Origin of the sequence: Streptomyces sp. CG4 (assembly GCF_041080655.1) — a bacterium.
In the GTDB taxonomy this organism is placed as follows: Bacteria; Actinomycetota; Actinomycetes; order Streptomycetales; family Streptomycetaceae; genus Streptomyces.
In genome coordinates this window covers 2060579-2118249 of the sequence record NZ_CP163525.1, presented here as the reverse complement: position 1 = coordinate 2118249, position 57671 = coordinate 2060579, and the positions used below count along the sequence as shown (strand labels likewise).

The following is a 57671-nucleotide window of genomic DNA, read 5'->3' as shown; positions in this document are numbered from 1 at the left end:
TCGCTCTGCGCGTACGGCACGTGGTCAGCGCTGTTCCACTGGAACAGCACCTTGCCGGTGCGGATGTCGACCTCCTGGGCGACCCCGTTGATCACCTTCTGGTGAGCGGAGCCGCCGATGGACGTGAGGTCGGTGGTGGCTTCCTTATAGGCCAGGATCAGCGCGGTGTTCCGCGGCGTGATCAGGAACTCGTGACCGTCGGCGGTGTAGCCGTTCCCGGCCCGGACTTCGGCGATCTTCTGGTATTGGTCGTTGTAGACGTAGTCGACACCGCTGGCGAGCCCGCCGAGGTTGGTGCCCTGCCACCAGGTCAGCACCGGCTTGCCGTGGTAGGCCTGCTTGCGGAAGTCGGCGGCCTCCTGCCCGGACGGCACCGCGTGCGACCAGACGACGTTCTTGCCGTCATGGCTGAGGATCTCCACGCCACTCGCGTACTTGCGCGTGGCCGAGTTCGGCGAGACGAAGATGTCCCCGCCGCCGGTCCCCGCCTCGTCGGCCAGGACGTTCACCGGCGGAAGCGGGCGGCTGCCCGACTCCGACGCCCAGGCTCCGGTCGAGGGCACCGCGCCCGCGAGTGCCGCGGTCGCCGCCGCAGCGAGCGACATCCGTGCGGCCCAGGTTCTCTTTCGCATGATGCTCCTTCTTTGAAGCCCGAAGCTGAGTAGGGGGTTTCGGGACTGTTCGTGGACAGCGACGAGCCATGTCCCAGCGCGCCGTGCGCCGGGCGTGCGAGACCGTCGCCGGTTCAGCAGTGTGATGCGGGAAGCCGCTGCCCCTCGGGGGGAGGAGGAGGGCATGGCGGCGCGTGTCAACTGCGCGTGACCAACGAAGGGTTGGGATCACGCGCGACGGCCGTCAGCGGCACTCGGATGGATCGAGTCGTGGAGGGCGGCTGTCACCGGGTGAGGACACACAGGCGGGCCGTACCAGTCCGCTAGGGCGCGTAGGCCCGCAAGGCGGAAGAGACTCTGGAGGAGGGGTCGAAGCCCTCAGCAGGAGCAACAGGCAGCCGAACAGACTCGCTTGAGGTCGATGTGACCGCGAGTCGTCAGGGCGAGGGAGTGCTTCCGCATGCCGCGAAGTTAGCGGGGCTCCCACCCGCCGTCAACATCAGTCCGCATCATGAACAGGCCGCCCACCAGCAGTGTTCGTACCTCGCCGCCTTCGGGGTGGGCGGCAGCGGTGCCGGACGCCGGGACAGCGACGTCCCGCTCCCGGGGCGAAGCCCCCGGCCGGAGTCCGGCAGCGGCTGCACGACGGGCTGCCGGCCACGGCGTCGTGGCGCGCGGCGCCCTCGCGGATCAGCCCGCGGTTACGCAGTTCGTCGAGGTCGGGGGTGATGAGGCCGTCGCCGGTCATCCGGCACTGCTCGAGCGGGGACCAGGCGACGGGGCGGTTCTCGGTGACGGTGCCGATCAGAACCCGGCGGCTGTTGCCGTCGGTTTCGCACCGCACCCGCAGGGCATAGCCATAGCGGACCATCATATCCCAGGTGATGGCGCTCTCCAGCCCGAAGACCCACTCGACGTGCCCTTCCTTGCCGGCCAGGCTGTCCGCCGTTCCGCGCCAGCTGCGGTAGTCGTTGGGCCGCAGTTCGAAGCGCAGGCGTTGATTCGTGGCACGCAGCACGAAGTCCACGGCATCCCCGGGGCCGTGCCCGAGGCTGCACAACTCGGCCTGCGCCGCGTGCCCCTGGCCCGCCAGCCGCTGCGTCACGTGCGCCTTGACGAACAGGTGATCGGCGCTGTCGACGCCGTTGGCCGTGCGATGACAAGCCGCCCGGGTTCCGTCGCGGTCCGGGAAATGGGAGAAGTGACAGACCTTCGTTTCGTAGCGCTTGGTCATCAGCCGCTCGCCGCAGCCACCGAGCAGCGTCCCACACCAGAAGTCGTCCTTGCCGAACTGGCGGCGGAACTCATCCAGATTGTGCGGCTCCTCGGGCAGGATGACCGGCTGGTCCGAATCCCGGCCTCCCATGACCGCCGTCTGGACGAGACGGAAGTCGGTCTGCGCCACCAGCAGTTCCTCCGAAAACAGTCAGCACCCATCCACCCAAGGAGGCGCACACCCGGCGCGGATACCGCGCCCCGGAGCACCCCTGGCGCCTGCGAAGTCACACACGTCCCGACGGTGCAGCGACGTCTTGGGCCACCCGATGAGGTTATCTGTCGCGTCGGACAATGCGTCAGGTGTGGTGTGCATTGCCTCCCGGAACTTCCTTGGCGGGCTCCGGTGAGTTGTCTTGCGCGGGGCGTGGGCCTACCGGCTTCGATGCCGTATCGAGCACCCAACCTCGTGGAGGAGCTGGAGGAAGCCGACGAGGGAACTCGCGTATTAATTCTGGGACTTGCGGCTGGCAGTTTACCCAGGATGAGGGTTCGAGGCCGCCCGTGCGATGGCCGGTGAGGGGCCGCTGGTAGGGCGGACCACTGGGCTGTCTGTCAATGCCGGTCACGGGTGGACGAGGAGTCAACTCATCGTTATCCCGTCCAGCGCAGGTTCACTGCCGGTTCGGACGAAGTCTCCCGGGAGCGGTCGGGGCATGCGATTGCCCCGGGGACAGCGGGACGGTTGCGTAGCACCATTCGGTGCGGGGTCTGACTCATGACATCTTTGACCAAAGTGTCTCGTCACGGACATGTCGACTGCCGTTGCGGGTGGTGCGCGCTGCCACCGAGCCACAGGGCGTGTCCCCATAGGGGCCTTGCCGTCTTTCAGGCGCCATCACGGTTCAGACCGCCCGACCGGCAGGTGCCGGCCACCCAGCACATCACCACGCGGGAGGCACACCACCATGACGACCAGACAGCGCAGCACCTCATCCACCAGCACAGGCCCGCCCGCTCGGGGCGAGGTCGTCTTGGGCGTGGACACGCACGGCGAGGCTCATGTCGCCGCAGTGGTCTGCCCACTGGGCCAGATCCTGGGCACCAAGTCCTTTCAGGCCACGGCGGTCGGCTACCGTCGGCTCCTCGCCTGGGCCCGCAAGTCAGGGACGGTGCGGCGGGCCGGGGTGGAAGGCACCGGTACCTTCGGCGCGGGCCTGTCGCGCTACCTGCTGGCGCAGCATGTCGCGGTGTTCGAGGTGAACCGACCCGACCGCTCGGCCCGCCGTCTGCTCGGGAAATCAGCCCCGCTCGACGCACAGGCCGCCGCGCGGGCCGTGCTCAGCGGTCGCGCCCAGGCACGGGCGAAAACTGGCGACGGTCCGGTGCAGAGTGCCCGGATGTTCAAACTCGCCAAGGACTCAGCGGTCAAGGCCCGCACCCAGGCGATCAACCAGCTCAAGGCCGTCCTGGTCATAGCCGACCCGGCCCTGCGGGAACGACTGTCCAGCCTGGGCAACCGCGAACAGTTCCGCACCTGCGCACGCCTCAGCCCGCGCGAGGGCGAGGCCGACGGGGGTGATGAGGACACCGTAGCTGAGGCCACTCTCATGACGCTGAGCATGCTGGCTCAGTGCATCGAGCAGCTCACCGGGCAGATCGATCAGCTGAATCAGCAACTGACCGGGCTCGTTGAACGCCATGCCCCACAGCTGCTCGCGCCGGTGGGTATCGGCCCGGACTCCGCTGTCACGCTCCTGATCACCATGGGCGACAATCCCGAGCGGCTGAGCACCGAGGCGTCTTTCGCCGCTCTGTGCGGTGTCAGCCCCATCGAGTACTCCTCGGGCGGCCGGAGCTCGCGGCGGCTCAACCACGGCGGCGACCGGCAGGCGAATGCCGCGCTGCACCGCATCGTGTTCACCCGCCTGCGCCACGACCCGCGCACCCAGGCGTACTACGAACGCCGCACCCAGGAGGGCAAGACCCGTCGTGAGATCATCCGATGCCTCAAGCGATATGCCGCCCGCGAGGTCTTCAACCTGGTCAGGACGGTCTCTACCGACCCCCCCCGTTATAGGGGTGCCTGTGACACGCCTGGCCATCACATAAAATAGGCACTGAACATTCAATATGGTCCAATATGACATATTTAATCTCTCTGTAGGAGGAAATGTCATGGCGGGCAAGCCCAGCATTGTCTTCGCCCACGGACTCTGGGCGGATGGGTCGTGCTTCAACAAGCTCATCCCCACGCTCCAGGCTGAAGGGCACGAGGTGTTCGCCTCGCAGCACGGCCTCGACTCGCTCGAAAGCGACGTCGCATGCGTCAACTTCACGCTCAACCACGTCCCCGGCCCGATCGTGCTGGTCGGCCACTCCTACGGCGGGACCCTGATCACCAAAGCGGGCACCCACGGCCGCGTCGGAGCTCTGGTGTACATCGCCGCGCTCGCCCCGGACGAGGACGAGACGTCGCAGGAACAGCAGGACAAATTCCCCCGCACGCCCATCTTCGAGCACGTCGACGTCGCTGACGGCCGTGTGTGGCTCAAGCCCTCAGGTGTCCCGCACTTCTGCGGCGACCTTCCGGAAGCGGAGCAGAAGCTCGTCCTGGCGACGGGCGCTGTGCCAGTGGCGGACCTGTTCAACCAGCAAGTTCCCGGCACCGCCTGGCGGACGAAGCCAAGCTGGTACATCGTCGCCAACAACGACCGCACCGTGCACCCCGACCTGGAGCGGTCCGCCGCCGAGCGCATGGGCGCCAAAATCCGCCCCGTGGACAGCAGCCACGTTCCCATGCTCTCGCATCCCGACTTCGTCCTCGATGTGATCCGTGAGGCCGCGAAGTCCCTCGACGCCTAGGCCAAGCCGATAACGACCGGCCGCAGCGCCCCACGGCGCCGGGAAAGGCAAGAGGTAGGGGCCCTGGTCGCCCTTACTGGCGGTGCTGAAACAGGTCGGGCGTGCCCTGCTGGCGGCAGCTGCGGGACTGGAGCGAGGGGGGTACAGCGGCGGTCGGCAGCGGCCGCCCACGGAAAGCGGCTGGCAGTTGAAGGCTATCGGCGAGCCCGTCGCCGGCCGGACCTTCCAGGATTTGATGCCCACCATGTGTGACCGGGGCGCTCTCCGTTTGGATCAGTCCCGCGAGCTGCCGGCCGTTGTTTGTGACGGCGGGAGCCGCGGGGCAGGCAGAACCGCAACCCGCGGCTGTGGCAGGTCATGCCTTTTCACCTACTGGTGGCCGGAGTCGTGGGCCGCGCTGAGGATGAGATCCGTGACGGCTTGGGGGTGGGAGACCAGGGACACGTGTGAAGAGTTGATCTCCACTGTCTTGCGTGCGCGTGCGCGTTTGGCCTCGTACCGCTCGAGGCTCGGGTTGATGGCCCGGTCCTGCTTGCCCACGAGCACGTAGACCGGCTTGTCCCGCCAGGCTGCCTCGGTGAGCTTGTCGGTGAAGGCCGACTGTGCGATCGGGCGCTGTGTCGCTGCCATGACGGACGCCTGCTGCTGGGAGAGGTCCTGGGCGAAGGTGGCGTGGAGTTTGGCGGGCTGGATGTACACGTCGGTGCCCGTGGTGCCCTCGCCGTTGCGGAACGGGACCTGCTTCAGCGCCTTGGTGAGCGGGGCGGCGGGGAACTTGCCGGAGAGGCTGGCGAAGGACTCTCCCTTGTCCGGCATGATCGCGTTGATGTACACGAGTGCTTTGACGTTGTCGACGCCGGTGGCTGCCTGTGAGATCACTTCGCCGGCGTAGGAGTGTCCGACGAGGACGATCGGTCCCTTGATGGTTTTCAGGAGGCTGTTCAGGTATGTCGAGTCCTGGGGTATGCCGCGCAGCGTGTTGGGTGGGGCGATGACCTGGTAGCCCTCCTGCTCCAGGCGCTGCACCACTGCAGTCCAGCTGGACCCGTCGGCGAACGCGCCGTGTACGAGTACCACTGTCGGCTTCTGGCCCGCGGGGGCCCTGCCGAGATCGTCTGCGGCGTGAGTCGGCATCAAGGTCAGGGCGGAGAGGAGTGCCACTCCGAGAGCCAGTCTGCCCTTGCCGGATGCCAGGATTCCAGAGAGGGTCATGTGCTTCCACTTCCTTGGCATACAAGGTGAAGTTGGCATGTTCGGCGACTGGGAACACTGAGGATCGTGCGGAAGGCGTCGGCAACAGCGGCCGCGATTGCCGTGTGCGGTCGGCGACGCGAACCGGGACGGGGCCTCAGCCATGGAAAGCGTGCTGGTCCGCGTTCCGCCGTATGCCGCAGATCACCATCTTCGCGCGTCCGTGCTTGCCGCGCATCCGATGTCGTGCTGGATGAGCGGCGGCGGTTTAGTTGGCTGCTCGACAGGCCGTCGCTGTCGGAGCGCGGGGTTCTCGCCGGGCTGGAGGGCACGGAGCCCGATGGTTGGCACCGCATATGGCCTTCAGTCGGTTGCACCAGATGGTTCACATCACCTGGCCGCCCGGTATCTCACGACGACTCGGCCGCTGATTAGAGCTGCGGGCCCCTGCGGGTGCGTCACTGAGCAGGACCACGCTGGCGAGGTCGTCCGGGAGAACAGCGCATATCGCACCTGAGGCGACTCATCGCCAAAAACAGATGTGCCCCTGTCGCGTATTTTCCAAATGGTGGCACGAAATACTAGTCGGCGTTTTCGCGATGCCGATCGGGTTGCACATGTCAAGATACCCGCTCACACTTGTGATATGGGTTAAAGCCTGTCACTCATACCCTATCCAGGGGGCAATGTCTTCCAGAGGGGCGTCGTATGACTAAGATCCTTTGCGTGCTGACCGGCGCGAGCTACTGGACCCTGAAGGACGGGCACCGACACCCTACCGGGTACTGGGCCGAGGAGTTCGTGGCTCCTTACAGTGTGTTCACCGACGCCGGATACGAGGTCACAGTGGCAACTCCGGGCGGCGTCGTTCCCGTTGTGGACACGATGAGCTTGGAGCCCCGCATGGCAGGCGGCGAGGAAACCGCACTCCGGCAGGAGGCCGTCATCGAGTCGGCGGATGAGCTCCGGCATCCCATCTCCCTCAAAGAAGTGCACCTCAAGGACTACGCAGGCGTCTACTACCCCGGAGGCCACGGCCCAATGGAAGACCTCTCGGTCGACCCCGACTCCGGGGCGCTGCTGCGAGAGGCACTGGCTTCCGGTAATCCACTCGGCATTGTCTGCCACGCCCCGGCTGCTCTACTCGCGACCCGTGATTCAAACGGCCACACACCCTTCGCGAACTATCGCTTGACGGGTTTCTGTAACGAAGAGGAGGCTGGCGTCGGCTTCGCCGACAAAGCAAAGTGGCTGTTGGAGGACGAGTTGAAGAAGCTGCCGACCCAGTACTCGCGGGGGCCAGCCTGGAAGCCCTACACGGTCGTCGACCGTAGCCTCTTCACGGGGCAGAATCCCGCTTCCTCCGGTCCACTCGCCAAAGAGCTCATCAAGGCTCTCTCCTGACTGCGGTGATGCTACTCGGGTAAGAACCCCATCACCCCCTTTAGAGCTCGTAACACGATCATGGTCGGGCTTTCTTGAGGCGTCTCCAGCAGATGAGGCCGCAGGCCAGGGAGACGAAGGCGTCGTGCAGGTCGAGGCGTCGTTCCCAGCGGACGGCCAGGCGCTTGAAGTGCTGCAGGAGCGAGAAGGTCTGCTCGACGACATAGCGGAGCTTTCCCAGGCCCTGGATGTTGGGGGCGCCCTTGCGGGAGATCACCGGCAGGATCCGGCGCCTGCGCAGTTCATGGCGGTTGGGGTTGCTGTCGTAGCCCTTGTCGCCGAGCACGGCGTCAGGCCGACGACGCGGGTGGCCGGGCTTACCGGCCACGGGCGGGATGCCGTCGACCAGGGCAAGGGTCTGTGCGACGTCGTTGACGTTGGCCGCAGTGGTGATGACCTTGAACGGGGTGCCTCTGCCATCGCAGATCAGATGGTGCTTACTGCCCGTCTCCCCGCGGTCGACCGGTGACGGGCCGGTTGCTTCGCCCCCGTTTTCGCGCGGATGTGGGAGGCATCCACGCAGGCCCGGGACCAGTCCAGCTCGTCAGCTGAGTGCAGTTCGGCGAGCAGGAGACGGTGCAATTGGTCGAAGACGCCGGCCTCATGCCATCGGCCCAGCCGGCGCCAGCAGGTCTGGCCAGAGCCGAATCCCAGCTCCAGTGGCAGCAGTTGCCAGCTCACGTCGTTGTAGAGCACGTACAGGATGCCCTGCAGACACAGCCGGTCGTCCACCGGCCTCGAGCCGGGCGCCTTCTGCGGCCAGGGCGGCAGCAGCGGCTCGATCAGTGCCCACAAGTCGTCTTCCACGATCCACGGCCGGTTCCCCACACCTCACAAACGGCGTAATCGTCGTACTGGTCACGGCTGGCCAGCACAACATCCACAAGATCGTGTTACGAGCTCTTTAGTAGGTTGAGGAGCCCACTGAACGCTTTTCGTCCTGAATATGTGCAGGTCATCAGCGTGTGCACGGCTTGGACTGCTGTGCCGATGCGACGGGTGGAACAGCGTGCCCTGTGTAGGAGGCGCCAGGACCTCAGACGGGCGAGGGCGCGTTCGCCGGGTGCCCGCAGTCGGGCATGATCCCGGCTGAACTGCTGGTATTGCTCGGGCTGTTCATGGTGGTAGTACGGGGTGCGCACCGTGGCGCCGGTGCCCTGGTACGCCCGGTCGGCCAGGATCAGGATCTGCCTCGTGGGGCACGCTTCGACGATGCCGTGGGCTCGGGCTGCGGTCAGGTGGTGGGTCCGGCTGCGTCCAGGCCAGGTTGAGTGCTGGTTCTGACGAAGCCATCCGGCTGCGGTCGGGGCGTGCCGTTGTGCCTTCACCTGGCTGCGCGTCGCCCTCCCCCCGCACCCAGGACTACTACGAACGCCGCATCAAGGAGGGCAAGACCCGACGCGAAATCGTCCGATGCCTCATTGAACTCTTTTCATCCTGTCGCTGAGGGGTGAAAGGGCCTGGTCAGACAGGGTGTCGGTGACGTGGCAGAGCCCCTCGTCGTTGGGGTGGTGATCTCACTCAACACACCAGCGGCCGGGGGGCTCTGTTGGTTCCGTATCCTGCCATGCTCGACGTCCCGCATGAGCTGGTTGAGCACGTTCCTGGCTCATCTACGCCCGAAGGCGTGAACTGCGTTCTCCATGGCGGCGGTTGGGGTGTTTCAAGCAGGCCCTGCTGGTCCTGACCCATCTACGCAAGAACGAGACACTGCCCGCACTGGCCGCCGGCTTCGGCATCTCGACCACGACCGCCTGGCGCTACATCACCGAGACCGTCGAGATTCTGGCCTCCTGGACACCCGGCCTGCGCGAGGCCCTGGTGGGCCTGGGCGAGGGCGACTTCGTCATCGTCGACGGCACGCTCATCCCGACGGACCGCATCGCGGCGGACGAACCGTACTACTCACAAAAGCACCGCAAGCACGGGATGAACGTGCAGGTCGTCGCCGCCCCGGACGGCACTCCACTGTGGTTCTCAAGGACGACGCCGGGCCGCACGCACGACCTGACCGCAGCCCGCGCCCACGGGATCATCGAGGCCTGCCTCACCCGGCAGATCCTGATCCTGGCCGACCGCGCCTACCAGGGCGCCGGCTCAACTGTGCGTACTCCCTACTACGGGCACCGCGACCTGCCCGCCCACTACCAGCAGTACAACAAAGACCACGCCCGCCTGCGCGCCCCGGGCGAACGCTGGCGGATCCTGCGCCGGGCCCGTTGCTCAACCAACCGCGTCGGACGCATCGTCGCCGCCATCCACACCCTTCTCATCTGCAGGAACGCAGTATGAAAAGGGCTCATTGAGCTTCTTCAGCGGTGACTCTCCAGGGTGAGGACGGCCTTGGTCATTGACGTCAGTCGGTTGGGGCTGCAGCGGGCGCGGCGGAAGATCCGCCAGGACTTGAGTCGGGCGAAGGCCCGCTCGACTGGGCTGCGGAGACGGGAATGTGCTCGGTTGACGTTCTTCTGGTACATGGTCAGCTCGCGGCCGCAGTGCCGTTTGAACGGTGTGCAGACGGTTCCGCCGGCTCCTTCGTAGGCTTTGTCCGCCAGGACGGGAATCTTCAGGCGTTCACACACGGTAATGATGTGGTGGGTGCGTGCAGCGGTGATGTCCACCGTGCGGCCCGGCAGGGCGGGCGAGTACCAGATGATTTCGCCGGCCGGGCTGGTGACGGCCTGGATGTTCACTCCGTGCCGTCTGGCCTTGCCGGAATAGTCAGACCGGCGTCAAGGACATGCCCCACCGAGGGCCGATCAATGAGGAACCGGAAGCCGGGTCTCGTCACCTGCGGAGTCAGCCACCAACTCCGGCAGAAGGGACGATATTGATGTTCGTCGGATGGGACTGGGCCAGCGCCAGCCACGACGTGACCGTCATTGACGACCGCGGCATCGTGATCGACCACTGGGCCTTCCAGCACAGCGAAGACGACTTCTCGGCCGCCTTGGCCCGACTGTCCAGCCACGGCACCCCGGCTGAACTGCCCGTCATCATCGAACGTTCCAGTGGACTGGTCGCCGACCGTCTGCTCAAGGCCGGATACCCGGTCGTGCCCGTCCACCCCACCGCCTTTCACGCCGCACGACCTCGATGGGTCGCTTCCGGTGCCAAATCCGATCCCGGTGACAGCTACAGACTCGCGGACTACCTACCCACCGACGGCCACCGCCTGCGCCGCCTCGTGCCTGTCGAGCTGGCCGGCACGGAACATCTCGTTCAGGTACTCCATGGCCGCAAGACGAAGATCACAGAGTTTCATGGCGTAGAGCGCGGGTGATCGGTGCGATGGCCTGCAGGGTGTTGAGACAGTGGTGAGTCGTGGGGAGAACGCGGCGCGCCAGGGGGTGACGGGTCATCGGCTGCCACCGTTGTGCCGAGGCGGCCGGGATGACGGTGTCGTCGCGGGCACTCCATACGGTGATCGGGTACTCCAGCGGCCTGGGGCAGGAGCCGTAGTCGTAGGCATCGATCAGGGCGAGGTCGGAACGCAGTGCCCGTAGTGCCTCTCGGTGCCGCTGTGTGCGTTCTCCCCGGGGCAGGGGGATGGCCAGAGTGGTGGCGAGGGTGATCAGGGTGTCGTCGTCCATGGCCCGGCTGTGCAGGTCGAAGTCCGCGTATTCGGGTGGAGAGAAGGCTGCGCAGGCATGGAGGGTGAGGGCCGGCTGGCGGTGACGGGCGAGGTGCCATGCGGTCTCGTAGCCCAGAGCCGCTCCCATGCTCTGTCCGAAGATCAGCAGGGGTTCCGTGACGTGGTGCATCAGCCGGTCGGCAAGCTGGGTGGCGAGTCCGGCAAGGCCGGCTGCCGGATCGGGGGAGGGGGCCGCTCCACCGGTCTGCCTCCCCGGATAGCGAGCGGACAGAATCCGGAATCCGGGGGTGAGGTGGCGGGGCCAGTGCGCGAAGTCCGCGGCGCTGCCCCCCACTCCGGGGAGCAGCAGCACGGCGGCATCCGGGCTGTCCCATCCCTGCTCGGGTGTCAGGTCCCACAGCAGTCCGTCACCTAGTGCTCTCACTCGTCCATCATCGGGCGCTACACGAGGCTTCAGCACTCCTTCGCGTGAATGGCCGGATTCCATCCTTTTCGTCCCTCACGGCATGGGCATGTTGTCCGGCAAGTCAGTCGAGGGGATGGGTGCCATGGGGGCGGAAATGGATTCTCCAGCTGACAGTCGCATGGGGGAGACCAGCTGTACAGGCGACGTGGCGGTCGTCGGGATCGCTTGCCGTCTCCCCGGCGGTCTGAACAGCCTGGCCACGCTGTGGTCCGCGCTCCTCGAAGGGCGGGATCTCGTCACGCGGATGCCTGCTGAACGGTTCGACGCACAGGAGTTCACCGACGCCGATCCGCGGCGGCCCGGCCGGAGCTATACGGCGGCGGCCGGAGTGCTCGACGACATCGCGGGCTTCGACGCGGAGTATTTCTCCCTCTCCCCACGCGAGGCCGACCGCATGGACCCGCAGCAGCGGATCCTGCTGGAGCTGGCCGCCGAGGGGGTGGACGACGCCGGTATCGATCCGGCCCGCCTGGCCGGTTCCGGCACCGGGGTCTTCGTCGGGGTGTCCAACCACGCCTACGGCAACCTCCAGCTCAGCCGACTGGAGACCGTCGACCGACACACCATGACCGGGCTCGCGAGCGGCAACACCGCGGGCCGAATCTCCCACGCCTTCGACCTGCGAGGTCCCAGCCTGGCCGTGGACACCGCCTGTTCGTCGAGTCTGGTCGCCCTCCACCAGGCGTGCACGTACCTCGGCTCCGGCGGGGAGCTGGCGCTGGCCGCCGGAGTCAACATCCTCATCGGGCCCCACGAGTTCGTCGGCTTCGCCAAGGCGTCGATGCTCTCACCCACCGGCCGCTGCCGCGCCTTCTCGGCAGCCGCCGACGGGTTCGTACGGGCCGAAGGAGGCGTGCTCCTCGTTCTCAAGCCGCTCGGCCGAGCCCTCGCCGACAACGACCGCATCCACGCCGTGATCGTGGCCACCGGGACCAACAGCGACGGCCGCACCCCCGGCCTGGCCCAGCCCAGCGCCCAGGCACAGGCCGCTCTGCTGCGCCAGGTGTACGGACCGTCGGGACCGGACGCTAGTGGGCTGGTGTACATGGAAGCGCACGGCACGGGAACCCCCGTGGGCGACCCTCTGGAGTGCGAGGCCATCTCGACGGCTCTGGCCGGAAGGTGTTCCGCGGAGCTGCCGCTGCCCATCGGGTCGGTCAAGACCAACCTCGGACACCTGGAGTCCGCATCGGGACTTGCCGGGCTGCTCAAGGCGGTCCTCGTCCTGCGCCATCGTGTCGTCCCGCCTTCCCTGCACGGCCTGCCGGTCAACCCCGCCATCGACTTCCCCCGCCTGGGCCTGACCCCGGTGACCGCTGCCACTCCGCTGGCGACGGCTCGCGGTGGGCTGGTGGGCGTCAACTCCTTCGGATTCGGCGGCTCCAACGCCCATGCGGTCCTTGCGCCTGCCCCTGCACCTGCCCGACGGCACGCCCCGCCCGAGGGCTTGCGTCCGGTGCTGGTCTCCGCGCGCACGCCCGAGGCCCTCGCCGCGGCGGCCACCGGACTCGCCGACCACCTCGACACCACAGGCGCAGACACCGGCACGTTCTACGACATCGCCCACACCACTCTCACGCGACGCGGCCGACACCCCTACCGCTCCGTCGTCCTGGCCGCTGACGCTCGTACCGCCTCCGCCAGCCTGCGCGCCGGCGTCGACGCCTCGCCTGCGTCCGTACTCAAGAGCGGCATGACCGCCTTTGTCTACAGCGGCAACGGCGCCCAATGGACGGGAATGGGGCGCCGGTTGCTCACCGCGGCGGAGCGCGCGTCCTCCTCCGGGCCGACGGCGTTCCGGAACGCCGTCGACGAGGTCGACGCGATCCTGTCGCCGCTGCTCGGGTGGTCCGTACGAGAGGAGCTGGCCCACGGCGCCGACGCGGCCCGGCAGGCGCGGACGGAGATCGCCCAGCCGCTGCTGTTCACCGTGCAGGTGGCGCTGACCGCCGCGCTGGCGGCGTACGGAGTGCGCCCGGCCGGGGTGGCCGGACACAGCGTCGGTGAGGTCGCCGCCGCCCACGCCTGCGGCGCGCTCGACCTCGTCTCCGCTGCCGAGGTCATCACCCACCGAAGCCGGGTCCAGAGCCGTACTGCCGGTTCCGGACGGATGGCAGCCGTGGGTCTTCCTGCCGACAGGGTGTTGGAGGAACTGGCATTCTTCAAAGGTCTGTTGGAACTCGCCGCAGTCAACAGTCCCCGCGATGTGACGGTCGCCGGTGACGAGGCCGCTCTCGATGAGCTGGCCGGGAAGCTGGCCGGGCAGGGCGTCTTCTTCCGGATGCTGGACCTCGATTACGCCTTTCACACCTCGCGCATGGACCCCGTCGAGGCGGAGCTGCGCGCCACCCTGGCCGCGTTGCAACCGCAGGCTGGGAAGCTCCCGTTCGCCTCGTCCGTCAGCGGCACCCTCCAGCCGGGAGAATCACTGACGGGGGAGTACTGGTGGCAGAACGTCCGCCGTCCCGTGCAACTGCCCGACGCGGTCGGCGCGCTGGCGGCCACGGGCTGTGACGCCTTCGTCGAGATCGGCCCGCACCCGGTTCTCTCGTCCTACCTGCGCCGCACCCTGGCCGCGGACGGCATCGGGCCCACCGCGGTACTGCCCACCCTCTCGCGAGACCGGGACGGAGCCGATGCCCTGGAGCGGACCGTCTCCGCCCTGCTCGCCGCCGGCGCCCGCACCGACGTCGGAGTGTTCTTCCCCGTGCCGGGCCGGATCCAGGACCTGCCCGCCTACCCCTGGCAACGAGAACGCCACTGGCACGGCTCCCCACAATGGTTCGGGCAGGGCTGTGGCGACGGACAGCAGCACCATCCGCTCCTCGGCGAGCGCACCGCCCACGCCGAGCCCCTGTGGCACCTGCGCATCGATCCCACCCGCCACCGATGGCTCGCCGATCACGTCGTCACCGGTGCGGTCGTCGCCCCCGCCGCCGCCTTCGCCGAGACGGCCCTGGGCGCGGGCCGTCTCCACCTCCAAAGCGCCGTCCAGCTCGAGGACCTGGCCGTCGAGCGGGCCCTGACCCTGCCCTTCGACGACCCCGCCATGGACATCCGCCTGCAGACCTCGCTCGACGCGGCCGACGGCACGGTCCGCATCGCCAGCCGCGACGGCACCGGGCCCTGGCGCCCACATGCCCGAGGCGTCGTACGCCGTCTGCTGCGCGAACAGCCCGCGGCCGAAGACCTCCGGGCGTTGCGTGCCCGTCTGCCGGAGATCGTCTCCGCGGCCGATGCCTACGCCAGGGCCGCCGCTGTGGGCATCACCTACGGACCTGCCTTCACCGTCCTCACCGGCTTGCAGGTCGGTGACGGTGAGGTCCTGGCCCGGTACACACTCCCCGGCCTTGCGAAGCCGGACACGGCCGCGCAGTACGTGCTTCACCCCGCCCTCCTCGACGCAGCTCTCCAATCGGGTGCTCCTCTCCTCGCTCAGGACGGGACCGGGGAAGGACGTATGCCTGACGCCCCCTATCTGCCCTCGGCCATCAGGACCTTGAGAGTGTGGGACGAGGCTCCTGCGGAGGGTTGGGTCCACGTACGCCGCCGCGAGGCCACGCCCCGCGAGGTGTCCTGGGACATCCGACTTCTGGACGACCAGGGCCGTGTCACCGCCGAGGCCGAAGGCTGCAGGCTGCGCCGTTTCGAGACCGCCGATACCACGCCGAGACACCTGGCCACGGTCCTGCGTGCAGCACCGCGTGAGCTCGACCCCGTCGTGCCTGGTCCGCCTCTGCCCGCTCTGCGCGAACTGGCCGGTCCGGCCGAGCGCGCCCAGGACGGAGACTGGGACGCAGAGCGTTACGCCCACGGCACTGGTCTGATCGACCGGCTGAGCGCGCACTTCACCCTCCGGGCCCTGCGCACTCTGGATCCCGAAGCCACCGCCTACACGCCCGACAGCCTCGTCGGCGCCGGGGCACTCCCCGTCTACCGGCGCCTGCTGCACGCCGCACTCGATCAGGCCGAACGCGCAGGGCTGTTGCACCGCGACGGTGACGGGAACTGGGCGCCGGCTGCTTGCCCCGATCCCCAAAGTGTTCTGGCCGAGCTGCTGCGGACGGTCCCGGAGTGCGCCACGGAAGCGGTGCTGCACGCGCATTGCGGCAATCTGCTGCCCGAGGTGCTCCTGGGGCGTCAGGACGCCGTCGCCATGCTCTTCGGGGAGAGCGACCGGCACTGGGTGGAGAACTACTACTCCACCGGCGTCGTGCCCCGCCGTGACAAAGCCCGGATGACCGCCCTCGTCCGCGAGATCATCCGGCACTGGCCCGAGGGCCGGCCCCTGCGCGTCCTGGAAGTCGGCGCCGGCACCGGAGCACTGACCAGGGCGCTGCTCGACGTCCTGCCGCCCGGGCGCACGCACTACACCTTCACCGACATCTCCGCGACGTTCTTCCCTCGCGCCCGCGCCCGGTTCGCCGAACACGACCACATCGTCTACCGACCGCTCGACCTGGATCAGGACCCCGAACCCCAGGGATTCGCCCCGGGCGCGTACGACCTCGTCGTGGCCGACAACGTCCTGCACGCCACCACCCGACTGCGTGAAAGCCTCACCCGCCTCGCAGACCTGCTCGGCGAAGGCGGCCACCTACTGGCCGCCGAGACGCACAACCTCGACCGCCTCCTTCCCTGTTTCGGCCAGCTGAAGAGCTTCTGGAACGTCAACGACCCCGATCTACGTCCCCGTTCACCGCTTCTGACGGCCGGACAGTGGCAGGAACTGCTCGCCGCCCAGGGTTTCGACGAGACAGTTCAACTGAACGCGGACGGCGCCGACGGAGACCACTCCGTCCTCGTCGCACGACGTGCACCCGCACGGGCGACCCAGAGGACAGCCCCCGCGAGGACAGGCTCCGCCTCTGCGACCAGTTGGATCGTCGCCGCCGAGCAACCGGACGACCCGCTCGCCCACGCCCTCGCGAAGGCCCTCGGCTCGGCGGACGACGCACCTGTGACCGTCGTCCCGGCCACCACCGACCCCGACCAGTGGGCCACTTGGCTACGACCCGACCGGTCCCGGCCCGCTCTGGTCCTCCTTCTGGCAGGTGGGAGCGCGGAGTTGGAGGGGGACAACCCGACCGGCCAGGAGCGTGACCGAGCGATCCTGGAGCAGGCGGTCACCCGCACCGCCGTCCTGCGCGCCATCGCTCAGACCTGCGCACGACTTCCCGGCGTGGTCGACCCCTCCTTGTGGCTGGTCACCCGCCCGTCGGGAGCCGTGCCCGAGGCGGGGGCCCGCCCAGCCCCGGAGGACTGCGTGCCCTGGGGCGTGGCCCGCAGCCTCGCCAACGAACAGCCCCGTCCCACCATCCGACGGCTGGCCTTCGAACGAGGACCGTCGCCCGAGACCGACGCCACCCGGCTGGCACACGAACTGCTGGCACCGACAGCGGAGGACGAGATCGTCCTCACCCCTGCCGGCCGCTTCGTCCCCCGGCTGCGCGACCTGCCCGCCACCACCGCCGCAGCCGACGGTCGCTGCCATCGGCTGCGGCTGCGCCGCCCAGGGCTCGGATTCGGCCTGGACTGGGTGCCCGCCCCTGCCCCACCCGCCCCCGGCCCGGGCGAAGTGACCATCGAGGTACAGGCGGCCGGGCTCAACTACCGTGACGTCCTACTGGCCACGGACTCCCTTCCACCGGGCGCCGAATTCCCCGCCCCCGGCGAACACAGCCTGGGACTGGAGTGCGCGGGCGTCGTCACTGCCGCGGGCGCGGGCACGGAACTGAGGGCAGGGCAGCGGGTTTTCGCCTGTGCACCTGGCGCTCTGGCCTCGCACATCGTTGTCCCCGCCGCATGCACCGGACGAATCCCGGACCATCTGTCGTTCGCCGAAGCGGCGACCCTGCCGGTTGCCTTCTTCACGGTGCAGCACTCCTTGGAGCACCTGGCCCGTCTAGGGGAGGGAGAGACGGTCCTGGTGCACGGCGCGGCCGGCGGGGTGGGCCTCGCCGCCCTGCAGTATGCCCAGCACGTCGGCGCGCGGATCATCGCCACCGCCGGCAGTCCCGCCAAGCGCGCGCTGCTGACCCTGCTGGGCGCCGACCACGTCCTGGACTCCCGCACGCTCGCCTTCGCCGACCAGGTGCTTGAGCTGACCGGTGGTGAGGGCGTCGATGTCGTCCTCAACTCCCTTGCGGGCGAGGCCATTGCCCGCAACCTCGACATCCTGCGGCCCGGCGGCCGCTGCATCGAACTCGGCAAGCGCGACATCCACACCGGCGGCCGACTGGCCCTGCGGGCCTTCCGCAACAACCTGTCCTTCCACGCCGTCGACGCCCTGCAGATGCTCAACTCCCAGACCGCACTGTCCGCACGGCACTTCGCCGAGCTCACCCGCCGAGTCGAGCAGGGGACGTACCGCCCGCTGCCGCACCACCTCCACTCTGCCGACACCGTCATGGACGCGTTCGCGCTGCTGCGCCGCTCCCATCACATCGGCAAGGTGGTCGTCTCCCTCACCCCCCGGCCCCACCTCACCGAATCCCCCAAGCGTCTCGTGTGCGACCCGGAGGCCACCTACCTGGTCACCGGGGGTCTCACCGGCCTTGGAGCCGCGGCCGCGGGCCTCCTTGCCGACCGGGGAGCCCGCTACCTCGCCCTGGTCTCCCGCCGCGGCTCCGCCACACCGGGCGCGGACGACCTGCTGACCGACCTGGCCCGCAGGGGCGCCACCGCGACTGCCCACGCCGCCGACGTGGCCGACGCGGCCGCCATGGCCGCCGTGCTGGAGGGCATCGCCGCCACCGGGCGGCCCCTGCGCGGCGTCATCCACTCGGCCATGGCTGTGGGCGACGCGCTGCTGACCGAGCTGAGTGACGAGACCGCCCAGGCGGTACTCGCGCCGAAGCTGACCGGTACCAGGATCCTGGACCGCCTGACCCGCGACGCGCCCCTGGACTTCTTCGTCGTCCACTCGTCCGCCTCCGCCATGGTCGGCCTCCGCGCCCAGGCCGCCTATGCCGCCGCCAACCTCGCCATGGAAGGAATCGTCCGCGCACGCCGGGCGGCCGGCCTCCCCGGCCTGGCCATCGGCTGGGGACTGTCCGGCGAGGTCGGGATGGCGGCCGTGGATGAGGTCGTCCAGGTACTGGAACGTATGGGGCTCGCTCCCATGAGCATCGCCCAGATCCTCACCGCCCTCGACGACCTCACGGCAGGCCAGGGAATCGGCCCCGGCGACGACACGGGCGCCCCGGCCATCGTCGACGGCCCGGAGGTCCTGCAGGTGGCCCGCATCGACTTCAGCCGCATGGCCACGATCCTGCCGATCCTGCACACACCACGATTCACCGGACTCCTGCCGGCCCAGGCACCCGGCGGCGCCCCGGCCGCCGAAGCCCGCCGCCTGCTGGACAGCGGCAATCCAAGCATCGGCAAGGACGCGCTCGTCGACCTGCTCGTCACCCTCATTGCCCGCATCACCCAGCGGGCCCCCGAGCGCATCGACCGCACGCGCGGCCTGGACGCGCTGGGCCTGGACTCCCTCATGGCCACCGAGCTGGTCGTCAGCCTCCAAAGCGAACTGGCCTACGAGATCCCCACCATGGAGGTCGTCAACGCCAACAGCATCGACGACCTCGCCCACCGCATCCTCACACTCGCCGGCGCGGCATGACTCCACCCCGGCCCGCACCCGGCACATCCTCTTCGCTCGCATGGCAGACCGCATCGCTCCCGCTCCGTCGCCGCTGGGCTGCCACCCTCGTGGTCTGCCTGGGGCTCTTCCTGCTGGGCCTCGACCTGACCGTCCTCAATGTCGCCCTGCCCAGCCTGGAGGACGACCTCCGGCCCGGCGTCACCGCACTGCACTGGATCGTCGACGGCTACGCGCTGGTCCTGGGCGGCACGGTGCTGACGACCGGAGCTCTCACCGACCGCATCGGCCGCAGACGCGCCTTCGTCACCGGCCTCGCGGTCTGCGGCACCGCATCCGCCCTCGGCGCCCTCGCCCCGGCACCCTGGCAGGTCATCGCCTCGCGATGCGTCCTGGGCGCCGGAGCCGCCCTGCTCATGCCTGCCACCCTCGCCCTGATCTGCCACCTCTTCCCCGAACCGCAATTACGGCGCCGAGCCATCGCCGTGTGGACGGCCGTCGGTGGGGTCGGCGGCCTGGCCGGCCCGGTCGTCGGCGGCTGGCTGGTCGAACACTTCTCCTGGCGCGCCGCGTTCTGGCTCAACCTCCCCATCGCCGTCATCGCCATCACCCTGGCACTCTGGCTCGTTCCCGAGGTGCGCAGCACCCGGTGCGAACCCGTCGACGTGCCCGGGGCACTGCTGGCCGCTGCCGGCCTGCTGGCCCTGGTCGCCGCCATCATCGAAAGCCCTCAACTCGGCTGGAGCAGCCCGCCGGTTCTCACCGGATACGGTCTCGCCGCCCTCCTGCTGTCGGCCTTCCTCCTGTACGAGCACCGGTGCCGCCACCCCCTGTTGCCGCTCACCCTGCTGCGCCACCCCCGCATCGGCATGAACGCCGCCACGCTGGCACTGATGTCCTTCAGCCTGCTGGGTGCCCTGTTCGTGATGACGCTCTATCTGCAAGGCGTGCTCGGCTACACCCCCTGGCAGGCCGGACAGCACACGCTCCCCCTTCCGGCCGCTCTGGCTGTCGGCGCCGCAGCGTCCCAGCCCGTGGCCGGCCGCATGGGCGAGAAACGGGCCGTGCTCTCGGGCCTCGCCCTGGTCGCCTCCGCCTTCACCGTCCTCGCCACCACCAGCAGCACGTCCGGCTACGGCCACCTAGTCCTCTTCCAGATCCTGGCGGGACTGGGGGCGGGAGTGGCGTTCTCCCCGGCAACGGCGGCCGTCATGGGAGCCGTTCCCCACCACAGCGCAGGGCTCGGTTCCGCGATCAACGACGCGACCCGGCAGGTCGGGGCAGCACTGGGAGTCGCCGTACAAGGGTCTGTCCTGGCCACCGCCTACACCACCCACGCCCGGAACAACCTTGCTGACGCCGGGCTTTCAGTCCCCGTCCGCACCGCGGCCACCGACAACATCCTCACCGCGGCAGCCACCCTGCCCCGGCTCCCCGCCCCTCAGCAGACCCGCCTGGCCGCAGCCGTCACGGATGCCTTCATCACCGGCATGACGCGCACGGCTCTTATCGCCGCTGCGGTAATTCTGGCCACCGCGGTGGCCGTTTCGTACGGGTACCCGGCCCGCAGGGCCAGGGCAGTCAGGCAGGGCCGTTGAGGAAGGCGCCGATCACTTCGGCGACTTCGGGACGGTGGGTGCTCAGAACTCCCCGGTGCCCGACGGTGTGCAGCCGGGCACCGGAAACGGCCGCGGCGAGGCTATCGGCGGCCTCGACGGAGTGGAATGAGTCGTCCCTGTGGCACCCGCTGCCGCACCGCATACGGCGCACTCGGCTTCCTCCTGGAATACCGACTGATCGACTACCGGGCCCTGACCACCGCCTTTCAGTCCGCCGACAGCGACGATCGGCTCATCCTGCTCAACGTTGCCTGGGCGATGGCCACCGGCACGGACTACCGCCCACCGGACGAGAAGTCTGCACTGGGCGGCTGGCCACGCCTCATTCGCACCAGGGAATGCCTCCTGCACGCCGAGGTCGCCTCGGCCTTGCGTACGGACCGCCAGGGCGGGACCCCTTCGAGTCCTGGAACGCCCGGACCGAACTGGCCCAGCGCCTTACCGAACGCATCCCGCGCGCATCAATGAGACCTGACGCCGCCTCGTCCTCCACACCGAAGCCGTGAGCGAGCTGCTGGGAGTGCCGCCCGAGCTCCTCGGCAGTCCGCGAAGAAGGTGAGCTCCGCGTTGGGGCGCGGCCTCGATCGATGTCCAGCCTTTTCGGGCGGGATTCGCACCCTGAACCCGCACCCTGTGTTGTTCACTGGCGGCCGTGAAAGATTCCCCAGGCGAGAAGGCCGCTCTCGCAAGCGTGAACCCACAGGGGAAGATTGGTCCGCAGCCGGTCCAGGTACTCCTCACCGATGACGCCGGTGAGTCCCTCGCCGCTGCGCTGCACTTCATCGCGGAGGCGGGCGTAGTGCGGGAGGAGGTTCTCGCTCAAGTCATCGAAGTGGACCTGCCCCAGTCCGAGGCCGGCGAGTTGTCCGCACACGAAGCCCGGCGTGGCGAGGTTGGTGACGTGGAGGCGCTCACACACCGGGCGCAGCGCGTCCTCGTGGGTGTCGTCGGCGGCCATGACGTCGGTGAGGACCAGGGCACCGCCGGGGGCGAGGACGCGTACCGCCTCCGAGAGCATGTGCGCCCGGTCGCTGCTGTGGACAAGGGCTTCCTGGGACCAGACGACGTCGAACTTCCCGTCGGACGCTGGGACGTCGTCGAAGGATCCGTCGACGACATCGATGAGTGTGTCGAGTCCGTTACGGGCGTTGAGCTCGCGGTGCCGCCGGTTCTGCACGTCGCTGATGTTGAGCGCGAGGACGTGGCAGCCGAAGGTCCGGGCGAGGTGGCGTGCCGCGCCGCCGTAGCCCGAGCCGAGGTCGATGATCGTCCGGCCGGGCCCGAGAAGGTCGGCCACCCGGCCGGCCATCCAGGCGTCGGTCCGCCGGGTTGCCCGCGCCACTGGCTCGTCGGGGTGCTCGTAGATGCCGGTGTGGATGTCTTCACCGCCCCATACGGAGGTGTAGAAGCCGTCGACGTCGGCGGAGTTGTAGTAGGCCCGGGCCGCATCCGCTGCACGCGTGGCCTTGTCATCGCCCATGACGGAATTCTCCTCACGGCTCAGAGGGAACAAACCTTTGGGACGGGCGAGTCCGGCGAGGACCGGCCCTGCCCGCCGCCTCGGCCTCGCGGAGTTCGGGAGCCGGCCCCCGGCGCCGGAGCAGGCGCGCCGGGTATGCGGCAGGCCACACGCCGCCGCGGTCATTTCTCCAGCGAACAGGCCGTGTTGAAGGTGCTCTACCTGACCCGTTGGCCAGGCCAACCCGAATGGTCACTTGCACAAATAAGCCAAGATGCTGACATTTCCGGGACCGGGCCGCCTGGGTCGGCCGTGTGAGGGTCCAGGCGGCCCGGCGGGGTTCACGGCCTGGCCTACGTGGTCGCGCTAAAGCCGCACCGCGGCACCTGGGCTCGGGCCGACCAACCGCACACGCCCATCGAAGCGGCCCAAGCCCTGGCCTGGCGCGATGCCAAGTCCCGGCGTCTGGACACCCGTGGAACGTCACTTCCGCGACGGGCACACCGAGACCTGGTGGGCCGCTGATGCCCGGCTGAGCGGCTACGGCCCCGACTCACCTTGCCGGCTGGTCGTGGCCACCACCGACCCAGCCAGTCTGCCGGAGAAGGCCACCTGATACCTGGCCACCAACCTGCCCCACCCCGACGCACCTCACGCCATCACCGGCCCGCAACCACCGGCCGACCTCGCCGAGATCGTCCGCCTCTAGGGACTGAAGCCATGGATCGAGCAGAGCTAGAAGCAGATCAAGGACGAACTCGGCTGGGCCGACTTCCAAGTCCGCACCGACCGCGCCATCCGCCACCACCAGACCCTGGTCCACTGCGCCTTCTCCTTCTGCTGGGACCCATGGTTCGTGGATGCCACGGCGCCGAACCCCTGCCCCGACGAGGGGCCAGAGAGGGGCGCCCCGCCCCTTCCCACCAGCCTTGCTGGCCCAGGGCCTTACGCGCCATCCGTTCCTTGCTCACCCCTGCCGTCACCCTCAACCGATGGTGGCGAGCGTGGACGGACACGGGCCCACCCTCCGAGCTCCAGGCCCTGATCGACGCGGTCACCACCGGACACCGGACACCGGACACGGCATTGACGTCTATCGCTGTAATCCACGAACTACCCATATATTTCCGGAACACCGAACCAGTGGCGGGCGGCCTGTTCAAATGCTTCACGATCAGGAGTGCGATCTCCTGCCCAGGCGACTACGCCGTCGGGTCGGACAAGCACGGCACCCAATCCGAGGTCGTTTCTCGCCGGACCGGCTGCATACCGCATCCGACTCGCCCAGCCCATCGCCGAACCGCGCAGGCATCGATCGGTGCTGAAATCGAGAGCGACGCCCCGTCCGTCCTGCATGAGGTCGCCGAGGCGAGTGCCGTTTTCGAGGCGAAGCTCCGGGGCGTTGCGGCCGACCAGTGGATGCTTGCTGCCCAGGTCGTAACGGATCGACGATCCCGACAGCCGCTCGAACACATAGGTCGTTCCGTCACGGGTCCCGATCAGGTCGCGAATCACTCCTTGGATCGCCTGGGCATGCGGGTCCGGTCGCATGGCTGCCACCTGGGCGCGCGACCAGTCGAGCACCCTTTCGGCGATCGGACGGCGCTCGCTGGTGTAGGTGTCGAGAAGCCCGTCGGGCGCGTACCCGCGCACCGTCGCCGCGAGCTTCCAACCCAGGTTCATGGCGTCGCCGATGCCGGTGTTGAGTCCCTGCCCGCCAAGGGGGGAGTGGATGTGAGCGGCGTCGCCCGCGAGCAGGACGCGTCCCCGCCGGTAGGTCGTCGTCTGCATCGCCCGATCGGTGAAGGTCGACACGAGATGAACTTCGCTCAGCGTCACGTCGGTGCCGGACACACGGCGCAGAACCGCCTGGAGATGGTCGCGAGTCGGCGGCCGCGAGCGATCGAACGCGCCGCCGTCGAAATCCATCATGCCGATCTGCCCATTGTTGGGAGGCTGGAGGTACATACCCGTCGGCGTCAGATTGAACCCGGGGCGCAGCTTCTCCGGATCGGCGACGGTGGCGTGCATGCTGTATCCGGTGAACTGCGGCCCGGTGCCGACGAATTCAAAGCCCGCGAGCCCGCGCACAGTACTGCGTCCCCCATCGCAGCCGACGAGCCAGCGCGCCGCGTACTCGTGCCCGCCGGCCAGCGCGACGACGCTCTCGTCGTTCTGGGCGATGGCTGAGACCGCGACGCCGTACCTGATTGCCACGCCGAGCTTGGACGCCTGCTCGGACAGCACCGCCTCGACCGATTCGAGGTAGGTCAACACGCCCTGCGATGCCGGGCTGGAAAGCCGGTACGGCAGGGCGGCTACGTCGACCTTGGCCGGATCGAGCACCATGCCGGCGAAGTGGCCACCGTGACGAGGAGGTGACGGCTCGTCCGCGTCGGGGTCCGCGCCGGGATCGTCGTGGACGCCCGACGCCGACAGAACCTGGTGCAGCATCCCGCGGCGATAGAACGCCTCGACCGACGCGGCCGACAGGCCCCGCATCCCGAGCGGCTCCGCCTTGAACGGGGAGTGGGGTCCCGGCTCGCGCTCGAGCACCAGGACGGAGCAGCCCGCGAGGCCAAGCTCGCAGGCAAGGAACAGACCAACCGGGCCAGCGCCCACGATCACTACGTCATGCACAAGAGATCCCCTTCCCAAACCCACAGCCGGATGGGCACCCGGCAGGACCTCTCGAAAGGTGCCAGACCCCACCGACATCGGACCGACAGCCCTCGATATGCCACCGACACCGCACCGACAGCCCCGACATGCCACCGACACCACGGATCCCCCCGGATCACCCCTGGTCCAAGTACCGATCAGCCAGGAGGAGGCTTTACAGGTCTCACCCCAGGGACTCTCCTGGAAGCGCCACCACCAGCGTTGACGCTCACGGACGCGGCCGGAGACCGGGCGCTCTCGCCTGTGTCGCGCGCCGGGCGGGGCCGGCACGCAACGCAACCGTTGGCCAGGCGGCGGCAGAAGTGCCAGAGTTCCGGGAACCCGCCGATGCTGATGTCCGCGCCCGTATCCAGCTCGGCGGCGCCGGACATCACCCTGAGCTTCGCTCACCCAGGACAGCTCTCCCCGCCCCCTGGGAAGTCGGGGAGAGGCCCGCGGGGCTCGCACGGTGCGGGGTGCGGGGTCTTATGGGTGGTACTTCTCCGCGACCGTCTCGGCACCGCCGGACTTGGGGTTCATGGTGACGCGGACGATTACGCTGTCGGTCTTCGCAGCCTTCTCCAGCTGGTCCACGGTGCACTTCGAGGTGCCGTAGCCGTCACCGCCGATGGTCACGCGGCCGTCGGTGTCGGAGCAGATCGCAGCCGCGCCGAGGATCTGCGTGGCGTTGGAGACTAAGAATGCCTGGTCCGTGCCGCCGCCCTGGGGCTTGACGATCAGCTTGCCGGGCGCGAGGTACTTCAGCGTGCCGACAACCGTGCCGTGGTTACCCGCGTTGGCGCCGCCGCCGGCAGAGGTGGACACCGGCGGGCAGTAGCCGGTCCGTTCGCCGATGGTGTTGATCTCGGCGTTGGACCTTGAGTCTCCCGCGTAGTCGATCTGGTTGGTGCAGCTCACCCCAGGCTTCTTGGGTGTGCCCGCCGGCTTGGCGTGGGCGGAGCCGTGGCTGGTCTTGACACCGGATCGGGTACCGGACTGTCCGGGACTCGTGGAGGCGGACGAACTGGCGGAGGAGGATGAGGTGCTGTCAGTGCCGCCGTTGCTGCATGCCGTGAGCGACAGGCCGACAGCCAAGGCGGCAAGGGTGAGTGCCGAGATCTTCCGAACGCGCATCATTTCTCCTTCGGATGGGTTCTGCTCCTGGTGAGCGGGCGCTCTGACTATCCAGAGAGAACCGCCCTCAACTCCGTTGCTGAGCAAGGGTCGTTAAGACACACCTGTGACATGGATGGCACATGCACACTCACCATGCTGCTGAACCCGACCGGTGATGGGGATCTTTGAAGACGGTTGCTCCCCCTCATGTCGTTGTGGGTTCAACAGCGTGGGGGTGGAGCGGCGCGTCAGCCCTGCGGTCGGTGATGTGCCGTCAGCTTGCGGAGTGCTCTGGGGGGAAGTCTGCGCTGAGAGTCACTTCCCGCCAGCTGTCGAAGGTGGTTTTGAGGGAGTCGAGCTTGGTGGTGGCGATGTCGTATGCGGCCTTGCCGAGCAGCAGGCGCAGCGGAGGCTTTTCGGCTGTGACGGCGTGGATGACGGCTTGGGCGGCGCGTGCCGGATCCCCGGGCTGGTGGCCGTAGGTGGCCAGGGTGCTGGTGCGCCGCGTGCCCGCGGTGGGGGCGTAGTCGTCGATGGTGGTGGCGGACTGGCGCATGGAGGGCCCGGACCAGTTGGTGCGGAATGCGGCGGGTTCGACGATCGTCACCTTGATGCCCAAGGGGGAGACCTCGGCGGCGAGTGACTCGGAAAGACCTTCCACGGCGAACTTGGTGGCGTGGTAGTAGCCGGTGGCGCCGAAGCCGACCAGGCCTCCGAGTGAGGACATGTTCACGATGTGGCCTGCGCGACGGGCGCGCATGCCCGGCAGGACAGCCCTGGTGGTGTTGACCAGGCCGAAGACGTTGGTGTCGAACAGGGCGCGAACCTCGTCGTCCTCGCCTTCCTCGATGGCGGCGAGGTAGCCGTAGCCGGCGTTGTTGACCAGTACGTCGATCCGTCCGAAGGCGGCCTGCGCCTGTGCGACCGCCTTCGCGATCTGCTGGGAGTCGGTGACGTCCAGCGCCAGGGCGAGGGCGCGTTCCTCGTGCCCGGCGACCACGTCGACGGCCTTGCCGGCATCCCGGGCGGTGACCACCGCACGCCAGCCGCGCTCCAGCACGGCACCGGCCAGTGCCCTGCCCAGGCCGGAGGAGCAGCCGGTGATGAACCAGACAGGGGAATCAGGGGAGGTCATGCGGGATGTGCCCTTCGTCTTGAACGTCTTGGAATTCGGTGAGAGCGAGGCTGCCCAGCAAGGCCAGCGCCTGTTCGGCGACGCTGCCGGTTTCGGCGCGGTAGACGACAAGGTGCTGGCCAGGGGCGCTGTTGACGGAGAAGGTCTCGAAGCCCAGGGTGAGGTCGCCGACCAGCGGATGGCGGAAGCGCTTGGTCGAGGCCGTCTTGGCCCGTACCTCGTGGCGTGCCCACATGCGGGCGAAGTCGGGACTTCGCACCGAAAGTTCGCCCACCAGTTCCTGCAGCCGCTGGTCGTCCGGGTCGGGGTTGGCGGCCCGCAGTGCGGCTACGCACCCCAGCGCGACGTCGGCCCAGTCACGGTAGAAGCCCTTGGCGGCAGGGTTGAGGAACATTGCTGTGATCAGACTGGTCTCACCTCCGAGCCAGGTGAACAGCGCCTCGCCCAGGGGATTGACGGCGAGCAGGTCGATGTACCTGCCGTAGACCAGGGCCGGTGTGTCCGCCCAGGCGTCCAGCAAGGACACCAACTGCGGGCCGGCGTACTCCTGGACGGGCTGGGGCTGCCCGCGGCGCGGCGGATCGACCAGCGCACGCAGGTAGGTGGCTTCCTCGTCGTTCAATCGCAGGGCAGCCGCCAAGGCCCTCAGGACCTGGGGCGACGGATTGTGATCGCGTCCCTGCTCCAGCCGCACGTAGTAGTCCGTGCTCACCCCGGCGAGGACCGCGATCTCCTCGCGTCGCAGACCGGGAGTACGGCGCGCCCCCGCAGGCATCCCGTGGTCCTCGGGGTGCACCCGTGCGCGCCGGGCCCGCAGGAACTCACTCAGCCGTTTCGCGTGCATGCCAACCAACGTACGGGCCTGCACCGCAAAGACGGTGGCCCTGGCACACCCACCTTGCCGGCATCCCGGGCGGTGACCACCGCCCGCCAGCATCAGACGCCATGTCAGGCCCTCAGCCAGTGCTTGCGGAGTCGCTGTCTGCGGATGGGAGCGGCTCGTGCAGGAAGAGAATCGTGCAGCCGGTCCTGCTGAAGGTCTGGTGCTCGATGGGGTATGGGTAGTCGACGAAGTCGCCTCTGGCCCGGTGCGCCGTGTGGCGGGTCCCGTCGGGGAACACGAGCTCGTCGTCCGCTTCACCGTCGAGGAACAGGAAGCGGTGCGCCGTGCGGTGCGGGTGCCGGGGTGAGGAGGAGCCCGGCTCGAAGTAGGACAGCCCGACGACCCGTTCGTCGAAGGTTTCGTCGAAGGCGACGTCGAGGAGCAGCCGGTACCACTGGCCCGGACCCGACTCCAGCCACCCCTGCGGGCTGAATACATCGTCGGCCGGAGCTCCCAACCGCTTCCCGGCCAGTACGAGGGCCAGGGCACCGTCGGAGCTCGACACGACGGCGTCCCCCTCCCCGGGCAGCACAGCGTACGCACCGGTCCGGTGGTCCCGTGCGGGGCCGGTCCCGCCGGCCGCGATCGAGAGCCGGCCGTCCAGTACCAGGATCCGGTGGTCCGCGGAAGCGGCGAGGGCGAGTCCGCCGCCCGCAGCCAGTCGTAGCAGTGAGAACGAGTCGCCCCGGGCTGAGTTCAGCAGTTCCTTCGTCCAGGCCCCTGGAACCCGCTCGCCATCGCCGCGAGTCGCAGCCACCCACCGGGCGGGGCTGAAGGTCGATGTGTGGCTGGGCATTCTTCTCCTCCAATGTGCCGGCAGCCCTGCCGGAGGGCTCCTGTGCTGGCTACGCCATCCGGTCCGGCGACGTCCTCGCCGCACCGGTCGGTCAGCGGTGCCGGGTACCGATCGGCCTGGTGTGGTGCCGATTCATTGAAATGCGTGAACGACGGTTATGGGTACGAAAATTCACAAGTTGTCGCCAGCCCTGGGACGGGTCGATTGCCTACGGCAGTGCCTGTCCGGCAGGTGCCTGCCGGACAGGCACCGTCCCGCGGTGGACTCTCGTCTCTGCCTGGATCGGCGGCGGTACTCCGGCACCGTGAGGAGGACGGACATCAACTCACCCGTGGCTTGCGGTCCGTCCCGGCCTCGGCGTATACGGCCAGGCCATCGACCATCCGCCGCATGAAGCGTGTCAGGTACCACCGCCAGAACGGCCCCGAAAGACGCAGCTTCGGCTCGAAGACGGCCGACCAGGTGATGCTGGTGCCACCCCGCGGCACCTCGGTGAGTTCGACGGTTCCCCGATACGACCGGAACGGACCGCTCACGTTCTCGTATCCGAACCGCTGGTCCGCGACCAGCTCGACGATGCGCTCACGGGAGGTCGCCCGGCCGGTACGGAACACTCGTGTGTCACCGACCTGCTGGGGGCGTTCGGGATCGCCGCCCTCGATCTCGACGGCATCGATCGGCGACCACGACGGCCAGGTGGCCGTATGAACGAGAACCGTGAAGACGGCGTCGGGGTTCGCCGACGAATGCGCGGTCACGACATAGGAGTAGGGCACTCCGCCACGCTAGGACAGTGGGGTCGGCCCGGGACATGCGCCGGATTGCCCACCCGTCGACGAAATCTTGCGGTACGCCGACGGCCGGACACCGACGTGTGCCAGGAAGGCCGAGGACAGGCTGCCGGGGCCGGAGAAGCCGCAGCGTCCGGCGATCTGCCCGATGGTGAGGCTGGTGCCGTCGAGCAACCGTCACGCCTGCCCCGCCGACCTGCCCAGGGCGGTCTTGGAGCACCTTGCAAGCCTGCCACCGATGTCTGGCCGAGTCCTGAACTGTCATGCGACCGCGCAACAAGCCTAGGATTGTGGGGTGTTCGAGACGTCCGACTTCGATCTGGCGCCGTACGCCGGTTTCGACATGGACAGGTTCGTCCGGCGCACCTTCTGCAGTTGGCAGGACGCCGGCTGGCGGTCGTTGCTGGTGCAGCGCTTCACCCACGCACGGGAGGCGGAGGATCTTCCGCTACCGGCGGTGTCCGACCTGCATCTCGTACTCTGCACGAGCGGAGATACGGAGATGCGGGTCCACGCCGGCGGGAAGGCAACCCCGCGACGTTGGGTCGCCGGCCGCCTGGAACTCATGATCCCCGGCCACTCGACCGTACGCAGCTACCGCGCGACATCTGTGATGCATACCGTCCAGGTGCACATTCCGCGGGCGACCGTTGAGCGGACCACAGCCGAACTGGGAGGCCCAGCACCGGACTTCGAAGCGCTGTCCGCCAGCCTGGGCGCGGGCGACGCGCTGGTCGAACACGTCGTACGCGCGCTGCCGGCTGTCAAGGACGCGAACGACGTGTACGCGGAATCGGCCGCGGCCTTTCTCACGACGCATCTGCTGACTCAAGGCCGAGACCAGCGCATCCCGGGGCCCGAGCGCGCGGCCGTCCGCCAGGGCATCGCGGTCATGCGAGAGCGTCTGGCCCATCCGCTGACCCTCGCCGACCTCGCCGCCGAAGTGCACTTGAGCGTCTACCACTTCATCCGCGTGTTCCGCGAAGCCACCGGTGAGACACCGCATCGGTACCTCACCCGGCTGCGGATCGAGCAGGCGCGGCGGTTGCTCGACGGCACCAGCCTCACCATCGGGCAGATCGCCGGACGCTGCGGCTTCTCCAGCCCCGGCAGCCTGTCCTCGGCCTTCCTGGCGCACGTCGGTGTCCGGCCGTCGGCGTACCGCAATATTTCGTCGACGGGTGGGCAATCCGGCGCATGTCCCGGGCCGACCGCACCGTCCTAACCTGGCGCGGTGGCAGACATCTACGCCGTGACCACGGCGTCATCCTCACGCGGTGCAATCGCCAGGTCCAGCCACTGGGCATGAGTGATCGCTCGGAGCGCAGGACATCGCCGCGGTTCCTCCTCGGCCTCAGTACTCGCAGGTCGCCTGGGGGCGGCTGACATGGGCCGGGGTGCGCGGGCGAAGGCCGGAAACCGTCGAACCGCCCCAAGTCGGGGGCCGTCATCTCTTGTCGGCGGATGGGTGACCACCCTGGCCACCGGCGCGCGGGGCGCCCCTCACGTCAGCAGGCGGGGAAGCTCTCCGCCTCAAGTACCCCCGCTACAGAAAGGCACGTTGATGCACGCTCATCGTCTTGTCCGGCGCAACGGTGCCGACGCCCCCAAGCGGGCGGGAGGCGGGCGATTGCGTTCGCTCGTTTCCCTCGTGACAGCTTTACTCCTGGCCTGCGCGGGCTTTGACGTCGCCACCGGCACCGCGGCGGCTGCCGCGGACGACAACACCGTGGCGACGTGGAACATGAACCAGAACCCCGACGACTGGGAGGGCGCCTACAACATGGCGCGCACCACGAACGTGGTCGCCCTCCAGGAAGTCCCCATCCGCGTGCCGGCCGGCGCCTACCGCCAGCCTGACGTCAACGGTGTCGAGCACTACCTGTGGGTCAGGGGCCAGGACCATGGGCCGCTGCGCCACCTGTACATCCTGCGCCCCGGCGGCCATCAGCGGAACCTCGGGATGATCACCACGTGGGAGCCCGAAGACGTCCGCAACCTCAGCAGCGTCAACCGGCCCGCGCTCGCCGTCCTCCGCCGCCCCGACAACATCATGTTCGCCGCCGTGCACGCCGAGTCCGGCAGCGGCAACGACGTCGGGGCCCTGCTGCGGCGTATCGAGTTCGCGGCGGCCCGCAGCAACGTCGGCCGGTGGGCGGCGATCGGGGACTTCAACCGGGAGCCGGACACCCTCGACCAGCTCGACAACCTGCCCGCCTACATGCACATCTACAACCCGGGCGACCCCACGCACCGCACCAACGGCAGTGAATACGACTACATGGTCGCCAACTTCACCACCGACCGGTGGCAGGCGACCGTGGACTCCAACCGGGCCAGCGACCACTGGCCGGTCTACTTCGGCGCCCTGCGCGCCGCGGCCGGCCCCACCCCATTCTCCATCGAGCCGCACAACAGCCACCTGCTGCTGCGGGTGAACAGCAACACCCCAGCCAACGGCACACACGTCTACCAGTCCCGGGACAACTACGACCTCGACGGCCGCTGGATCCTGCGCGACATGAACCGCACCACCCCGCTCGGGCAGGAGGTGTACCGCATCCAGAGCGCCACGCCCAGTCACCTGTGCCTGGACGTCGACCATGGCCAGCAGTCCCACGTCGACGACTACCTCAACATCTCGGTGTGCCACGGCGACAACGGCCAGCCCTACCCCGGCGGATACCTGCGCGACACCCAGAACTTCACCCTGGACCACCCCAACCCGCGCTTCCCGAACCTGACCATGCTCCGCGACAACGGAACCGGCATGTACGCCAGCATCCTGGGCGACTCCGCTGACGACGGCGCAGGCGTCGTCCAGGACTTCTACCGCTCCAGTCACTGGCCCTACCCCACCGACAGCGAAGCCTTCTACCTCCACCCCACCCCCACCACCATTCCCTGACCCGAGCCACCCAACAGACCGTGCCTGCACGGTGAACACCCGCCGGGCAGGCACCATCACGAACAGCCGGACCAGCCCCCACGGTGAAGGTGGCCCACGGACCGAGACGGACGCAGCGCAACCGACGAGGTGTGGCTGACGCCACTGGATGCTCGATGGCATGGGAGCCCCGCAGCCGTTCGCTGTCGGCCGTACGCACAGGACGGACCGCCGCACAAGGGATTCGGCGGCCCACTGACGGTGGACCCTGTCGGGTCGCCGCGCGCTTGAACCAGTCACAGACGAGCGGAATCGGCGTGATGGGACACACCCCGCAGAAGCGCTCACCCTCCCGCCCGATCCGGCACCGCCCTCTGGAGAGCAACCCATGGCAACCGAACCGATGCCCGGCCTCCCCGCGCCCGACGGGTCGCCCTCGCTCGAGATCGTCAGGGAGGACGGAGGTCAGCCGACCACCGTGTTCGCCCACAGCGCCGGCGGCTCGATCGCCGAGACCACCGCCATCGGAAAGCACGTGGCCGGGCGCAGGATCCACTTCCACTTCCCTGGCTACGGCACCTCCCCGCGGCCGCGTCGCCCCCTGAACCTGGACCAACTGGCGCGCTGCCTGCATCACATGCTGACCGCGCACGTCGCCACCCAGGCAGTCAGCATCTCCCTGGGCACCTCGGCGCTGCTGCGCCTGCTCGCCCGCCACCCCCACGCCCTGCGCCGTGCCGTGCTGGTGCTGCCCTTCACCCTGGACCAGCTCGCCCCGCCGTCGATACGCGAGCACTACGACGCCTGTCTCGCCGCCGGTCGCGCCGGCGACGCCGGCGGGATGCTCGAGTTGCTGCGCACCAGCACCCCGGACAGTCTGCACCACAGCCCGGCACTGGCCAGGCACGCCCGCGCCCTGACCGAACAACGCATCCCGGACCTGCTCAGCAACGTCTCCGGTTTCACGAAGCGCCGGTTACACGAGTTGGTCGCCGTGTCCGGCCTGCTCGACCATCTGGTGCGGTTGCAGCCTGCCGTGGCATCCGACGAGCAACTGCTCACTGTGCACACCGAGGACTACCTGCAACGCCTTTCGGCACAGAGCGACGGCGTCGGCGGTGACGCCGGGGACGGCATCTCGCCGTTCGGCGCCGGCGGGTTGGACATCCTGCGACGCGCTGCGGGTGGAGCGATCAGCGCGGTGGAAGCGGTGGTCGACGCCACGGTGCGCAACAGCTACGCGTTGGCGAGGCCGTCCGGCCACCATGCGCTGCCCGATCACGGCATGGGAATGGCCTACCTGGCCAACGTTGCCATCGCCGCACACCACGCGAAGGCACTCGGGATCGAGCGCATTGCCATCGTCGACTGGGATGCCCACCACGGCAACGGTACCCAGCACGCCTTCGAGCAGGACCCCGGTGTGCTCACCATCTCGCTGCACCAGGAGAACTGCTTCCCGCCAGGCAGCGGTGACATATCCGAGCGAGGCGTCGGACCGGGATACGGCAGCGCCGTCAACGTGCCGCTGCCCGCGGGAACCGGCAACGGCGGATACGACTTCGCCTTCACCGAGGTGGTCGTGCCGGCACTGGACCGTTTCCATCCGGAGCTGATCATCGTCGCGTCCGGCTTCGACGCCGGGGCCATGGATCCACTCGCGCGCCAGCTGGTCAGCTCCAGCGGCTTCCGCGCCATGGCGCGCCATGTCCTCGACGCCGCGGACCGGCTGTGCTCCGGACGGGTCAGCATGATCCACGAAGGCGGGTACAGCGAGGTCTATGTCCCTTTCTGCGGGCACGCGGTGATCGAGGAGATGACCGGCCGGCACCTCCTCGAAGACCCCTACCTCGAACTCGTCGACGGCTTCGGAGGCCAGCAACTGCAACCGCACCAACGGGCCGCCGTCGAGCAAGCCGCGCGCCTCGCCGCAGAGGTACCAACCCCCACGACAGCGAAGACCGCCTGAGATCACCCCCGCATGGTGTCTCCGCGCATCAAGCCAAGACACGGCTGCATCATCGGCGTCGGAGGCGGTCGGGCAAGGGGCGGTTCAGTCTGCTGACGTCGCCGACTCTCCTGAGGCCAAGTCTGGATTTTCTCCTCGGGCTGTTCGAGAACCAACCGGGAACCAACCGAGCAATCGACCACCAGCAGACGGTGGTACTGCTGGTCCTATCTACGCGTCTGGCGGTGGTCGCTTCCGGAAGCGGATCATCACTCATGGGAGGCGACCCCGCCGAAGGTCGCCGACCACGGCCGTCCGGGCCCTCAGTCCGGCATGGGCAGGGCACACCTCCCGGCCGGCAGGCCACCCGACCTCGTCTCGCACCGGAGAAGTGATGGCTGACACCGCCGGTTTCAACGCACGCAATATCGAGGAGTTCCGCGCGCATCACGGGCAGCTGAGCGTGGATTTCGCCGGGGCCCCGGTTTGCTGCTGCACACCGCCGGAGCACGCTCGGGCGCCGCCCTTCGCCTCAAAGGCCGGCCGCGACCGCAACCCAGACTCGTTACTACAACCTGCTCGCGTATCCCGAGGTCCGCATCGAGGTGGGCGACGACGTGGTCGCCGTACGGGCCGTGGAGTTGAGTGGCGCCGAGCGCGACGCCGCGTTCACGGAGCAGGCCCGCCGTCATCCCGGTTTCGCCGGATACCAGCGCAAGACGCATCGGGTGATCTCTGCCGTCACGCTCATCCCCACGGGTGGTGAGGGCGGCCCAGCACCCGCCGACCGCACAGAACGGACATCGTCGTGAGCATGGCCTACCTCGCGCAGCCTGATCAGCAGCAGAAGCTCGAATGGCTCGACGGCGGTCAGTTCGCCGTGCTCCTGGACAGCGCGGCCACCGACGGACAGCTGACCGTCGGACGGTTCAGCGTCGCCAAGGGGGAGGCACCGCCGTACCACATGCACACCCGTGAGGACGAGATCTTCATGCTCATCAAGGGCACCGCGCTGCTGTGGTCGGACGACCAGGAGATGGAACTGTCGGAGGGCGGCATCGTCTACCTGCCCAAGAACGTCCCCCACGGCTACCGGATCACCTCCGACACCGCGGACCTGTTGATGATCTGCACTCCGGGCGGCATCGAGGGCATGTTCCGGCACGCCGGACGCGACATGTCGACCGCACGGCCCGAGGGGTACGAGATCTCCGCGGACCTGATGGCGGAGGCCGCCGATCTGTACGGCCAGATCATCCTCGGCCCGCCGCGCTGAGCGCCGGCACACCCCCCGCTACGCCCCTGCACCCATCCCATACGAAAGGCACAGCCATGTCCGGGCAGCAACGCCGCGACCTCGACGCGATGCTCCGGCACGCCCCACTCGACGTCGGAGGGGACGTAGCCGAAGCGCGAGCCGTCTTCCACGAGATGATGACCTCGATACCCCTGCCTCCCGATGTCACGACCACCCCCGGGCAGCTCGGCTGCGTTCCCGTCGTCACCGTTGACACGCCTGGAAGCGATCCGGCCGGCGTGCTGCTGTACTTGCACGGCGGCGCGTACGCCATCGGCTCCGCGGCAGACGCGGCGGGCTTGGCAGCAGACGTGTCCCGGCGCTGCGGCGCCCGTGCCGTCTGCGTCGACTACCGGCTGGCTCCCGAGAACGTGTTCCCCGCGGCCGTCGACGACTCCGTGGCCGCGTACCGCGCGCTGCTCGACCAGGGCATCCCCAGCGACCGGATCGCCTTTGTCGGCGAGTCCGCAGGCGGCGGTCTGACCGTCGCCACACTGGTCGCCCTCAGGGACGCTGGCCTGCCCCAGCCCTCGTCCGCCACGGTGTTCTCGCCCTGGGCCGACCTCACGGTGTCCGGCGCCAGCGCGACCAGCAAGGCGCACCTCGACCCGGCACTGACCCCGGCGGCCCTGCGCACCCGCGCCCGCGACTATCTCGGGCAAACAGCCGGCACCGAGCCGCTGGCCAGCCCGGCTTTCGCCGACCTGACGGGCCTGCCACCGCTGCTCATTCAGGCGGGCTCGCACGAGATCCTGCTGGACGACGCCGTACGACTGGCCGCCCGCGCCGCCGACCACGACGTTCATGTCGAACTCCAGGTCTGGCCCCAAGTCCCGCACGTCTTCCAGGCGTTCGCCTTGATGCTCGACGAAGCCGACGAGGCGCTGCGGTCCGCCGCCGCCTTCGTCCGGGCCCACTGGGCCACCGCCAAGAGCCCCACCGAGGCCGCGCCGGTCACCTCGCTCTCGTCGTGACCGCGACTGTCTTCCGCGCTCCGGAAAGGCTTGGAGAGGAACCGTTATGGTCGATGTGAATGTAGCCCCCTTCGAGACCGAGGTCCGCACCCGCGCGGGAGATCTCGTCCGCGCCGATGTCTATCTCCCCGCCGACAGCGAGGGGCCGTTCCCGGTCGTTCTCGGCGCCTCCCCGTACCAGAAGGCGCTGCGCCACCTGCCCGCGCACCCGGTGTTCCCGTTCATCGAGTACGGGCCCATCCAGCTCTACCTCGACAACGGCTACGCCTACGTCGTGATGGACGTACCCGGAACCGGCCGCTCCGAGGGCACCTGGGACCCGGTCTCGCGGGGCGAGGGCGAAGCCATCCACGACATGATCGAGCACGTCGCTGCCGAGCCGTGGTCCACCGGCGCGATCGGCATGATCGGCATGTCCCACTACTGCTGGAGCCAGTGGAACGCCGCACGCACCCGCCCGCCGCATCTGAGGACGATCGTCGCCTACGACGGCGCCACCGACATGTACCGCGACTGGATGTACCACGGGGGCATCCCGATCCAGGGCTTCCTGAGCACCTGGCTGTTCGGCTCGGTGCTGGTCCAGCACGAGATCGAGGGCATCGACTTGCGTGTCGGCGGCAAACAGGACTTCGTCTACGACATCCTCTCCCACCCCCTGGACGACGAGTGGCATCGTCGGCGCTCGCCGTTCTGGGAGTTGCCACAGATCGACATCCCCGTGTTCTCCATCGGCGTGTGGGGGAAGGCCGCGCTGCACTTGCGTGGCAACTTCTACGGCTTCGAGCGCGTACGGGGGCCCAAGAAGCTACTGGTCACGCACCCCGGCAGCTTCGCCGCCGCGCAGAGGTACTACTTCGACGAGGACTTCCACCGCACCGAGTTGCTGCCCTGGTACGACCACCACCTCAAAGGCACTGACAACGGCGTGATGGCGACACCCGACGTCCGCTTCTACGTCAACGGCGCGGACGCCTATCAGTCGGCGCTCACCTGGCCGCCACCGGACGTGCGCACCAGCACCTTCTACCTCGCCGGGGAGCACAGCGGCGCCGTCGACTCCCTCAACGACGGTACGCTCACCGAGACCAAGCCGGTGGCGGACGAGGCGTCCACCTCCTGGTGCTACCCGGATCCCGAGTGGATGGCCGGCGTCACCGTCTTCGACGAACACGGCGTCCCCGACCACGTCGCGCGGGTCAACACCTTCACCACGGCGCCCATGACCGAGGACCGCGAGTTCACCGGCCATGCCACGCTGACGCTGCACGCCTCCTCGGACCAGACCGACATGGACGTCTTCGTCAAGCTCTCCCTCGTCTCCGGTGACTCCGGCGCCGGGCTGCCGATCAAGGTCAGCCAGGGCTGGCTGCGTGCCTCCCACCGCGCCGAGGACCCCGAACTCACCAGTGACATGCGTCCGTTCCACCTGCACAACGGCGAAGATCCGCTGGAGCCCGGCAAGGTCTACGAACTCCACATCGAACTGCTGCCCCTGTCGTTCCTGGCCCGCGAGGGCGACCGCATCCGCCTGGAGATCACCAACCAGGACTCGCTGATCACCGACGCGCCCATGACCCACTTCTACGGCCAGAAGTCCGGGACCGACACCTACCACCACGACCGGCTCCGCCCCTCGGCGCTGCATCTGCACGAGCGCCCGCGCCCCTAACGGTTTTACCCAGATACGGGAAAGGAGGTCTGCCGCGGGCGGGGCACCTGAACGATGATGACCGCATGGCCATGACGAACAACTTCGGCATCGCCCTGCGAGGCTGGAGGGAGCGCCTTTCGCCCTTAGCGGGCGGGCTGGAATCCGACGCCGACCGGCGCATCCCCGGTCTGCGCCGCGAGGAACTGGCCCGCCTGGCCGGCCTGTCGGTCGACTACGTGGTGCGGCTCGAACAGGGCCGCGCCCGCAACCCCTCCGCCCAGGTCGTCACAGCCCTGGCCAGAGCCCTACGCCTGGGCACCTCCGAGCGTGACCACCTGTTCCGCTGCGCCCACCTCGCGCCGCCCTCCAACGGCGACGTACCCCTGCACGTGCCGCCGAGCGTCCACCGGCTCGTCCGCCAACTGGGCGACGCGCCAGTCGCGGTCTACGCCGCCGACTGGACGCTGGTCAGCTGGAACCGGAAGTGGACCGCCACCATCGGTGACCCCGGTACCTACGGCTGGGACCAGGGCAACCTCGTCGCGGGGATGTTCCGCTCCAGCGGCGGTCACCGGGTCGATTCCATTGCCGCCTGGCCGGTACGGTCCTGGGCGGGCGACGAGGAAGAGGAAGAGTCCCTCGTCGCCGATCTGCGGGTGACGGCGGTGGCCTACCCCGACGACGCCCGGCTCGCCTCGCTCGTCGACCGGCTGCTCCACACCAGCCCCCGCTTCGCCCACCTGTGGTCCAACGGCACCGCCGGCCTCCACACCGGCGACCGCAAGACCATCGAACACCCCCTGGTCGGCGACATGACCCTCGACCTCGACGTCCTCATGGTCCCCGGCTCCGATCTCCGTATCGTCGCCTACACGGCCGTCGCCGGAACCGACGACGCCGAAAAGCTGGACGCTCTACGCGCGGACTCGTACCAGTAGTTCGTTGAACGATGAAGAGGTCATGCTGCAGGCCATCCGCATCACACTGCGTCTGTTGGCCCAGCGAATCGGGCAACTCGCCGAGCAGATCAAGGATTTGGAGGGCCGGCTGGCCCGACTCGCGGAACGCCACACCCCGCAGCTGCTCACCGTGGTGGGCATCGGTCCGAACACGGCTGTCACTTCGCTGATCACGGTGGGGGACAACCCGGAACGCCTGGGCAATGAGGCTTCCTTCGCGGCACGGTGCGGGGTCAGCCCGGTCGAGCGTTCCTCGGCCAGTCGGCAGTTCCGTCGCCTCAACCGTGGCCGCGACCGGCAGGCCAGCGCCGCCCTGCACCGGACCGTGCAGACTCGCCTGCGCTTCGACCCGCGCACCCAGAACTACTACGAACGCCGCATCAAGGAGGGCAAGACCCGACGCGAAATCGTCCGATGCCTCATTGGGGAAGTATCGATGCTGCGGCCCAACCCATGGGCCGTGACTCCCCGGTGAGTGTCGGGGGACAGCCTCGTTGCCGTGCCGCGCTCGACGGCCAGTTTGAGTATTGCCGCCCCTGACACGCCGAGGCCCCAGACCGGCGTCAAGGACATGCCCCACCGAGGGCCGGACAATGAGGAACCGGAAGCCGGGTCTCGTCACCTGCGGAGTCAGCCACCAACTCCGGCAGAAGGGACGATATTGATGTTCGTCGGATGGGACTGGGCCAGCGCCAGCCACGACGTGACCGTCATTGACGACCGCGGCATCGTGATCGACCACTGGGCCTTCCAGCACAGCGAAGACGACTTCTCGGCCGCCTTGGCCCGACTGTCCCGCCACGGCACCCCGGCTGAACTGCCCGTCATCATCGAACGTTCCAGTGGACTGGTCGCCGACCGTCTGCTCAAGGCCGGATACCCGGTCGTGCCCGTCCACCCCACCGCCTTTCACGCCGCACGACCTCGATGGGATACTTCCGGTGCCAAATCCGATCCCGGTGACAGCTACAAACTCGCGGACTACCTACCCACCGACGGCCACCGCCTGCGCCGCCTCGTGCCTGTCGACAGCGGCCTGCGAGAACTCCAAGCCCTCGTACGCCTGCGCGACGATCACGTTCGTGCACGCACCGCCGCCGGCAACCAGCTCGGCGCTCTGCTCGAGCAGCACTGGCCCGGACCCAAGAACCTGTTCTGCTCGCTCGTCTCCGACATCGCCCTGGACTTCCTGACGGACTACCCCACGCCGCAGTCCGCCGCCCGACTCGGCGAAGCCCGCATGGCCGCCTTCTGCAAGCGCCATGCCTACCGAGGCGGCAAACCGGCATCCGCACTCCTGGCCCGGCTCCGCTCCGCTCCCGTCGCCCCCGTCAGCCTCCCCGCCGACGTCCTCACCGCGCTCATCACCGCGCAAGTCCAGCTCCTGCGCAGCCTGCAGACGACCATCGCCCAGCTCGATACGACCATCAAGGTCCGCCTCGCCAGGCACCCGCGCGCCATCCTCCTTGCCGAGCTGCCCGGCGTGGGCACCATCAACCTCGCACAGCTGCTCGCCGAGGTCGGCCCGGTCCTTGACCGCGTCGAGTCCGCCGAACAAGCCGCCGCCGAGTGCGGAGCCGCACCAGTGACCAAGGCATCAGGAAAGACACATGGCGTCTACTTCCGGTGGGCCGCCAACACACGCGCCCGCAAGGCCATCACTGCCTTCGCTCATAACTCCCGCATGCAATCACCATGGGCCGCCGGCCTCTACGCAAACGCCCGCGCACGCGGAAAAGGCAACCCTCACGCCACTCGGATCGTCGCCCGCGCATGGCTCCGTGTCATATGGGCTTGCTGGCACAACGCCACCCCTTACGACCCCTGCAGCCACCCCGCTGCCCAACGCCTCGCAGCCCCCTGACTTGACTCAGAGGACTCAAGCGGTATGTGGCTCGAGAGGTCTATCGACTGGTCCAGGAGGAGCGTCGAAGCCTGGGCTGGACATCGGCGGGCTGAAGGAGGCTCTCGGACTGCGTTCGGTGGCCGCTGTGCCGTGGGCACGGCACGGCGCTGGTCACACCTGCGCGTTCGCCCCGGCAGGACGCCTGGCTGGCCGCTCAGTGCTCCAAGACCGCGGCAGCTGAACTCATGCGCACCTCGTGGCGGATGTTCGGCCGGATCGTCGAGCGGTTCGTGGCCGACCGCGACTGCGCCGTGGACCGGCTGGCCGGCCTGCAGCGGATCGGGACCGACGAGATCAGCCACTGCAAGGGCCAGAAGTACATGACGGTCGTCGTGGACTACGACACCGCGAAGGGGGGCGGAGCCTTGGTCCTCAGGGCCGGGTCTTTCGGCGGTCGGGCGGTGGGATAGATTCGGATGCTTTGAGCGGTATTGTCGAAATTTTCTGGAGGACTGTACTCATGGCCGTAAGCAAGGCCGGGCGCATAGCCACGGCGGTGGCCGCCGCCGCGCTGATCGGGGTGGCCGCGTCCGCCTGTGGACCCGACGACAACAACGCGGGCGGGAGCGGGTCCGTGAAGGAGTCCTCCTCGAAGTCCGCGTCGTCCGCCCCCGAGGCGAAGGCTCCGCCGGCCGGGAACCAGCTCGCGAAGGTGCCCGCCTCCGTTAAGGGCGGCGTAGTCACCGTCGGTGATCCGAAGGCCAAGCATACGGTCAAGGTGTACGAGGATCCGCGCTGCCCGTTCTGCAAGAAGTTCGAGGAGGGCGGCGCCCAGGCTCTGGTGAAGCCGGTTGCCAACGGCAACGTCAAGATCGAGTACACACTTGCCTCGTTCCTCGACAAGAACCTCGGTGGCAGCGGCTCCGTGAACGCCGTGAACGCGCTGCGCGCCTCCGTCGAGGTGGGCAAGTTCGCCGAGTTCCACGCGGGCGTCTTCGCCAACCAGCCGGAGGTGGAGACCGAGGACGCCTACACTCCGGCCTTCCTGCTGAAGATCGCCGACAAGGTCGAGGGTCTGCGTGGTGCCGCCTTCGACAAGGCGGTCACCGACGGCACGTACAAGAAGTGGGTCGAGACGGCCATGAAGTCCTTCTCGGACGACGGTATCCAGGGCACACCGACCGTCCTCATCGACGGCAAGAAGGCGCCGGGCGACGGCAGCGCGATATACGACAAGGCGGAGTTCGCCAAGGTCCTCAAGGACGCGGGGATCTCCTAACGGGGATTCCTGAGCCTCCGCGGCTCCGCCGGTGCGGCGCTCCGGGTCAGCGGACAGCAGGCCAGGCCGATCAGGACCGAGGTGAAGTGGCCGAGGTCGGTGAAGGTCCTGCCGGTGACCAGCGGGGCGCCGTATACCGCGAGGACGATGACGAGATAGCCGTACCGCCACGGGCTCGGCACCCAGTACGTAAGAAGACATCTCATTTGGTGTGTTCGGTAGTGTCTAGGTGTGGGGATCGTTGAGCGGCTGGTGCCGGATGAGTTGTGGGAGTTGTTCCAGCGGGTGGTGCCGGAGGCGCCGACTCGTCCGCAGGGTGGCGGCCGACCTGGAACGTCCAGGAGGTTCAGAAGTTCATCCATGGCATCAGGGGAGAACGCCTCTACGCTGCGCTTCTGCTTTCTCTGATGGGGCTCCGCCCAGCTGAAGTCTGCGGCCTTCGCTGGGAAGATGTTGACTTGGAAAGCGCAACGATCGTCATTGCCAACACGCGCACGATGATGGGCAACCGCTACGTGGTGGAGAAGGACACCAAGTCTCTTGCGGGCGAGCGGGATTTGCCGCTGCCGACTCCGGTGCTAGCCGCCCTCAAGGCGTTCAGGGCTCGCCAGGCCGAGGAGAAGCTCGCTCTGGGGGAGGCGTACGTGGTGTCCGGCTATGTGCTGGTGCACGAGACCGGAGAAGCCTTCACGATCAAGCAACTTCGTCGGCGTGCGTACCGGCTTATGGAGCTTCTCGGCCTCCGTCGCGTCAGGCTCTACGACGCCCGCTCGTCGTGCTTCACCTTCCTGGCCAACAACGGCGTGCCGGACCACATCCTCGCGTGATGGGCCGGGCATACGAACGTAAAGACGACCAAGAGGTGGTATGTCAAGCCGGATGTTGAGGACCTCCGCGGAGCCGCCACCACATGGGACGGCCTGCACGGGGGTGCGGCGGAGGGGCAAGCGTGAGCCACGCGTTCCACCAGCCGCGACTTGCCGAGCCGTGTGGCCAGCAGGATTGAGGCGGATTCGGAGTCCGGCTGCCGGTTGTGGACTGATAGCCATGACCGGGAGGGCCCATCCGGCTGCGGCCAAGTCTCCTACCAGGAACGCGCCCGGAGGGTCCGCTGCCGACGCGGTCATGAGTACCCGCCGGAGAACACACACCTGGACGCTCAAGGGACCGGCGGCGCCCGGGCCTGCTGTCGTGAGAGGGCCAAGACCCGCTAGTTTCACCCCGGCGATGTGACATCTCGTGACAGATGAGAGGGTCGGGCGGGTGAGCGAGACACCACCGAACACCCTGCAGTACCGCTTTGACGGGCCAGAAGAGGCCCCCGTCCTGATCCTGGGTCCCTCACTGGGTACCACATGGCATATGTGGGACCGCCAGGTTCCGGAGCTGATCAAGCAGTGGCGGGTCTTCCGGTTCGACCTGCCTGGCCACGGCGGTGCCCCCGCCCATCCGGCCGGTTCCGTCGCCGAGCTGACCGCTCGGCTGCTGGCCACGCTGGACTCGCTCGGTGTGCAGCGGTTCGGCTACGCGGGCTGTGCGCTGGGCGGTGCGATCGGCATCGAGCTGGCGCTGCGCCACCCCGAGCGGCTCGCCTCGCTGGCGCTGGTCGCCGCCTCGCCCCGGTTCGGCACCGCCGACGAGTTCCGGCAGCGCGGGGTGATCGTCCGCACCAACGGCCTCGACCCGATCGCCCGCACCGCGCCGGACCGCTGGTTCACCGGCGGGTTCGCCGCGGCCCAGCCGGCGATCACCGAGTGGGCGGTGCAGATGGTCCGCACCACCGACCCGGGCTGCTACATCGCCGCCTGCGAGGCGCTCGCCTCCTTCGACGTACGGGCCGAGCTGGGCCGGGTCGGTGCGCCGACGCTCGTGCTCGTCGGCGCCGACGACCAGGTCACCGGGCCCGCCGAGGCCCGGACCCTGGTCGCGGGCATACGGGATGCCCGGCTCGCGGTCGTCCCCGGCGCCTCCCACCTGGTTCCGGTCGAGCAGCCGGCGGCCGTCACCGACCTGCTGGTGCGCCACTTCTCCACCGCCTGGCAGCAGCCCTACGACACCGGCCAGACCGTCCTCCCGACGGCGGCGGTCGTGCCGGTCCCCGCGGCGGCCCCGGCACCCGTGCCCCGCGCCGAGATCGCCCCGGTCGCCGTACCGGCGCAGCCGGCCGTGCGAACCGACCGGTACGAGTCCGGGCTCAAGATCCGCCGGGAGGTGCTGGGCGACGCGTACGTGGACGGCGAGCTGGCGCAGTCCGACGGGTTGACCGGTGACTTCCAGGAGTTCATCACCCGCTATGCCTGGGGCGAGATATGGGACCGGCCGGGCCTGGACCGCCGTACCCGCAGCTGCATCACGCTGACCGCGCTGGTCGCGGGCGGCCATCTGGACGAGCTGGCCCTGCACACCCGGGCCGCCTTGCGCAACGGGCTCACCCCGGAGGAGATCAAGGAGGTGCTGCTGCAGGCGGCCGTGTACTGCGGGGTGCCGGCGGCGCGCAGCGCGTTCCGGGTGGCCCGGCAGGTCATACAGGAGGAGACCACCCCCGCCGAGTGAGCAGCGCGCTTCCGCACGCGGCAGGATGGTGCGACATGAAGCTCACGAAGAAGTCCCATGCCTGCGTTCGTCTTGAGAAGGACGGGCAGACGCTCGTCATCGACCCCGGAGGGTTCAGCGAAGAGGACGCGGCGCTCGGCGCGGACGCCATCCTGATCACGCACGAGCACCCGGACCACTTCGACGAGTTCCGGCTGCGGGCCGCCATGGAGAACAACCCGGCCGCCCAGATCTGGACGCTGAGGTCCGTCGCCGACAAGATCGCGGCGGTCTTCCCGGGCCGGGTGCACACCGTCGGCCACGGCGACACCTTCACCACGGCCGGCTTCGACGTGCAGGTCCACGGCGAGCTGCACGCCGTGATCCATCCGGAGATCCCGCGCATCACCAACGTCGGCTATCTGATCGACGGCGGCAGGGTCTTCCACCCCGGCGACGCCCTCACCGTCCCCCACAGCCCCGTCGAGACACTGATGCTCCCGGTGATGGCCCCCTGGAACAAGATCTCCGAGGTGATCGAGTACGTCCGCGAGGTACGGCCGCAGCGCGCCTACGACGTGCACGACGCCCTGCTCACCGACCTTGCCCGCCCGATCTACGACCGCCAGATCGGCGCCCTCGGCGGCACCGACCACCGGCGGCTGACCCCGGGGGCCTCCACCGAGGTGTGAGCCGGGGCCCTCGCCGCCCCGAGGGCGGGACCGGTCGCTGCCCCGGGCCGGGACCGGTCGCTGCTCCGGGGCGGGACCGGTCGCCGCATCCCGTGTCGGACCGGTTGTCACACCCTCCGGGTAGGTTGTGAGGCATGCGCATCGCTACCTGGAACGTGAACTCGATCACCGCCCGCCTTCCGAGGCTGCTGGCCTGGCTGGAGAGCAGCGGCACCGATGTGCTCTGCCTGCAGGAAGCCAAGGTCGCCGAGGACCAGTTCCCGTTCGACCAGCTGCGCGAGCTGGGATACGAGTCGGCGGTCCACGCGACCGGCCGGTGGAACGGCGTGGCGGTGCTCTCCCGGGTCGGCATCGAGGACGTCGTCAAGGGCCTGCCCGGCGACCCCGGCTTCGACGGGGCGACCGAGCCGCGTGCCCTCTCGGCGACCTGCGGCCCGGTCCGCGTCTGGTCGGTGTACGTCCCGAACGGCCGCGAGGTGGACCACCCGCACTACGCGTACAAGCTCCAGTGGTTCGAGGCCCTGAAGACCGCCGTCGCCGGTGACGCCTCCGGCAGCCGCCCGTTCGCCGTCCTGGGGGACTACAACGTGGCGCCGACCGACGACGACGTCTACGACGTGGCCGCCTTCGAGGGCTCCACCCACGTCACCCCCGCCGAGCGCGCCGCCCTGACCGCCCTGCGCGAGGCGGGCCTGGACGACGTGGTGCCCCGCCCCCTGAAGTACGACCACCCGTTCACGTACTGGGACTACCGCCAGCTCTGCTTCCCGAAGAACCGCGGCATGCGCATCGACCTGGTGTACGGCAACGAACCGTTCGCCAAGGCCGTCAAGGACGCCTACGTCGACCGCGAGGAGCGCAAGGGCAAGGGCGCCTCCGATCACGCTCCGGTGGTGGTCGACCTCGACGTCTGATGCCACGCTGGGGCCATGAACCTTCCGTTCCTGGGCCACCGGCACAAGAAGAACGGTGGTGCGGCGCTCCCCGCCGACCCCGAGGGGGTCGCCGCGCTGCTCTCCGAGTGCGAACTGCTCCGCTCGCAGGCGGCCCGGGCGGGCGTTCGCCTCGACGACACCCCGGCCTCCCTGGAGGCCCTGGACCAGCTGGTTCCGCGCTGGCGCGACGACGCCGAGACCCTGCCCCGGCTGGGCAACGACGCGGGGCTGTACCTGGGCACGGTCGTGGTGCGCACGGTGCCCGGCGCCGCCTGGCTGATCCGCCCCGACGGCGAACCCGTCGTCCGGCTGGCCTCCGGCCGCGAGGTGGAGGTCGCGGGCCCCGGACAGGACTGGGCCGCGAGCGGCGTCCCCGAGCTGTCCCAGCTGTACGCGGAGATCGCCGAATCCTGACCCGACCCTCCAGCCTCCGGCCCTTGCGCACCGCCATCCGGCTTCCGGCCCTTCGGGCCCCCGGGCCTCCCGGCTTCCCGGCCCCCTGCCCCCCGGCCCCGGGGCCCGGGCCCCGGGCCCCGGGTCTCCCGGTCTCCCGGCCTCCGGGCCTTCGGGCCTCCCGGTCTCCCGGCCCCCGGCTCCCCGGTCTCCGGGTCTCCCGGCCTTCGGGTCTCCCGGTCTCCGGGTCTTCCGGTCTTCGGGTCTCCCGGTCTTCCGGCCCCCGGCTCCCCGGTCTCCGGGTCTCCCGGCCTTCGGGCCTTCGGGTCTCCGGGCCTTCCGGCTCCCCGGGTCTCAGGGTCTCCCGGCCCCCAGCTCCCCGGCCTTCGGGTCTCCCGGTCTTCCGGCCCCCCCCCGGGCCCCCGGCCCCCCGGCCTCTGGGCCCCGGGCCTCCCGGCCCCGGCCTCCGAGCTTCCTTGCCCCCGGCATCCCGGCCCTGGCATCCTGCCCCCGGCTTCCCTACCCCCGCACCCCCCCCGCACCCCCCCGCACCCCCATCCCCCCGCCCCCCAACGGCCTTAAATACGGCTTATGCCCGAAAAGTGCGTGTCGTCCGTCAACTCCGCAACCGTCTGGATAGTTTGCGGCAACCACGACACAGCTGAGAGTGGGTAGGGCTGCGTATGGCCGTCGATCCGTTGATCGAGCTGCAGGGCGTCAACAAGTACTACGGAGAACTGCACGTCCTCAGGGACATCGACCTCACCGTCGGCAAGGGTGAGGTGGTCGTGGTCATCGGCCCGTCGGGGTCGGGCAAGTCCACCCTGTGCAGGACGATCAACCGGCTGGAGACCGTCCAGTCCGGCACCATCACGCTCGACGGACAGCCGCTGCCCGAGGAGGGAAGGGCCCTCGCCCGGCTGCGCGCCGAGGTCGGCATGGTCTTCCAGTCCTTCAACCTCTTCGCCCACAAGACGGTCCTGCAGAACGTCTCCCTCGCCCAGGTCAAGGTCCGAAGACGCAGGAGGGACGAGGCCGACCGCCACTCCCGCGAACTCCTCGAACGAGTCGGCCTCCTCGCGCACGCCGACAAGTACCCCGCCCAGCTCTCCGGCGGCCAGCAGCAGCGGGTGGCCATCGCCCGCGCCCTCGCCATGGAACCCAAGGCGATGCTCTTCGACGAGCCCACCTCCGCCCTCGACCCGGAGATGATCAACGAGGTGCTGGAGGTCATGCGGCAGCTCGCCCGCGACGGCATGACCATGGTCGTCGTCACCCATGAGATGGGCTTCGCCCGCGCCTCCGCCAACCGGGTCGTCTTCATGGCCGACGGCCGGATCGTCGAGGACCGCGCCCCGGAGGAGTTCTTCACGCACCCGCGCAGCGAGCGCGCCAAGGACTTCCTCTCCAAGATCCTCAAGCACTGACCGGGGGAGTGCGACCCATGTTCCGTACCACCCGTGTGCCGCTCGCCCTCTGCTCCCTCCTCGCGCTGCTCGCCGCCGCCTGCGGCAAGGAGGGCAGCCCGCCGAGCAAGGGCCCGGCGGCCGACAGGCTCCCGCACTACCAGGTGGCCCAGGGCTACCGCCTGCCCGCGTCCGTCACCTGGCAGCGGGCGCAGCGGCGCGGATACTTCGTCGTCGGCGCCAAGGAGGACCAGCCCTATCTCGGTGAGAAGGACCCGGCGACCGGCACCTACTCCGGCTTCGACATCGAGATCGCCAGGATGATGTCCGCCTCCCTCGGCTTCCCGCCGCAGTCGATCCGCTTTCGCACCATCGCCTCCGCCAACCGCGAGACCGCCCTGCAGAACGGCCAGATCGACTACTACGTCGGCACCTACACCATCAACGCGAACCGCAAGAAGCTCGTCGGCTTCGCCGGCCCCTACTACCTGGCGGGTCAGTCCCTGCTGGTCCGCAAGGACGAGAAGGGCATCCGCGGACCCGGGGATCTCGACGGCAAACGCGTCTGCTCGGCGGCCGGTTCGACGCCGTACCAGCGCATCAAGGCCGATTACCCGAAGGCGATCCTGGTCGCCTACGACACCTACTCCGTCTGCGTCGACAACCTCCTCACCTACCAGGTCGACGCGGTCACCACCGACGACGCCATCCTCATCGGCTACGCGGCCAAGGTGCCCGACGAACTCAAGGCCGTCGGCAGGCCCTTCTCCGAGGAGCCGTACGGCATCGGAGTCCCGCGCGGCGACAACGCCCTGCGGTTCGCCCTCGACGACGCCCTGGAGGCACGGGAGAAGAACGGCGACTGGAAGAAGGCGTACGAGGCGACGCTCGGCCTGTCCGGCGTGCCCGCCCCCGATCCGCCCGCGATCGACCGCTATCCGGCGAGCTGACGAGGACGGCATGAACGTACTGACACACAACTTCCCGGCCTACTGGGAAGGTTTCCTCGGCACGGTCCAACTGACCTTCTACTCCGGCCTGTTGGCCCTCGTGCTGGGCTTCGTGATGGCGTCCTTCCGGGTCGCGCCCGTCGGCTCGCTGCGCGTCTTCGGCACGGTGTGGGTCACGGTGCTGCGCAACACCCCGCTCACCCTGCTCTTCTTCGCGGTGCTGCTCGGACTGCCGAGGTTCGGACTCGTACTGCCCTTCAAGGTGTTCGCGGTGCTCGCCCTCGGCTGCTACACCTCGGCGTTCATCTGCGAGGCACTGCGCTCCGGTATCAACACCGTGCCCAGGGGGCAGGGCGAGGCGGCCCGCAGCCTCGGCATGAGCTTCGGTCAGACGCTCGGCCTGGTCGTGCTGCCGCAGGCCTTCCGCTCGGTGATCCCGCCGGTCGGCTCCACCCTCATCGCACTCGCCAAGAACTCCGCGATCGCGGGCGCGTTCAGCGTCACCGAACTGCTCGGCACCTACAAGACCCTCAACGAACTCGGCTACAACATCGTCTGGACCTTCGTCTGGATCGCCCTCGGCTACCTGATCATCACGCTCACCATCAGCGCGCTGTTCAACGTGCTGGAGCGGACCTGGGGAGCCGCCCGATGACCGACGCAAGCGCCCTCTACGACGTCCCCGGACCGCGCACCCGGCAGCGGCACCGCCGCTACGGCGTCCTCGCCACCGCCGTCATCCTCGGCCTGATCGCCTGGATCCTGTATCTCCTCTTCGACACCGGCCAGTTCACCTACACCAAGTGGATGCCCTTCGAGTACAAGGGCATCCAGGAACTGTTGCTGCGCGGTCTCGGCAACACGCTCAGGGCCTTCGGGATCGCCGCCGCCCTCTCCCTCGCCCTGGGCGGACTGCTGGCCGTCGGCAGGCTGTCGGACCACCGGCCCGTGCGCCGGCTGGCCACCCTCGTCGTGGAGTTCTTCCGCGCCATGCCCGTCCTGGTGATGATCTTCTTCGTCTTCGTGGCGCTGAAGGTCCAGCCGCTGCCCGCGCTGGTCACCGGACTCACCCTCTACAACGGCTCGGTGCTCGCCGAGGTCTTCCGCTCCGGGGTGAACGCCGTCGAACGCGGCCAGCGCGAGGCCGCGTTCGCGCTCGGCATGCGCAAGACCCAGGTCATGGCGCACGTCCTCGTCCCGCAGGCGGTACGCGCCATGCTGCCCGCCATCATCAGCCAGTTGGTGGTCGCCCTGAAGGACACCTCCCTCGGCTTTCTCATCACCTACGAGGAGTTCCTCCATGCCGGGAAACTCATCGCCTCCAACCTCGACTACGATTTGCCGTTCATCCCTGTGGTGATGGTGATCTCGCCGATCTACATCGGGATGTGCATGCTGCTCTCGTGGTTCGCCGGCTGGGTGTCCCGCCGTGAGCAGCGCAGTCCCAAGACCGAGGCCGTGGCGGTCGCCACGGCCGAGCCTGGGACGCTGCTGCCTGGTGGGGAGCCCCCCACGGCCCCGAGACCGTAAGGGGGGCAGCAGTTCACACGGGCCAGGCTCGTCCGGCGGCAGCCGGAGATCACTGCTCGCGCACGGGGACGGACACGTACGACGGGTCGTCCGGGGGCGAGGAGAAGGTCAGCTGCGCGCCGGACGGGTTGTGCTCGATGTACAGCGGGTCGACCGTGTCGACCACGACCGCGAGGCGGTGCCCGGCGGGAACGTCGTAGGCCGTGGAGAACAGGTCCAGGTCGACGTCGAACGGCTCGCCGGGCGTCCGCCCGTGCCAGGTGTACGGGGCGTGCGTGACCAGTTTGCCGAGGCCGAGCGGACCGACGTCGTAGAGATAGGCGACGAGGGTGCCGCTCTCGGCGGTCGGGGTGAGCGTGGTGTGCAGGGCGGCCGTGCCGCGTACCTGCTGGGCGGTGCCGTAGCGCTCCGACTGCCACACGGCCGCCCAGCGGCGCGGCAGCAGCGGGATGGCGGCCATGGGCGGCAGCTGGGCCACCTGGTCCAGGATGCTGGAGAGGAACACGATGCCGCCGTCCGCGCCCGAGTCGACGTTGGCGTGGATGGTGGTGGAGTCCGCGAGCGCGATCTTCCGGCGGGTCGCGGCGATCGACTTCCAGTCCGGGTAGCCCTCGTATCCCCCCGCGCTACGGGACTTCAGCTGGACCGGCTGCTCGCGGTCGATGCCGTTGTCGGCGCTCTTCAGATAGTGGTCGAACCAGCGCTCGGTGTCCGTCCAGACGTCGTTGGGCAGCCCGAACAGTCCGGTCAGCTCGGCGGTCGCGTGGTCGCCGGGACGCAGTTCGAGGCGCTTGGGCACCTTGAGCTTCTGGTAGAAGTCGGCGTACTGGTTCGCCGGGAAGATGGTGTCGCCCCAGGCGTTGGCGAGCATGACGGCCGCGCCATTCTTGTTCAGCTGGTCGACATAGGTCGCGGCGGAACGTTTCTGCCCCCAGTCGATCATCTCCTGTTCCTTGGCCAGGTTCGACGAGTACAGGTTGTCGAAGATCTCCCGCAGTTCCGGGCTCTCGCGGCCGGTGAGGGTGGCCGCACCGTCCAGCACACCGAGCGCCTGGACGTGCTGGGTGCGGCCCGAGTAGATCGAGGCGACCAGGTCCGCCCAGCCGCTGAGTGCCGCCACCGCCTTGATGCGCTTGTCGTGCGCGGCGGCGAGGAGGCTGATCCCGGCGCCGTACGACACCCCCGCCATGCCGACGTGCGCGGGATCGGCCGGAGTGTGTGCGAGAGCCCAGTCGATGACCTTGGAGGCGTCCGCTATGTCCGGCGGACCGGCCACTTCTATCTGGCCGCCGGACTGCCAGAACCCGCGCACGTTGTAGGTGAGCACCACATAGCCGGCGTCGGCGAGCTTCTGGGCCTGGGCGAGGTACTCGACTTGGGGCAGGCTCCAGCTCGTGGGCAGCACGATGAGCGGATAGCGGTGCGAGCCGTCCGTGCCGGCGGGCGTGACGACGTTCGCCTTCAGTACGGTGCCGCCGTCGCCGGTGATGTCGATGAAGCGGACGGACGGGGCGGCGGCTTGGGCGGTGGGCGCCGTGCCGACGACGGTTCCGGCGATCAGTGCCGCCGAGACGGCTCCGGCGGCTGCGGTGCGCAGAGTGGCGCGACCATGCCCGCCCGTCGCCCGCCACCGCCCTATTCGATGGCGCTTCGCGCCGCCCTCTTGAATCATGGGTCACTCCTTCACTCGTCAACAGTGCAAAGTGACCCGACGGTAACCTTGAGCCCTTACCGCAAGTAACCCGTCGGTAAGTTACGTACCGGTAAAGATTGTTGAACGGCTAAGCGGCCGTGTCGGCGGCGCCTGCCTCCGGAAGCGGCGTTCGTGCCGCCCGCGTCACGTCCGCCACCAGCTCGACCACATCCGGGCCGTACGCCTGCGAGTTGACCACCTTCAGCAGCAGGACGAAGGAACCCGTGCCGTACTTGCGGTGCAGCCGCTCGTGGTGGCGGGCGAGATAGCGGGTGGCGGCCTGGTTGGTGATGGCACGCTGGCCGCAGAAGAGGAACACCGGGCGGCCGGCGCCGTGCCCGTCCGCGCCGAGCCGGGCGAGCAGGACGTACTCGCTCCGGCCGCCCTCCATGCGGTAGTGCTCCCCGCCGATCCGGAAGGCGCCCGTGTCCGCGCCGGCGTCGGTCTCCACGTTCATCCACACCCCCGGCAACAGCGAGGAGAGATGAGCCGCCGTCCGGCGGTTCGAGTAGGGCCCGCCGACGCAGAACTCGGTCCGCTCGCCGAAGCCCTGCTGGGTGGCGTCGTGCGCCACGACCTGGGCGTGCGCGCGACAGTCCTTGATCAGAGCGGCGAGCTCCAGCAGGGCGAACACGTCGTAACGCATCACCGACAGGTCCGGCCCGCCCGCGTTGCGGTTCACCACGAGCAGCGACTCGGAGTTGTCCGGCATCCCGAAGAACGCCTGCTTGCGCCGCAGCTTGCGGCGCCACAGATACGTACGGGCGAGCCAGCCCAGCGAGGCCGATATGGCGGTCGCCACCAGGCCCAGGACGATATTGCGCACGTCGTCGTTCATGGCCGCGCATGGTAGCGGGCCCGGGCGACGGCTACGCACCGGTGTTCGACGTGTGACGTTCGTGTGGCAGGGCACCGAGGCGTACTGTCGGTATGGCGATGCTCTGGTTACGCTGCGCGGACTGTCCCGACGGGAGGCTCGGATGGATCGTCCTGGCACGCGGAAACTGGCGGTTCTGGCGGTCTCGGCCGCCCTGGTGTCGGTGGGGGCGGCGGCGCCACCCGCCGCTACAACGAGCAAGACGGTCATCAAGGTTCCCGTGGCGGTGGGCTACGGCGGCGCGGTCGCCAGCGTCGACGCCGACGCCACCGCCGCCGGCATCGAGGTCCTCAGACGCGGCGGCAACGCGGTCGACGCGGCCGTCGCCACCGCCGCCGCGCTCGGCGTCACCGAGCCCTACTCCTCCGGCATCGGCGGAGGCGGCTACTTCGTCTACTACGACGCCAAGTCCCGCACGGTGCACACCATCGACGGGCGCGAGACCGCGCCGCTCAGCGCCGGCTCCGACCTGTTCCTGGAGAACGGCAAGCCGCTGGCCTTCGCCGACGCCGTCAGCAGCGGCCTGAGCGTGGGCACCCCGGGCACGCCCGCCACCTGGCAGACCGCGCTGGACGCATGGGGCAGCCGGCGGCTCGGCACGGTCCTCGAACCCGCCGAGCGGATCGCCCGCGACGGCTTCACCGTGGACGACACCTTCCGCTCCCAGACCGCGGCCAACGAGACCCGCTTCCGCTACTTCCCGGACACCGCGAAGCTGTTCCTGCCCGACGGGCGGCTGCCCGTCGTCGGATCCACCTTCAGGAACCCCGAACTGGCCCATACGTACGAGGAGTTGGGTCGTGAAGGCACCGGCGCCGTCTACCGCGGGGACATCGGTGACGACATCGTCAAGACGGTCGAGGACCCGCCCGTGAACCCGGCGTCCGGCTGGAAGGCCCGCCCCGGCAAGCTGGCCGAGAAGGATCTCGCCGTCTACGGGGCCAAGTTCCAGGCGCCCACCCGGACGTCGTACCGCGGCCTGAACGTGTACTCCATCGCGCCCTCCTCCTCCGGCGGCACCACGGTCGGCGAGGCGCTCAACATCCTGGAGAAGACCGACCTCTCGAAGGCGAGCGAGGCGCAGTACCTGCACCATTTCATCGAGGCCGGCCGGATCGCCTTCGCCGACCGCGGGCGCTGGGTCGGTGACCCCTCCTTCGAGGACGTACCGACCCGGCAGCTGCTGTCGCAGCGGTACGCCGACTCGCGTGCCTGTCTGATCAAGGACGACGCGGTCCTCACCAGCCCGCTCGCCCCCGGCGACCCGCGCCACCCGGCGCCCTGCGGCCAGGGCGGTACGGCGGCCCCGACCACGTACGAGGGCGACAACACCACGCATCTGACCGTGGCCGACAAGTGGGGCAACGTCGTCTCCTACACCCTCACCATCGAGCAGACCGGCGGCAGCGCCATCACCGTGCCCGGCCGGGGCTTCCTGCTCAACAATGAGCTGACCGACTTCTCCTTCGCGCCCGCCAACCCGGCCGTGCCCGACCCGAACCTGCCCGGCCCGGGCAAGCGGCCCCGCTCGTCGATCTCCCCGAGCATCGTGCTGGACCGGCACAACCGCCCGGTCGTGGCGCTCGGTTCGCCCGGCGGCGCGACCATCATCACCACCGTGCTGCAGACCCTCACCGAGTTCCTGGACCGGCGTCTGCCACTGGTCGACGCCATCGCGGCACCGCGCGCGAGCCAGCGGAACGCCGCCAAGACCGAACTCGAACCCGCCCTCTACAACAGCGACTTGAAGAAACAACTGGAAGCCATCGGGCACTCCTTCTCGCTCAACCCCGAGATCGGCGCGGCGACCGGCGTGCAACGGCTGCCGGGCGGCGAGTGGCTGGCCGCGGCCGAGAAGGTACGGCGCGGGGGCGGCTCGGCCATGGTGGTGGACCCGGAGCCCTAGCCCAGCGCCGTAGATCTCACAACTCCGCTGCGGGCGGCTGGGTTTCCTTTTCGGGAGTATCGGTGTTCGCGTGAGCATCCGTGCGGAAGTCCAGCCGTCCGTCGCGGACGTCCACCGTCACCCGGTCGCCCTCGGCGATCGTGCCGTCCAGCAGGCGCCTGGACAGCTGGTTGTCCACCTCCCGCTGAATGGTGCGGCGCAGCGGCCGGGCGCCGTACTCCGGCTGATAGCCGCGCTCGGCCAGCCAGTCGACGGCCGCGTCCGTGAACCCCACCGCGACGCCCTGTCCGTCCAGCAGCCGCCGGGTGCCCGCCAGCAAGAGGCCGGTGATCTGCCGCAGTTGCTCGCCGGTCAGCTGCCGGAAGACCACGATCTCGTCGATGCGGTTGAGGAACTCCGGCCGGAAGTGCTCGCGCAGCGGCCGCAGGATCTGCTCGCGGCGCGCCTCCTCGTCCGCCTCCGCACCACCCGGCCCGAACCCGATCCCGGCACCGCGCCGGGTGATCGCCTCCGAGCCGAGGTTGCTGGTCATCACGATGACCGTGTGGGTGAAGTCCACCGTGCGGCCCTGCGCGTCGGTCAGCCGGCCGTCGTCCAGGACCTGCAGCAGGATGTTGAAGACGTCCGGGTGCGCCTTCTCCACCTCGTCGAGCAGCAGCAGTGAGTACGGGTGCCGGCGGACCACCTCGGTGAGCTGGCCCGCCTCCTCGTGGCCGACGTATCCGGGCGGGGCGCCGACCAGCCGGGAGACGGTGTGCCGCTCCTGGTACTCGCTCATGTCCAGGCGGACCATGCGGTCCTCGCTGCTGAACAGCGCCTCGGCGAGCGCCCGGGCCAGCTCGGTCTTGCCGACACCGGTCGGACCGAGGAAGAGGAAGCTGCCGATCGGCCGGTTCGGGCTCGCGAGTCCCGCGCGGGAGCGCAGCACGGCCTCGGAGACCACGGCTACGGCCTCCTCCTGGCCGACCACCCGCTGGTGCAGATGGTTCTCCAGATCGAGCAGCCGTTCCTTCTCCTCCTGGGTGAGCCGGCTGACCGGGATGCCGGTCTGCCGGGACACCACCTCGGCGACGGCCTCCCCGGTCACCTCCAGGTCCAGCCCCTCGTCGGCCCGGTCGCCGCCGCTCACCTCGGCGATCCGCTGCTTCAGCTCGCCGATCCGGTCGCGCAGCTCCTTGGCCTTGTCGTAGTCCTCGGCCGCGACCGCCTGGTCCTTGTCCCGGACCAGTTGCTCGACCTCGCGCTCCATCGTGCGTACGTCCGTGCCCTTGGTCCGCGCGCCGAGCCGTACCCGGGCGCCCGCCTGGTCGATCAGGTCGATCGCCTTGTCCGGCAGCCGCCGGTCGGTGAGATAGCGGTCGGACAGCTCCACGGCCGCGACGAGCGCCTCGTCGGTGTAGCGGACCTGGTGGTGGGCCTCGTAGCGGTCGCGCAGCCCGCGCAGGATCTCGACGGTGTCCTCGACCGTCGGCTCGGGCACCAGGATCGGCTGGAACCGGCGGGCCAGCGCCGCGTCCTTCTCGATCCGGCGGAACTCCTCCAGCGTGGTCGCGCCCACGATGTGCAGCTCGCCCCGGGCGAGGGCGGGCTTGAGGATGTTGGCGGCGTCCATCGCACCGCCCTCGCCGCCGGAGCCCGCGCCGACGACGGTGTGCAGTTCGTCGATGAACACGATCAGCCGGTCGGAGTGGGCGCGGATCTCCTCCACGATGGTGTTCAGGCGCTCCTCGAAGTCGCCCCGGTAGCGGGTGCCGGCGACGACACCGGTCAGGTCCAGGGCGACGACCCGGCGGTCCGCCAGGTTGTCCGGGACCTCCCCGTCCGCGATGCGCTCGGCGAGGCCCTCGACGATGGCCGTCTTGCCGACCCCCGCGTCCCCGATGAGGACGGGATTGTTCTTACCGCGCCGGGACAGCACCTCGATGGTCTGCTCGATCTCGGTGTCCCGGCCGATGACCGGGTCGATCCGGCCCTGCCGGGCCAGCTCGGTCAGATCGCGGCCGTACTTGTCCAGGGTGGGCGTGCCGGTGGCGCGCTGCCGCTCCACGCGGACCGGGACCGTGGTGCCCTCCGGGGCCTCGGACGGCAGGGCGCCGCCCGAGAACCGGGCCGCGTGCAGGATGTGGCCGGCCGCCGAGTCCGGGTTGGCGGCCAGCGCGCTCAGCACATGCTCCGGGCCGATGTACCCGGCGCCGCTCGTCCGCGCCAGGTCGTGCGCGTCCAGCAGGGCGCGCTTGACGGCCGGGGTGAGCGACAGCGAGGTCGGCGGCGGCGCCTCGCCGGGCGGGTGCTGGACCGGGCCGGCCCGGTCGTCGATCTCCGTCGCGAGCGAGTCCGGATCCGCGCCGGCCCGGCTCAGCAGGCTCCGGGTGGGCTCGGCCGCCACGGCGGCACGCAGCAGGTGCTGGGTGTCGAGGTTCCGGCTGCCGTGCTCGGCGGCGTACTGGGCGGCCCCTCTGAC

Annotated in this window: 46 protein-coding genes and 5 pseudogenes (2 of these 51 running past the window's edge); 32 read left to right on the top strand and 19 right to left on the bottom strand. The window is 69.1% G+C overall.

Annotated elements, in window-relative coordinates:
• Both AB5L52_RS09770 and AB5L52_RS09765 read right to left on the bottom strand, forming a co-directional pair.
• Window positions 1-632 carry the 5' portion of an arylsulfotransferase family protein gene (locus tag AB5L52_RS09770; RefSeq protein WP_369363404.1) on the bottom strand. The gene continues 589 nt to the left of window position 1, outside the view, so the window shows 632 of its 1221 coding nt (coding positions 1-632); the start codon lies at window positions 630-632; the stop codon falls past the left edge of the window.
• A gap of 478 nt (window positions 633-1110) precedes the next feature.
• On the bottom strand, window positions 1111-2016 hold the full coding sequence (locus AB5L52_RS09765) for a hypothetical protein (RefSeq protein ID WP_351579522.1): 906 nt from the start codon (window positions 2014-2016) through the stop codon (window positions 1111-1113).
• Between the two features lie 850 nt (window positions 2017-2866).
• On the opposite strand from AB5L52_RS09765, the gene AB5L52_RS09760 reads away from it, so the two are divergent.
• On the top strand, window positions 2867-3943 hold the full coding sequence (locus tag AB5L52_RS09760; protein ID WP_369363402.1) for an IS110 family transposase: 1077 nt from the start codon (window positions 2867-2869) through the stop codon (window positions 3941-3943).
• Between the two features lie 61 nt (window positions 3944-4004).
• A complete protein-coding gene (locus AB5L52_RS09755; RefSeq protein WP_351579516.1) occupies window positions 4005-4691 on the top strand; it encodes an alpha/beta hydrolase in 687 nt (228 codons plus the stop codon).
• A gap of 369 nt (window positions 4692-5060) precedes the next feature.
• On the opposite strand, the gene AB5L52_RS09750 is transcribed toward AB5L52_RS09755, so the two are convergent.
• Window positions 5061-5903 carry an alpha/beta hydrolase gene (locus AB5L52_RS09750; RefSeq protein ID WP_351579513.1) on the bottom strand — a complete coding sequence of 281 codons (843 nt, stop codon included), beginning with the start codon at window positions 5901-5903 and terminating at the stop codon, window positions 5061-5063.
• A gap of 687 nt (window positions 5904-6590) precedes the next feature.
• On the opposite strand from AB5L52_RS09750, the gene AB5L52_RS09745 reads away from it, so the two are divergent.
• Window positions 6591-7286, top strand: a complete 696-nt coding sequence (locus tag AB5L52_RS09745; RefSeq protein ID WP_351579510.1) for a type 1 glutamine amidotransferase domain-containing protein — start codon at window positions 6591-6593, stop codon at window positions 7284-7286.
• Between the two features lie 58 nt (window positions 7287-7344).
• Here the strand turns inward: AB5L52_RS09745 and AB5L52_RS09740 are convergent.
• Together AB5L52_RS09740 and AB5L52_RS09735 are read right to left on the bottom strand one after the other, a co-directional pair.
• Window positions 7345-8153 (bottom strand): IS5 family transposase gene (locus AB5L52_RS09740; protein WP_369363399.1). Its coding sequence is split into 2 segments (ribosomal slippage): window positions 7345-7833 and window positions 7836-8153, totalling 807 coding nucleotides; the frame shifts between segments, so codons are not numbered across the junction.
• Between the two features lie 65 nt (window positions 8154-8218).
• Window positions 8219-8653 carry a transposase family protein gene (locus tag AB5L52_RS09735; RefSeq protein WP_351579504.1) on the bottom strand — a complete coding sequence of 145 codons (435 nt, stop codon included), beginning with the start codon at window positions 8651-8653 and terminating at the stop codon, window positions 8219-8221.
• Window positions 8654-8833: 180 nt separating this feature from the next.
• Between AB5L52_RS09735 and AB5L52_RS09730 the strand changes: the two are divergent.
• A pseudogene (locus AB5L52_RS09730) lies at window positions 8834-9617 on the top strand (transposase family protein).
• Window positions 9618-9637: 20 nt separating this feature from the next.
• On the opposite strand, the pseudogene AB5L52_RS09725 reads toward AB5L52_RS09730, so the two are convergent.
• Window positions 9638-10054 (bottom strand): annotated as a pseudogene (locus tag AB5L52_RS09725) (transposase family protein); the annotation flags it as partial.
• A 104-nt stretch (window positions 10055-10158) separates the two neighbouring features.
• Between AB5L52_RS09725 and AB5L52_RS09720 the strand changes: the two are divergent.
• Window positions 10159-10608, top strand: a complete 450-nt coding sequence (locus AB5L52_RS09720; protein ID WP_369363398.1) for a transposase — start codon at window positions 10159-10161, stop codon at window positions 10606-10608.
• Here the strand turns inward: AB5L52_RS09720 and AB5L52_RS09715 are convergent.
• Window positions 10577-11344: a thioesterase II family protein gene (locus AB5L52_RS09715; RefSeq protein WP_369363396.1), complete on the bottom strand. Its 768-nt coding sequence runs from the start codon at window positions 11342-11344 to the stop codon at window positions 10577-10579. The two genes, AB5L52_RS09720 and AB5L52_RS09715, sit on opposite strands and share 32 nt — an antisense overlap.
• Before the next feature lie 187 nt (window positions 11345-11531).
• On the opposite strand from AB5L52_RS09715, the gene AB5L52_RS09710 reads away from it, so the two are divergent.
• The 3 genes from AB5L52_RS09710 (at window position 11532) to AB5L52_RS09700 (ending at window position 21079) form a co-directional block, all read left to right on the top strand.
• Window positions 11532-19013 carry an SDR family NAD(P)-dependent oxidoreductase gene (locus AB5L52_RS09710; RefSeq protein ID WP_369363394.1) on the top strand — a complete coding sequence of 2494 codons (7482 nt, stop codon included), beginning with the start codon at window positions 11532-11534 and terminating at the stop codon, window positions 19011-19013.
• Window positions 19010-20590 (top strand): MFS transporter, encoded by a 1581-nt coding sequence (locus AB5L52_RS09705; RefSeq protein WP_369363392.1) that lies wholly within the window; start codon window positions 19010-19012, stop codon window positions 20588-20590. The genes AB5L52_RS09710 and AB5L52_RS09705 overlap by 4 nt, the downstream gene beginning before the upstream one ends.
• Before the next feature lie 126 nt (window positions 20591-20716).
• Window positions 20717-21079 (top strand): hypothetical protein, encoded by a 363-nt coding sequence (locus tag AB5L52_RS09700; protein WP_369363390.1) that lies wholly within the window; start codon window positions 20717-20719, stop codon window positions 21077-21079.
• A 172-nt stretch (window positions 21080-21251) separates the two neighbouring features.
• Here the strand turns inward: AB5L52_RS09700 and AB5L52_RS09695 are convergent, their stop codons facing one another.
• Window positions 21252-22091 carry a cyclopropane-fatty-acyl-phospholipid synthase family protein gene (locus AB5L52_RS09695; protein WP_369363388.1) on the bottom strand — a complete coding sequence of 280 codons (840 nt, stop codon included), beginning with the start codon at window positions 22089-22091 and terminating at the stop codon, window positions 21252-21254.
• 427 nt (window positions 22092-22518) lie between these two features.
• Here AB5L52_RS09695 and AB5L52_RS09690 point away from each other — a divergent pair, with 427 nt between their 5' ends.
• Window positions 22519-22686 carry a hypothetical protein gene (locus tag AB5L52_RS09690; protein ID WP_369363386.1) on the top strand — a complete coding sequence of 56 codons (168 nt, stop codon included), beginning with the start codon at window positions 22519-22521 and terminating at the stop codon, window positions 22684-22686.
• A gap of 497 nt (window positions 22687-23183) precedes the next feature.
• Here the strand turns inward: AB5L52_RS09690 and AB5L52_RS09685 are convergent, their stop codons facing one another.
• The 7 genes from AB5L52_RS09685 to AB5L52_RS09655 all read right to left on the bottom strand — a co-directional run bounded on the left by AB5L52_RS09685 (window position 23184) and on the right by AB5L52_RS09655 (window position 29626).
• Window positions 23184-24710, bottom strand: coding sequence for an FAD-dependent monooxygenase (locus tag AB5L52_RS09685; protein WP_369363384.1), 1527 nt, complete (start codon window positions 24708-24710; stop codon window positions 23184-23186).
• Between the two features lie 507 nt (window positions 24711-25217).
• Window positions 25218-25865 carry a hypothetical protein gene (locus tag AB5L52_RS09680; RefSeq protein WP_369363383.1) on the bottom strand — a complete coding sequence of 216 codons (648 nt, stop codon included), beginning with the start codon at window positions 25863-25865 and terminating at the stop codon, window positions 25218-25220.
• Between the two features lie 256 nt (window positions 25866-26121).
• Window positions 26122-26982, bottom strand: coding sequence for an oxidoreductase (locus AB5L52_RS09675; RefSeq protein WP_369363381.1), 861 nt, complete (start codon window positions 26980-26982; stop codon window positions 26122-26124).
• Entirely contained in the window at window positions 26969-27826 is an 858-nt protein-coding gene (locus AB5L52_RS09670) for a helix-turn-helix transcriptional regulator (protein ID WP_351033899.1), read from the bottom strand. The genes AB5L52_RS09675 and AB5L52_RS09670 overlap by 14 nt, the downstream gene beginning before the upstream one ends.
• Window positions 27827-27938: 112 nt before the next feature.
• On the bottom strand, window positions 27939-28661 hold the full coding sequence (locus AB5L52_RS09665; protein ID WP_369363379.1) for a hypothetical protein: 723 nt from the start codon (window positions 28659-28661) through the stop codon (window positions 27939-27941).
• Window positions 28662-28981: 320 nt separating this feature from the next.
• Complete coding sequence (locus tag AB5L52_RS09660) at window positions 28982-29437, bottom strand: SRPBCC family protein (RefSeq protein ID WP_369363378.1); 456 nt, start codon at window positions 29435-29437, stop codon at window positions 28982-28984.
• 9 nt (window positions 29438-29446) lie between these two features.
• On the bottom strand, window positions 29447-29626 hold the full coding sequence (locus AB5L52_RS09655) for a helix-turn-helix domain-containing protein (protein WP_369363376.1): 180 nt from the start codon (window positions 29624-29626) through the stop codon (window positions 29447-29449).
• A gap of 121 nt (window positions 29627-29747) precedes the next feature.
• Here AB5L52_RS09655 and AB5L52_RS09650 point away from each other — a divergent pair, with 121 nt between their 5' ends.
• The 12 genes and pseudogenes from AB5L52_RS09650 to AB5L52_RS09595 all read left to right on the top strand — a co-directional run bounded on the left by AB5L52_RS09650 (window position 29748) and on the right by AB5L52_RS09595 (window position 42296).
• Window positions 29748-30677 (top strand): helix-turn-helix domain-containing protein, encoded by a 930-nt coding sequence (locus AB5L52_RS09650; RefSeq protein ID WP_369363374.1) that lies wholly within the window; start codon window positions 29748-29750, stop codon window positions 30675-30677.
• Between the two features lie 426 nt (window positions 30678-31103).
• Window positions 31104-32360 carry an RICIN domain-containing protein gene (locus AB5L52_RS09645; RefSeq protein WP_369363372.1) on the top strand — a complete coding sequence of 419 codons (1257 nt, stop codon included), beginning with the start codon at window positions 31104-31106 and terminating at the stop codon, window positions 32358-32360.
• 367 nt (window positions 32361-32727) lie between these two features.
• Window positions 32728-34308: a hypothetical protein gene (locus tag AB5L52_RS09640; RefSeq protein ID WP_369363370.1), complete on the top strand. Its 1581-nt coding sequence runs from the start codon at window positions 32728-32730 to the stop codon at window positions 34306-34308.
• Window positions 34309-34754: 446 nt separating this feature from the next.
• Window positions 34755-35099, top strand: coding sequence for a nitroreductase/quinone reductase family protein (locus AB5L52_RS09635; protein WP_369368843.1), 345 nt, complete (start codon window positions 34755-34757; stop codon window positions 35097-35099).
• A gap of 2 nt (window positions 35100-35101) precedes the next feature.
• Entirely contained in the window at window positions 35102-35563 is a 462-nt protein-coding gene (locus AB5L52_RS09630) for a cupin domain-containing protein (RefSeq protein ID WP_351570889.1), read from the top strand.
• 56 nt (window positions 35564-35619) lie between these two features.
• On the top strand, window positions 35620-36558 hold the full coding sequence (locus AB5L52_RS09625) for an alpha/beta hydrolase (protein ID WP_369363368.1): 939 nt from the start codon (window positions 35620-35622) through the stop codon (window positions 36556-36558).
• Window positions 36559-36604: 46 nt separating this feature from the next.
• Window positions 36605-38230: a CocE/NonD family hydrolase gene (locus AB5L52_RS09620; protein ID WP_369363366.1), complete on the top strand. Its 1626-nt coding sequence runs from the start codon at window positions 36605-36607 to the stop codon at window positions 38228-38230.
• A 65-nt stretch (window positions 38231-38295) separates the two neighbouring features.
• Entirely contained in the window at window positions 38296-39150 is an 855-nt protein-coding gene (locus AB5L52_RS09615) for a helix-turn-helix transcriptional regulator (protein WP_351570880.1), read from the top strand.
• Between the two features lie 4 nt (window positions 39151-39154).
• Entirely contained in the window at window positions 39155-39646 is a 492-nt protein-coding gene (locus tag AB5L52_RS09610) for a transposase (protein ID WP_369363364.1), read from the top strand.
• 24 nt (window positions 39647-39670) lie between these two features.
• Entirely contained in the window at window positions 39671-41035 is a 1365-nt protein-coding gene (locus AB5L52_RS09605; protein WP_369363362.1) for an IS110 family transposase, read from the top strand.
• A 115-nt stretch (window positions 41036-41150) separates the two neighbouring features.
• Window positions 41151-41424 (top strand): annotated as a pseudogene (locus AB5L52_RS09600) (helix-turn-helix domain-containing protein); the annotation flags it as partial.
• Between the two features lie 113 nt (window positions 41425-41537).
• A complete protein-coding gene (locus AB5L52_RS09595; protein ID WP_369363360.1) occupies window positions 41538-42296 on the top strand; it encodes a DsbA family protein in 759 nt (252 codons plus the stop codon).
• Here the strand turns inward: AB5L52_RS09595 and AB5L52_RS09590 are convergent.
• Window positions 42293-42493: pseudogene (locus AB5L52_RS09590) on the bottom strand (rhomboid-like protein); the annotation flags it as partial. The gene AB5L52_RS09595 and the pseudogene AB5L52_RS09590 sit on opposite strands and share 4 nt — an antisense overlap.
• 34 nt (window positions 42494-42527) lie before the next feature.
• Here AB5L52_RS09590 and AB5L52_RS09585 point away from each other — a divergent pair.
• The 10 genes and pseudogenes from AB5L52_RS09585 to AB5L52_RS09540 all read left to right on the top strand — a co-directional run.
• Window positions 42528-42620 (top strand): annotated as a pseudogene (locus AB5L52_RS09585) (IS5/IS1182 family transposase); the annotation flags it as partial.
• A 32-nt stretch (window positions 42621-42652) separates the two neighbouring features.
• Window positions 42653-43123, top strand: a complete 471-nt coding sequence (locus AB5L52_RS09580; protein WP_369368842.1) for a site-specific integrase — start codon at window positions 42653-42655, stop codon at window positions 43121-43123.
• 436 nt (window positions 43124-43559) lie between these two features.
• Window positions 43560-44849, top strand: coding sequence for an alpha/beta fold hydrolase (locus AB5L52_RS09575; protein ID WP_351570862.1), 1290 nt, complete (start codon window positions 43560-43562; stop codon window positions 44847-44849).
• 35 nt (window positions 44850-44884) lie between these two features.
• Complete coding sequence (locus AB5L52_RS09570) at window positions 44885-45520, top strand: MBL fold metallo-hydrolase (protein ID WP_351026249.1); 636 nt, start codon at window positions 44885-44887, stop codon at window positions 45518-45520.
• Window positions 45521-45654: 134 nt separating this feature from the next.
• Entirely contained in the window at window positions 45655-46434 is a 780-nt protein-coding gene (locus tag AB5L52_RS09565; protein ID WP_369363359.1) for an exodeoxyribonuclease III, read from the top strand.
• A 15-nt stretch (window positions 46435-46449) separates the two neighbouring features.
• Window positions 46450-46869 carry a DUF6278 family protein gene (locus AB5L52_RS09560; protein WP_369363357.1) on the top strand — a complete coding sequence of 140 codons (420 nt, stop codon included), beginning with the start codon at window positions 46450-46452 and terminating at the stop codon, window positions 46867-46869.
• Window positions 46870-47531: 662 nt separating this feature from the next.
• On the top strand, window positions 47532-48275 hold the full coding sequence (locus tag AB5L52_RS09555; protein WP_351026255.1) for an amino acid ABC transporter ATP-binding protein: 744 nt from the start codon (window positions 47532-47534) through the stop codon (window positions 48273-48275).
• 17 nt (window positions 48276-48292) lie between these two features.
• A complete protein-coding gene (locus AB5L52_RS09550) occupies window positions 48293-49204 on the top strand; it encodes a glutamate ABC transporter substrate-binding protein (protein WP_369363355.1) in 912 nt (303 codons plus the stop codon).
• Window positions 49205-49214: 10 nt separating this feature from the next.
• Window positions 49215-49859, top strand: coding sequence for an amino acid ABC transporter permease (locus AB5L52_RS09545; protein WP_351026258.1), 645 nt, complete (start codon window positions 49215-49217; stop codon window positions 49857-49859).
• Window positions 49856-50734, top strand: coding sequence for an amino acid ABC transporter permease (locus AB5L52_RS09540; protein WP_351570852.1), 879 nt, complete (start codon window positions 49856-49858; stop codon window positions 50732-50734). The genes AB5L52_RS09545 and AB5L52_RS09540 overlap by 4 nt, the downstream gene beginning before the upstream one ends.
• Before the next feature lie 49 nt (window positions 50735-50783).
• Here the strand turns inward: AB5L52_RS09540 and AB5L52_RS09535 are convergent, their stop codons facing one another.
• Together AB5L52_RS09535 and AB5L52_RS09530 are read right to left on the bottom strand one after the other, a co-directional pair.
• Window positions 50784-52406, bottom strand: a complete 1623-nt coding sequence (locus AB5L52_RS09535) for a CocE/NonD family hydrolase (RefSeq protein WP_351570849.1) — start codon at window positions 52404-52406, stop codon at window positions 50784-50786.
• Between the two features lie 109 nt (window positions 52407-52515).
• Entirely contained in the window at window positions 52516-53265 is a 750-nt protein-coding gene (locus tag AB5L52_RS09530; RefSeq protein WP_351570846.1) for a hypothetical protein, read from the bottom strand.
• A gap of 142 nt (window positions 53266-53407) precedes the next feature.
• Here AB5L52_RS09530 and ggt point away from each other — a divergent pair, with 142 nt between their 5' ends.
• Window positions 53408-55210: a gamma-glutamyltransferase gene (gene ggt, locus AB5L52_RS09525; RefSeq protein WP_369363352.1), complete on the top strand. Its 1803-nt coding sequence runs from the start codon at window positions 53408-53410 to the stop codon at window positions 55208-55210.
• Between the two features lie 16 nt (window positions 55211-55226).
• On the opposite strand, the gene AB5L52_RS09520 is transcribed toward ggt, so the two are convergent.
• Window positions 55227-57671 carry the 3' portion of an ATP-dependent Clp protease ATP-binding subunit gene (locus AB5L52_RS09520; RefSeq protein WP_351570840.1) on the bottom strand. 141 nt of this gene lie beyond the right edge of the window, so only the last 2445 of its 2586 coding nucleotides appear in the window; its start codon lies off the right edge, out of view; the stop codon is at window positions 55227-55229.

What these genes read in the sequence shown, in the direction of transcription:
- AB5L52_RS09755 (WP_351579516.1), top strand. Translation starts at nt 4,005, where the DNA reads ATGGCGGGCAAGCCCAGCATTGTCTTCGCCCACGGACTCTGGGCGGAT.
- AB5L52_RS09750 (WP_351579513.1), bottom strand. Translation starts at nt 5,903, where the DNA reads ATGACCCTCTCTGGAATCCTGGCATCCGGCAAGGGCAGACTGGCTCTC.
- AB5L52_RS09745 (WP_351579510.1), top strand. Translation starts at nt 6,591, where the DNA reads ATGACTAAGATCCTTTGCGTGCTGACCGGCGCGAGCTACTGGACCCTG.
- AB5L52_RS09720 (WP_369363398.1), top strand. Translation starts at nt 10,159, where the DNA reads ATGTTCGTCGGATGGGACTGGGCCAGCGCCAGCCACGACGTGACCGTC.
- AB5L52_RS09705 (WP_369363392.1), top strand. Translation starts at nt 19,010, where the DNA reads ATGACTCCACCCCGGCCCGCACCCGGCACATCCTCTTCGCTCGCATGG.
- AB5L52_RS09700 (WP_369363390.1), top strand. Translation starts at nt 20,717, where the DNA reads ATGAGTCGTCCCTGTGGCACCCGCTGCCGCACCGCATACGGCGCACTC.
- AB5L52_RS09695 (WP_369363388.1), bottom strand. Translation starts at nt 22,091, where the DNA reads ATGGGCGATGACAAGGCCACGCGTGCAGCGGATGCGGCCCGGGCCTAC.
- AB5L52_RS09690 (WP_369363386.1), top strand. Translation starts at nt 22,519, where the DNA reads ATGCCAAGTCCCGGCGTCTGGACACCCGTGGAACGTCACTTCCGCGAC.
- AB5L52_RS09680 (WP_369363383.1), bottom strand. Translation starts at nt 25,865, where the DNA reads ATGCGCGTTCGGAAGATCTCGGCACTCACCCTTGCCGCCTTGGCTGTC.
- AB5L52_RS09675 (WP_369363381.1), bottom strand. Translation starts at nt 26,982, where the DNA reads ATGACCTCCCCTGATTCCCCTGTCTGGTTCATCACCGGCTGCTCCTCC.
- AB5L52_RS09670 (WP_351033899.1), bottom strand. Translation starts at nt 27,826, where the DNA reads ATGCACGCGAAACGGCTGAGTGAGTTCCTGCGGGCCCGGCGCGCACGG.
- AB5L52_RS09665 (WP_369363379.1), bottom strand. Translation starts at nt 28,661, where the DNA reads ATGCCCAGCCACACATCGACCTTCAGCCCCGCCCGGTGGGTGGCTGCG.
- AB5L52_RS09640 (WP_369363370.1), top strand. Translation starts at nt 32,728, where the DNA reads ATGGCAACCGAACCGATGCCCGGCCTCCCCGCGCCCGACGGGTCGCCC.
- AB5L52_RS09630 (WP_351570889.1), top strand. Translation starts at nt 35,102, where the DNA reads ATGGCCTACCTCGCGCAGCCTGATCAGCAGCAGAAGCTCGAATGGCTC.
- AB5L52_RS09625 (WP_369363368.1), top strand. Translation starts at nt 35,620, where the DNA reads ATGTCCGGGCAGCAACGCCGCGACCTCGACGCGATGCTCCGGCACGCC.
- AB5L52_RS09620 (WP_369363366.1), top strand. Translation starts at nt 36,605, where the DNA reads ATGGTCGATGTGAATGTAGCCCCCTTCGAGACCGAGGTCCGCACCCGC.
- AB5L52_RS09615 (WP_351570880.1), top strand. Translation starts at nt 38,296, where the DNA reads ATGGCCATGACGAACAACTTCGGCATCGCCCTGCGAGGCTGGAGGGAG.
- AB5L52_RS09595 (WP_369363360.1), top strand. Translation starts at nt 41,538, where the DNA reads ATGGCCGTAAGCAAGGCCGGGCGCATAGCCACGGCGGTGGCCGCCGCC.
- AB5L52_RS09570 (WP_351026249.1), top strand. Translation starts at nt 44,885, where the DNA reads ATGAAGCTCACGAAGAAGTCCCATGCCTGCGTTCGTCTTGAGAAGGAC.
- AB5L52_RS09565 (WP_369363359.1), top strand. Translation starts at nt 45,655, where the DNA reads ATGCGCATCGCTACCTGGAACGTGAACTCGATCACCGCCCGCCTTCCG.
- AB5L52_RS09560 (WP_369363357.1), top strand. Translation starts at nt 46,450, where the DNA reads ATGAACCTTCCGTTCCTGGGCCACCGGCACAAGAAGAACGGTGGTGCG.
- AB5L52_RS09555 (WP_351026255.1), top strand. Translation starts at nt 47,532, where the DNA reads ATGGCCGTCGATCCGTTGATCGAGCTGCAGGGCGTCAACAAGTACTAC.
- AB5L52_RS09550 (WP_369363355.1), top strand. Translation starts at nt 48,293, where the DNA reads ATGTTCCGTACCACCCGTGTGCCGCTCGCCCTCTGCTCCCTCCTCGCG.
- AB5L52_RS09545 (WP_351026258.1), top strand. Translation starts at nt 49,215, where the DNA reads ATGAACGTACTGACACACAACTTCCCGGCCTACTGGGAAGGTTTCCTC.
- AB5L52_RS09540 (WP_351570852.1), top strand. Translation starts at nt 49,856, where the DNA reads ATGACCGACGCAAGCGCCCTCTACGACGTCCCCGGACCGCGCACCCGG.
- AB5L52_RS09535 (WP_351570849.1), bottom strand. Translation starts at nt 52,406, where the DNA reads ATGATTCAAGAGGGCGGCGCGAAGCGCCATCGAATAGGGCGGTGGCGG.
- AB5L52_RS09530 (WP_351570846.1), bottom strand. Translation starts at nt 53,265, where the DNA reads ATGAACGACGACGTGCGCAATATCGTCCTGGGCCTGGTGGCGACCGCC.
- ggt (WP_369363352.1), top strand. Translation starts at nt 53,408, where the DNA reads ATGGATCGTCCTGGCACGCGGAAACTGGCGGTTCTGGCGGTCTCGGCC.